This window comes from Pseudomonas faucium (assembly GCF_021602585.1).
In the GTDB taxonomy this organism is placed as follows: domain Bacteria; phylum Pseudomonadota; class Gammaproteobacteria; order Pseudomonadales; family Pseudomonadaceae; genus Aquipseudomonas; species Aquipseudomonas faucium.
Window position 1 is genome coordinate 1 of sequence record NZ_BQIP01000021.1, and the last position, 57,671, is coordinate 57,671.

Here is a 57,671-nt window from a genome sequence, read left to right on the forward strand (position 1 = left end):
AGTCCAGACGCTGGGCCTGCTCACGCCAGAAGCCGTCCGGGTTGATCACCGATTGCTGGTACATGGCCTTGTAGGTGGCCTCGTCGGTCAGGGTAGTGGCCGCAACCTCGGGACGAACGGGATACAGGTGCGCTGCACTCATCTTGGTTACCTCTGTGCAAGGGTTGTTGTTATCGGTCACAGGCCGCGCCTCAGATCTTGAAGCGGCTGAGCAGGCGATCCTGCTGGCCGACCTGTTCGACCATCTGCGAGCACTGCAGCACCTGTTGGTCGGCGCTGCCGGAAACCGCCAGGCTGATGTCGCGGATGGTGGTGGTGTTGCGGTTGATCTCTTCGCTGGTGACGCTCTGTTGCTCGGCGGCGGCGGCAATTTGCAGGGTCATGTCGTTGATGCGCTGGATCGCCTCGCGGATGCGCTCCAGGGTCTGGTTGGCGGCATGCGCATCCTCGGCCGTCTTGCCGGCGCTTTCGCGGCTTTGCTGCATGCGCCCCTGGGCGTGCTTCACGCCGCTTTGCAGCTGGTCGATCATCTCGCGGATTTCCTGGGTGGACTGCTGCGTGCGCGAGGCCAGCGAGCGCACTTCATCGGCCACCACGGCAAAGCCGCGGCCCGACTCGCCGGCCCGCGCCGCCTCGATGGCGGCATTGAGCGCGAGCAGGTTGGTCTGGTCGGCAATGCTGGTGATCACCGCCACGATCGATTCGATGCGCTGGCTGAGCATCGACAGCTCGTTGATGGCGTGGCCGGTGTCGTTCATTTCGTCGGCCAGGCGCTTGATGGCCCCGGTGGAACGCGACACCAGGGCGACCCCGCCGTGGGTCTGCTCGGTGGCCACCAGCGCGGCTTCGGCTGCGGCCTGGGCATTGCGCGCGACGTCTTCGGCGGTCGCCGCCATCTCGGCCATGGCCGTGGCCAGCTGGTCGAGCTCCTGCAACTGCAGCTGCACCCGGCTGGCGGACTGGTCGGCTGCGCTGGAGGTTGCGGTGGAGCTTTCACGCACCTGCTGCGAGCGGCCCTTGACCTCGCCGATGAGCGTCTTGAGGTTGGCCAGCAGGTGGTTGAATTCCCGCGAGACCAGCGCCACTTCGTCGTTGCCGGCCACCTGCAGCTCACGGGTCAGGTCGCCTTCGCCGCGGTTGATGTCTTCCAGCGACTGCTTGAGGCGGTCCATCGGCCAGAGCAGGCGGCGCACCAGCATGCCCAGCACCAGCAGGCTCAGCAGCACGCCCAGGGCGGTGCCGATGAGCGCCCGCCAGGTCAGCGTATGGGCGGCGGCCATGACGATGTCCTGGTCCAGCACCACGCCGATGTACCAGTCCATGCCCTTGAGCCCGGTGAGTGGGACGAACGACACCAGCAGGGCCTTGCCGGCGCTGTCGATGTCCTGCAGGCGGCCTTCGAGAGCTGGCGTTTGGCCGCCGAACAGCGCGCTGTAGGGCTGGTCGTTGAGGGCGGCGTCGGGGTGGGAAATGATCTTGCCGTTCTTGTTCAGCAGGAACGCATAGCCGGCGCCGCCGAAGTCCAGGGTATTGATGGCCTCGGCCACCTGGGTCAGGCGGATGTCGCCGCCGAATACGCCGAGCGGGCGGCCGGCGTCGCTGATGCGGGCGACTGCCGAAATCAGGATCTCGCCGCTGGTGGAGTCTTTGTAGGGGTCGGTCAGCACCGCCTGGGCTGCGCCCTTGCCGCTGGCGTACCAGGGGCGGGTGCGGGCGTCGTAATCGGGCTTGGGGTTCCACGAGGAGGTGTTCTTGATGGGTTTGCCATCGGCGTCGAGGGCGCCGAACACCAGCTTGAACTCATCCTTGAGCAGGGGCGAGTCGAAAATGCGCTGGGTGGTTTGCGGGCTGTACTGGCTGTCGATCGCCTGGGCGGCCAGGTCCATCAGGTGGAGTTTGCCGTTGAGCCAGTTTTCGATCTGCCGGGCCACGGCAGTGCTGGTTTCGACGATGCTCGCCTGCACCTGGTCGCGCAGCAGGGTGCGCACCTGGCTGACCTGGGCCAGGGACAGCAGGCTGGTGGTGACGCACAGCACACAGGCAGCCGCGAGGCTGACCTTGTAACGGATTTTCATTGGCGGTTCCGATGATGGGAAAAGTACCGGCCCTATCGCCGGCAAGCCGGCTCGCACAGGATCTTGGGGTGCCTGTAGGAGCCGGCCCGGTTTAGAAGAAGCCCAGCGGGTTGATGTCGTAGCTCACCAGCAGGTTCTTGGTCTGCTGGTAGTGGTCGAGCATCATCTTGTGGGTTTCACGCCCCACGCCGGACTTCTTGTAGCCACCGAACGCGGCGTGCGCCGGGTACAGGTGGTAGCAGTTGGTCCACACGCGGCCGGCCTTGATGCCGCGGCCCATGCGGTAGGCGCGGTTGATGTCGCGGGTCCACACCCCGGCGCCGAGGCCGAACTCGGTGTCGTTGGCGATGGCCAGGGCTTCGGCTTCGTCCTTGAAGGTGGTGACGCTGACCACCGGGCCGAAGATTTCTTCCTGGAACACGCGCATCTTGTTGTTGCCCTTGAGCAGCGTCGGCTGGATGTAGTAGCCGGTGGCCAGCGAGCCTTCGAGCTTCTCCACCTTGCCGCCGGTGAGCAGCTCGGCGCCTTCGTCCTGGGCGATCTGCAGGTACGAAAGGATCTTCTCGAACTGCTGCTGCGAGGCCTGGGCGCCGACCATGGTGTCGGTGTCCAGCGGGTCGCCGCGCTTGATCTGCAGCACCTTCTTCATCACCACTTCCATGAACTGCGGGTAGATCGACTCCTGCACCAGCGCGCGCGATGGGCAGGTGCACACCTCGCCCTGGTTGAAGAAGGCCAGCACCATGCCTTCGGCGGCCTTGTCGATGAAGCTCGGCTCGGCCTGCATGATGTCTTCGAAGTACACGTTCGGCGACTTGCCGCCCAGCTCGACGGTGGACGGGATGATGTTCTCGGCGGCGCATTTCATGATGTGCGAGCCGACCGGGGTGGAGCCGGTGAAGGCGATCTTGGCGATGCGCTTGCTGGTGGCCAGCGCTTCACCGGCCTCGCGGCCATAGCCTTGCACCACGTTGAGCACGCCAGCGGGCAGCAGGTCGCCGATCAGCTCGACCAGCACGGTGATGCCCAGCGGGGTCTGCTCGGCGGGCTTGAGCACCACGCAGTTGCCGGCGGCCAGGGCCGGGGCGAGCTTCCAGGCGGCCATCAGGATCGGGAAGTTCCACGGGATGATCTGCCCGACCACGCCCAGCGGCTCGTGGATGTGGTAGGCCACGGTGTTTTCGTTGATTTCGGCGGCGCCGCCTTCCTGGGCGCGGATGCAGCCGGCGAAGTAGCGGAAGTGGTCGACGGCCAGTGGGATGTCGGCGTTGAGGGTTTCGCGCACCGGCTTGCCGTTGTCCCAGGTTTCGGTGATGGCCAGCACTTCGAGGTTCTGCTCGATGCGGTCGGCGATCTTCAGCAGCACGTTGGAGCGGTCCTGTACCGAGGTGCGGCCCCAGGCGTCGGCGGCGGCGTGGGCGGCGTCGAGGGCCTTGTCGATGTCTTCGGCGGTGGAGCGGGGGAATTCGGCGATCAGCTTGCCGTTCACCGGGGAGGTGGTTTCGAAGTACTGGCCCTTGACCGGGGCCACGAACTCACCGCCGATGAAGTTACCGTAGCGGGGCTTGAAATTGACCTTGGCGCCTGGCGTGCCGGGGTGTGCATAACGCATGGGGATTCTCCTGGGTGTCACGAGTGCGTGTTGTCGTTCGGGTAAGGGCAGGGCGGCTCAGCAGGCCTGCGGGGTTTCGCCGCGGGCCAGGCGCCGGTTGATGTCATCGATGACTGCCGGCAGCTCGACGATGGTGTCGATCAGGTAATGCGGGCGGGAGGGCTCGAACAGCTTGACGATGCGTGCACGCTCTTCGGCCAGCTTGTCCGACGGCAGCGCCTGGTACAGCTGGTAAGGCAGCCCCAGCGCGTTGCCCGAACAGGTCAGGGCGACCGTCCACATGCCCGCCTTGCGCCCTTCGAGGATGCCCGGCCAGGTGTCGTCGACCTTGACGCAGGCCGCCACATCGTCGATGCCCAGGGCGATGACGTTGGCCAGTGCCTGCGACGGCCACGGCCGCCCATTGGGGGTTTCGTCGGTGGCCACGACGTGGTCGGCGACATAGCCGTTGTGCCGGGCCAGCTCCACCACCTTGTCCATCACCACCTTCGGGTAGCCGGAGCAGGAACCGACCTTCATGCCCCGCCGGCGAACGTCGGCGATGGCCTCCAGCGCCCCCGGGATCAGGGCGGAGTGGACGGCGATCTTGTCGATCTGCAGCGGCATGAAGCGCTTGTACAGCGCGGTCACATCGTCATCGGTGGGCGTGCGGCCGAACACCTTGCGATACCGCTCGGCGATTTCCGGCAGGTCGCACAGGGTGCGAATGTGGTCCCACTTGCCCATGCCCATCGGGCCGCGGGCTTCTTCCAGCGACACCGAAACCCCGAATTCGGCGAAGGCTTCGACGAAAATCTGCGTCGGCGCGAACGAGCCGAAATCGACCACGGTACCGGCCCAGTCCAGGACGACGGCTTGCAGTTGCGAAGGTTTTTCATAATGCATGGCAGGTGCTCCAGGGAAAGGTCAGGCGGTTCAAGAGGTGCTGCCAACAACGGCAGGCTGCAGGGGCGCCGGCTCCAGCACCGTGGTTTCCACGGTTTTCGGGCGGCTGTTCCAGAACGGGATGAGCATTGCGCTGGCCAGCAGTGCGGCACCGGTGAACACCAGGAACACCGTGATGGTGTCGAAGTACCCCGGCAGCAGGCCGCCGAGCACCGCACCGACCGAACCACAGCCATTGACGAAACCGGCGGCGGAGGCCGCGCCATCCTTGCTGCCGAAATCGATGGCGGCCGAGCCGCTGATCATCGAGTCCGGCCCGTACAGGGTCAGCCCCATCATGAACAGCAGGCCCACCACCACATACAGGCTGCCGCTCTGCATAGCCGGCACGAACAGCGCAAGGCACACGGTCAGCACCACCAGGCTGAGCACGCAGGCGGGGATGCGCCGGGCGCCGAAGTACTTGTCCGAGGCAATGCCGATGAGGATGGGCCCGATCAGCCCGGCCAGCTCGAAGGAGGTCGGCACGATGGCCGATGCAACCTTGCCGATCTCGGGCATGCGCTCGTAGATGATCACCGGGCCCCACAGCAGGATCGCGTAGCGGGCGGGCTTGAGCATGAAATAGGCAAGGCCCAGGAACAGCACGGTGCGGTTCTTCATCACCGTGCGCAGGCCGGCCCACATGCTTTCGCGCGGCACCGCCACCGGGCTGACCGGTTCCAGCTCGATCTCCACCGGTGGTAGCCCCACGTCTTCCGGGCGGTTGCGCTGCATCAGGAAGAACAGCACGGCCACCACCAGCACCACCGCGGCGCTGCTGAAGAACGCGATGCGCCAGTCGTGGTAGGCGTCATACGCCCACCAGCCGGCGAAGGGCGTGGCCACCAGCCCACCGAAGGCGTAGGAGGTACTCCAGTAGCCGAGCACGCGGCCACGTTCACGGGTGCTGAAGAAACTGCCCACGTTCTTGCACAGCCCCGACCAGCCGGTGGACTGCGCCAGGCCCTGCACCAGCATGCAGGTGGCGAAGATCGGCAGGGTGGCGTAGGTGCCCATGAGCAGGGCCGCCAGCGCCGAGACCACCAGGCCGCTGAGCACCACGACCCGCGGGCCGAAGCGGTCGGAGAAGTTGCCCCAGAGGAACTGGCCGACGGCATAGGCCGTCAGGTACAGGGCATCGAGGTTGGCCATCATGGCCTTTTCCAGGACGAAATCCGGGTCTTCGCCGATCCCTAGCTTGGCGACGGAAAACGCCTTGCGGGTGAAGTAGAAGGCGGCATAGGCCACCCAGGTGATGAGAAAGACTTGCACGCGCCAACGTTGCAGCGATTTCCAGCCTGTGGCGAGAGGGCTTGCAGGATTGTTCATGGTGTTCTGATCCCGTGGTGGGGTGCCAGACAGCGCAAGGTCATGGTTTTTTGTGGTTGTTTTCGAGACTGCACGAGGCCTCCATGCGTACCCCGCCAGCCGTGCCCGCGCGCGGGCATCAGCCGGTCATGTGTTGCGACCAGTCAGGGGTTGCAGGGTCAAGAAAAGGCCCTTGCCCAAGGGGACGATCCACTCGCCCCCCTGCTCGATCTGGCAAGGGCCTTTAAACGGTGTGATCAGGCAGTGGCGTGCTGCATTTCGACGTTCATCGCCAGCAGGCTGTCGGCGATGGCGCGCAGCAGCTGGTGGACGACGTGTTCGTCGATCTGGCCGATGCAGCCGATGCGAAAGCTTTCGGCGACGGTCAGCTTGCCGGGGTAGATGATGAAGTTGCGCGACTTCAGCTCGTCGTAGAAACGCTTGAACTCGAAGTTGGGGTGCTCGGGGCTGAAGAAGGTGGTGATGATCGGCGACAGCCAGCGGTCTTCGAGCAGGGTCTTGAAACCCAGCTCGCGCATGCCGGCCACCAGCACGTCACGGTTGCGCGTATAGCGCGCCAGGCGCCCGTGCACGCCACCTTCGGCGTCGTGTTGCTCCAGCGCCTTGTGGAAGGCCACCACGCTGTGGGTCGGCGGGGTGAAGCGCCACTGGCCGGTCTTTTCCATGTACAGCCATTGCTCGTACAGATCCAGGCTCAGCGAGTTGGCGCGACCTTTGGCGGCTTCCAGCACGCTGCGGCGGATGATGACGAAGCCAAAGCCCGGGATGCCCTCGATGCATTTGTTGGCCGAAGACACCACCACATCGAAAGGGATGTCCTGCACGGTCAACGGCACCGCGCCGAAGGAGCTCATGGCGTCGATGATCAGGCTCTTGCCATGGGCCTTCACCACCTCGGCGATTTCGCGCAGCGGGTTGAGGATGCCCGAGCTGGTTTCGCAGTGCACCAGGAACACGTTGGTGACGTCGGGGTTGGCCTTGAGCAGGGCGTCCACTTCTTCGGGCTGCGGCGGCAGGTAATCGCCCTTGTCCAGGGTGACGAAGGCGCGGCCCAGGTACTCCAGGGTCTTGGTGGCGCGCTGGCCGTAGGCGCCATTCATCAGCACCAGGGCCTTGCCATCACGGGGGATGGCGGTGGCCAGCGCGGCCTCCACCGAGTAGCTGCCACTGCCTTGCAGCGGCACGCAGGCGAAGCTGTCATCGGCCACGCCGGCCATGGCCAGCAGGCGCTTGCGCACCTCTGCCGTCACCTCGTTGAACGCCTTGTCCCATGAACCCCAGTCGCGGAGCATGGCTTCTTTGGTGGCCTTGGAGGTGGTCAGCGGGCCTGGCGTCAGCAGGTAGGGTTCGCCCAGGGCGGGCGCTGCCAGCGGGTGGGAGATGGGGAACTCGGCTTTGGTCATGATCTTCTCCGGCATGTTGTTTTTGTAAGGAGTGATGCATGGCGTGATCAGAACATTGGCGTTGAAATAAAGAAAATCGATTTATCACATTTCACAAATAAGCTGAGCTTATTACTGGCCCTGCAGGCGTTGATTCAGGCCTTGTCCGCCTTGCCAGCGGCGGCGGCGAACTTGGCCAGGCGCACATCCAGCCGGCGCGGGCGGCGGTCGTGGTCCTCGGCGTGCTCCTTGCGGCGTATGGCATTGCGCACCATCAACGAACCCAGGTAGCGGATCGGCTCGGGTGGGAAATAGCCCAGAGGGCCGTTGAGCAACGGCGAGCGTGTCCAGGCGTTGTCCAGCCCCAGCACCAGCGATGAGAGAATCTGCCCGCCCATGTGGCAGGGGCCCACACCACTGCCCGAATAGCCGAAGCCATAGAAGATGTTGCGCTTGGCGCCCAAGTGGCCGAAGAACGGCAAGCCTGTGACCGAGCGATCCGAAGGGCCGTTCCAGGTCGCTGCGATGTCGACGCCGGTGAAGGCGGGGAAGAACTTTTCCAGCGAGTCGCGCAGCAGGCCCGCATACGGCGACGGCTGGTCGAACACCGGCAGCATGCGCCCGCCGAAGGCGAAGGTGTTGCCGCCTTTGCCCAGCATGATTCGCCCGTCGGGGGTGTTGTGGTAGTAGTGCACGAAGATGCGCGAGTCGAGCACGGTCACCCCGCTGGTCAGGCCGATGCGCTCGAGCAGGTCGGGGCGCGGTTCGGTGATGATCATGTCGCTGGAGACGATCGCCACCGAGCGCTGGAACTGCGGGAATGCCCGGGCCATCCAGGCATTGATCGCCAGCACCACGTTCTTGCAGGTGACTGCGCCACGGGGGGTGGTGACCGTGGCCGGCAACCCTTCATCCAGGCTGACCATCGGCGTGCCCTCGTGAATCCGCACGCCCAGCCCCAGGGCAACGCGGCGCAGGCCGCGTACCAGCTTGCCCGGCTGCACGCTGGCCGCAGCGGGCGAGTACCAGCCCTCCAGGTGCTGGGCCGAGCCTGCCATGCGCTGCACCTCGGCCAGCGGGCGCTTGGCGAAGGTGTTGATGCCATGGCGCTGCAGCGCGGCGACCACCGCATCCGTCGAGCCTACCTGCGCCTGGCTGGTGGAGGTGTACAGCGTGCCGTCGAGGCGGTAATCGGCATCCACCGCGTATTTTTTGCAGAAGTCGCCGATCGCGTAGATGCTCTGTTCCGACGCCTTGACCAGGCGCACGGCCTCTTCCAGCCCGAACAGGCGCTCCAGGGTGAAGAACTTCGCCGACCAGGACAGCGCACAGCCGCCATTGCGCCCACTGGCCCCCGCGCCGCAGATGTCGGCTTCGACGATCACCACTTCGAGTGCGGGGTTCTGCTCCTTGAGCATGATGGCGGTCCACAAGCCGGTATAGCCGCCACCGACGATGCAGACATCGGCCTGGATGTGCTGCTCAAGGGGCGGGCAGGGGGCATCTTGCTGGGTTTTCAGCGCTTGTTCGAGCCAGAAAGGTCGCATCGGGTGTCTCCGAAAAAAGGGGCGCCATGCAGGGTGGTGCCTTGCGAAAAGCATCCTCGCAGTGCACTGTGCATAAATAAAATCGATTAAACGTATGCACACATAGGCCAGTCCTATGGAGGGAAACCCATGGCGATTTCACACACCCAGCTCAAGGCTTTTCATGCGGTGGCCCTGCACGCGAGCTTTACCCGTGCGGCAGAGCAGCTGTGCCTGTCTCAACCGTCGGTGTCCGACCAGGTGCGCAAGCTCGAGGACTGCTACGGGGTGCTGCTGTTTCTTCGCGAAAAGCGCCAGGTGCGCCTCACCGAGGTGGGCGAGCGCCTGTTCGGCATGACCCAGCGCCTGTTCGACATCAGCGTCGATGCCCATGACATGCTGATGGACTACCGCACGCTCTCGACCGGGGCGCTGAACCTGGCCGTGGACGCGCCGGTGCATGTGCTGCCCTATGTGGCGCGCTTCTGCGCACGCTACCCCGGGGTCGATGTGAAGGTCGAAACCGGCAACACCGATGAGGTGCTGGAGCGGCTGTTCGGCTACAAGACCGACATCGCGCTGCTGGGCCGCAACATCGAAGACGAGCGGCTGATGTGCCTGCCCCTTCGCAGTGACCCGATGCTGGCGTTCGTCGCCCATGACCACCCCTGGGCGCAGCGCGCGTCGGTCAGCCTGGCCGACCTGGCCACGGTGCCGCTGGTGCTGCGCGAGCAGGGCTCGGTGACCCGGCTGGCGGTGCAGGAGGAAATGGCGGCGGCCGGCTTGCCCATGCGCAAGGCCATCGAGGTCGAGGGGCGTGAGGCGGCGCGCGAGGCGGTGGCGATCGGCATGGGGGTAGGCGTGGTGTCGGCGGCCGAGCTGGGCTCGGACTCGCGCATCCGCGGCCTGCCGATCACCGACAGCCAGCACCGCTTCAGCGAAACCCTGGTGTGCCTGCGCGCGCAGAGCTCGCGGCGCATCCTGGCCACCTTCTTCGATGTGGTGCGCCAGACGCTGCAAGGCGATCGCTGAGCGACCCCACCCATTCGGGTTATGGCCCCCTGGCAGATTCCACCGGATAGTGGCTCCATCAGCTCGCCCGAGCCGATCCTGATCACACGATGGAGTTGCTATGCGCAAGGCATTGAAGGTGATTTCCAGCTGGTTGATGTGTTGTACCGCCACGGCCGCCCTGGCCGGCGAGGCAGACACCAGCAACACGCTCAGGTTGTACAACTGGACTGACTACATCGGCGAAAACACCCTCGCCGATTTCGAAAAGCAGACCGGCATCAAGGTGATCTACGACACCTTCGACGGCTACGAGACGGTGCAGACCAAACTGCTCACCGGCCGCTCCGGCTACGACCTGGTGATGCTCAACGCCTCCCTGGTGCCGCCGCTGATCAAGGCCAAGGTGTTCCAGCCGCTGGACAAGTCCAAGCTGCCCAGCTGGGCCAACCTCGACCCGCAGGTGGTGCAGCACATGCAGGCCTTCGACCCCGGCATGGTGTACTCGGCGCCGTACACCTGGGGCAGCTCCGGCATCACCTACAACGTCGACAAGATCAAGCAGCGCATGCCCGATGCGCCCATCGGCTCGCTGGCGATGCTGTTCGACCCGAAGATCGTCTCGCGCTTCGCCGACTGCGGCGTGACCATCATGGACGCCCCCAGCGAAGTCATCCCGCTGGCCCTCAAGTACCTTGGCAAGGACCCGCAGAGCGCCAAGCCTGCCGACCTCAAGGCCGCCCAGGACGTGCTCATGGGCGTGCGCCCTTACATCAAGAAGTTCGACTCGGTGAACTACCTCACCAGCCTGCCCAACGGCGACGTGTGCATGGCCCTGACCTGGTCCGGCGACTACGCCACCGCCCAGGCCCGCGCGGTGGAGGCGAAAAAGGACATCAACCTGGCGTTCTTCATTCCCAAGGAAGGCTCGCTGATCTGGTTCGACAGCCTCTACCTGCCCAATGACGCCCCGCACGTGGCCAACGCCCACCGCTTCATCGAATACCTGCTGCAGCCCCGGACCATGGCCGATGTGACCAACTACATCCACTACGCCAACAGCAACGCCGCCGCCACGCCCCTGGTGCAGGCCGACATCCGCAACGACCCGGCGATCTACCCGGACGACCAGACCCGCGAACGCCTGTTCACCCAGAAATCCCAGGACCCGCAGGCCATGCGCGCCATCACCCGGGTCTGGAGCACGGTCAAGACCGGCATCTGACACCTTCTACCGTACCGATCCGACAAGGAACCGCTCATGGCTACCCCGACTCGCAAACTGGCCGCCGCCCCCCTCAACGCGCTGCTGGTCGAGGCCGACAAGGCCCACTACATGCACGGCTACCACATGTTCGACGAACACGCCGAGCAAGGCGCACTGAACATCGAAGCCGGCGAAGGCGCCTACATCTACGACACCGACGGCAACCGCTTCCTCGATGCCGTGGGCGGCATGTGGTGCACCAACATCGGCCTGGGCCGCGAGGAAATGGCCCTGGCCATCGCCGATCAGGTGCGCCAGCTGGCCTATTCCAACCCGTTCTCCGACATGGCCAACCCCAGGGCCATCGAGCTCTGCGAAAAGCTCGCAAGCCTGGCGCCGGGTGACCTCAACCACGTGTTCCTCACCACCGGCGGTTCCACCGCCGTGGACACCGCCTACCGGCTGATCCAGTACTACCAGAACTGCCGCGGCAAGCCGCACAAGAAGCACGTGATCGCCCGCTACAACGCCTACCACGGCTCCACCTGCCTGACCATGTCGATCGGCAACAAGGCCGCCGACCGGGTGCCGGAGTTCGACTACGCCCACGAGCTGATCCACCACGTCTCCAACCCCAACTTCTACCGGGCCGGCGAGGACATGGACGAGGCCGAGTTCCTCGACTTCCTGGTGGCCGAGTTCGAGGACAAGATCCTTTCCCTGGGCGCAGACAACGTCGCCGCCTTCTTCGCCGAGCCGATCATGGGTTCGGGCGGGGTGATCATCCCGCCCAAGGGCTACTTCCAGCGCATGTGGCAGGTGTGCCAGACCTACGACATCCTCTTCGTCGCCGACGAGGTGGTGACCTCGTTCGGCCGCCTGGGCACCTTCTTCGCCTCCGAGGCGCTGTTCGGCGTCACCCCCGACATCATCACCACCGCCAAGGGCCTGACCTCGGCCTACCTGCCGCTGGGCGCGTGCATCTTCTCCGAGGGTATCTGGAAGGTGATCGCCGAACCCGGCAAGGGCCGCTGCTTCACCCACGGCTTCACCTACAGCGGCCACCCGGTGTGCTGCGTGGCGGCGCTGAAGAACATCGAGATCATCGAGCGGGAAAACCTGCTGGCCCATGTCAACGATGTCGGCAGCTACCTGGAGCAGCGCCTGCAGACGCTGGCAAGCCTGCCGCTGGTGGGCGAGGTGCGCTGCATGAAGCTGATGGCCTGCGTCGAGTTCGTGGCCGACAAGAAGACCAAGGCGCTGTTCGCCGACGAGGTGAACATCGGCGAGCGCATCCACCTGCGGGCCCAGGCCAAGGGCTTGCTGGTGCGGCCGATCATGCACCTGAACGTGATGTCGCCGCCGCTGATCATCACCCATGCCCAGGTCGACCAGATCGTCGACACCCTGCGCAGCTGCATCCTCGATGCCGCCCGCGAGCTGACCGAGCAGGGCCTGTACCACGGCCAATGACCCACCTGCACGCAAAGGTGCGCGCGCATGCCCCGGCCGGTAGACTGCGGGGCATGAGCCGAGCACACGAAAACACCACAATAAACCTGCCGTTTCATGCCCTGCAGCAATGGCACAGCGCCCTGCAACAGGCTTTCGCCCACAGCGAGGGCGCCGACGCGCTGGCCTGGCTGGCAGCGGCGATCAGCCAGCTGGTGGGCGCCGAGTCGATGCTGATCAGCCTCGAACGCAAGGGTCAACCGCCGCAGCTGCTGTACCAGCAGGGCATCCCGGACCGCTACCACGAGGCGGTGCTGGAGCGCTATTTCGCCGCGGGCTACCTGCTCGACCCGTTCTGCCTGGCGGTGGAAAAGGGCCTGGCGCAGGGTTTCTATCACCTGGAAGACATCGCCCCGGACGACTTCTTCGACAGCGAGTACTACAAGTCCTACTACCTGGGCACCGGGTGCAGCGAGGACAGCTACTTCATCGTCGACCTGGGCAACGACAGCAAGATCTCCCTGAGCCTGTTCCAGGGCTGCAGCGGGGCGCGCCTGGGCATCGAGCAGCTGCACCTGCTGCAGGCCGTGGAGCCGATGGTCCGCGAGCTGCTCACGCGCTTTGCCAAGCACGGCCTGGCCCAGGCGCCGCAAGCCAAGGGCAGCGTGCAGGCGGCCTTCGACAGCTTTGGCTGCGGGGTGCTGACCCAGCGCGAGCGGGAAGTGGCGCAGATGGTGCTGCAGGGGCACTCGGTGAAATCCACGGCCCATGAGCTGGGGATTTCGCCGGAGACCGTGCGCATGCACCGCAAGAACCTCTACCTGAAGCTTGAGATCAACTCGCAGTCGGAGTTGTTTGCCCAGTTCATTGGCTGGCTGCGGCGGGTTTGAGCGGCACGTAGATATCCGTTTGCCACTGATCCAGCGGCGTCTCGGGGTGCACGCTCAGGTAGTGGAAGAACAGCGGATGGTCGCGCAGCTCCTCGCCGCTCGAAGGCAGCCAGTCACGGTAGAGCGGGTAGATGGATTCGCCGATGTAGTCGGGCGAGCCCACATGGCGAACCACCGCGCAGCGCCCGGCCGGGATGATCTTTTCCTGTACGCCGAACGCATTGGGCCGCAGCGCTTCCTCCAGCTCGCCACAAATGGCGAAGCGAAAATCTTCGCTGGGGGTGGTGTCGGGGTTGCCATAGGGGATGCCGAACGTGCGGCTGCTGGCCACCGGCGACTGGCCACTTTGCATGCGCCATTGGCGAAAGCGCTCGACGCTTTCACCCAGCAGGCCGGGCGCGCCGTGGTGTTCGAGTGCAGCCAGGTGGGTTTCGGGGAACTCAACGATACGAATCTGCATGGTGATACTCCTGGAAAAGTGGGGGACGACGAATACCGCACTCCAGGCCTGCCAGTTCGGGGCCTTGGCGAACATGCTCGGCGCCATGGCGAAGGCACGCTTGAACGCCCTGGAAAACGCCTCGGGGCTCTCGAAGCCGGCATCGAGTGCCACGTCGAGCACAGCCGTTGCCGGCTCTGCGACCAGCCGGTGCGCTGCACGTCGAAGCCTCATCAACTGCACGTACTGGGAAACCGGAACGCCCACGTAGGCCGAGAACTGCCGATGAAAATGGAACGCCGAGAAGTGGGCGATCCGACTCAAGGTGTTTACCGACAGGTCAGCGTCGAGGTGGCTGTCGATGTGGGCAAGCACGGCTTCGAAACGTTTTGCGTAGGCGTGACGGCTGGGTAGGTCAGTCACCGAGGGGAACCTCCTGAGGTGCGGTGAGCGGTAGCATCTCTTTTGGGGCAGCCAGGGCGCCTAGCCGTGTTTGCTCGAATGTATTCTTGTGCCTACTGCAGCGCGGAGTAAATGTGCAGACGCTAACTCCAATAAAATGGGGAAAATACCTCGATTCTGCGGTTAAGACGCAACAAAAGGGAATTAGCTAAGCGTGTAGGTTTGCTTGATTCAATAAGTTTGCGTGCTGATAGATGTGATGGGGGGCTCTGGTGATCAGCCGTGCTCTCGATTTAGCCAACAAGCCCCGAGCGGCGGTCGCCGATAAATCACCACCCCGTGATCCCACTCATATCCGGCAGCTTGTGCGCGATGCCCTTGTGGCAATCGATGCAGGTGGCTTCGCCGCTGGCCAGCGAGGTCGAGTGCATGGCGGCGGCGCGCTTGCTCTGGCGGGTGAAGTCCATGAACTGGAAGTTGTGGCAGTTGCGGCACTCGCGCGAGTCGTTGGCCTTGAGCCGGGCCCATTCGTGTTCGGCCAGCTCGCGGCGGTGGTCGAGGAATTTCTCGCGGGTGTCGATGGTGCCGAACAGCTTGCCCCAGACCTCCTTGGACGCCTGCATCTTGCGCGCGATCTTGTGCGTCCATTCATGGGGCACGTGGCAGTCGGGGCAACTGGCGCGCACACCGGAGCGGTTGGTGTAGTGGATGGTGTCCTGCAGTTCGACGAACACGTTGTCGCGCATCTCGTGGCACGAGGTGCAGAACTTCTCGGTGTTGGTTAGTTCCAGCGCGGTGTTGAAGCCGCCCCAGAAGATGATCCCGGCAATGAACCCGCCCAGCGTCAGAAAGCCCAGGCTGTAGTACACGCTGGGGCGACGCAGGACGCCCCAGTAGTCCTTGAGCAGGGCGAGCAGTGCTTTCATGGCGCCTCCTCAGGGTTTTTTCGCGGCGTTGGCGTCGTCTTGCAGCAGCTGGTCGATGGTCTCGAAGCTGTTGCCCACCAGCGGCTGCACGTCCTTTTGCACCACATGGCACTGGTTGCAGAAGTAGCGCCGTGGCGACACCGCGGCCAGGGCCTGGCCGTCGCGGTCCATGTAGTGGGTGATGCTGATCGCCGTGGCCTGGCTCTTGGCGCTGTTGGCGCGGCTGTGGCAGCTCAGGCACTTGTTGCCGTTGATGTCGATCTGGTAACCGCGGATGGCGTGGGGGATGGTCGGCGGCTGGTCGGGGTAGTTGCGTTCGCGCTTGAGGTCGCGGTTGTCGTCGTTGGCGATGGGCGCGGCGGGCATGCTCTGGGTCAGCGTGCCGCCTGGCCGGCGGCCGTCGGGCCCCGGCGCATCGAGGGGGTAGTCGACCTCGGCGGCCAGCGCCAGGCCGAGGGTGGCCAGCAGCAACAGGGGCAGCATTGGAAAAGGCATGGCGGGCCTCCTCAGGCCAGGCTGATCAACTCGATGCGGATTGCGCATTTCTTGTAGTCGGTCTGCTTGGAGATCGGGTCGGTGGCGTCGAGGGTGACCTTGTTGATCAGCTTGTTGGCGTCGAAAAACGGCACGAACACCAGGCCCCGCGGCGGCTTGTTGCGCCCCCGGGTTTCGATGCGCGCACGAATTTCACCGCGCCGGCTGACCAGCTTCACTTCACTGCCACGGCGCGCCTGCAGCGCCTTGGCATCCTCGGGATGCATGTACACCAGGGCGTCGGGCACGGCCTTGTACAGCTCTTCGACGCGCTGGGTCATGCTGCCGGTGTGCCAGTGCTCCAGCACCCGGCCGGTGCTCAGCCAGAATGGGTATTCGGCATCCGGGGCTTCGGCGGGCGGCTCGTAGGGCAGGGCGAAGATGATCGCCTTCTTGTCGGGGTAGCCGTAGAACTGCACCTCGCTGCCTTTTTCCACATAGGGGTCGAGCCCTTCGCGGTAGCGCCAGCGGGTTTCCTTGCCGTCGACCACCGGCCAGCGCAGGCCGCGCTCCTGGTGGTACAGGTCGAAATCGGCCAGGTCGTGGCCGTGGCCGCGGCCAAAGCGGGCGTATTCCTCGAACAGGCCCTTCTGCACGTAGTAGCCAAAGGCCTGGGCTTCGTCATTCTTGTAACCGGCTTGCATCTGCTCGACGGGGAACTGGTCGACCTGGCCGTTTCTGAACAGCACCTCGTACAGCGTCTTGCCCTGATACTCAGGCGCCTTGGCCAACAGCTCGGCAGGCCAGACTTCGTCGGTGGTGAAGCGTTTGGAGAATTCCAGCAACTGCCACAAGTCCGACTTGGCATCCCCCGGCGCAGTCACCAACTGATGCCAGAACTGGGTGCGGCGCTCGGCATTGCCGTAGGCGCCTTCCTTTTCCACCCACATGGCGCTTGGCAGGATGAGGTCGGCGGCCTGGGCGGAAACGGTGGGGTACACATCGGAAACGATCACGAAGTTCTCGGGTTTGCGCCAGCCCGGCAGCACCTCCTGCATGACGTTGGGGCCGGCGTGCATGTTATTGCTGGCCTGGGTCCAGTACACGTTGAGCACGCCGTCCTTGAGCATGCGGCTCTGCTGCACGGCGTGGAAGCCGACTTTCTCCTGGATGGTGCCGGCCGGCAGCTTCCAGATCTGCTCGGCGGTGGCCCTGTGCTTGGGGTTGGTGACCACCAGGTCGGCCGGCAGGCGGTGCGAGAAGGTCCCGACTTCACGGGCGGTCCCGCAGGCCGAAGGTTGCCCTGTCAGCGAGAACGGGCTGTTGCCGGGTTGGCTGATCTTGCCGGTGAGCAGGTGGATGTTGTAGATCAGGTTGTTGGCCCACACCCCACGGGTGTGCTGGTTGAAACCCATGGTCCAGAACGACACGACCTTGCGCTTGGGGTCAGCATACAGCTCGGCCAGGGCCTTGAGCCGCTCGGCCGGCACCCCGGACTCCCTGGCGGTGCGCTCCAGGGTGTAGGGTTTGACGAACGCTGCGAACTGCTCGAAGGAGATATCGCTCCAGGTGTTGGCCTTGTCGGCATTCCTGGCGCGGGTTTCCAGGGGGGTGTCGGGGCGCAGGCCGTAGCCGATGTCGTCGGCGCCCTGGGCGAAACGGGTGTGCCTGGTGATGAAATCCTGGTTGACCGCGCCGCTTTCGATGATGTGGTTGGCGATGTAGTTGAGGATCAGAAGGTCGGTCTGCGGCTTGAACACCATGGGGATGTCGGCCAGCTCGAAGCTGCGGTGCTCGAAGGTCGACAGCACCGCTACCTTGACCTGGGGCTGGCTCAGGCGCCGGTCGGTGACCCGGGTCCAGAGGATCGGGTGCATCTCGGCCATGTTCGAGCCCCAGAGCACGAAGGCATCGGTGGCTTCGATGTCGTCGTAGCAGCCCATCGGCTCGTCGGCGCCGAAGGTGCGCATGAAGCCCATCACCGCCGATGCCATGCAGTGGCGGGCGTTGGGGTCAATGTTGTTGCTGCGAAAGCCGGCCTTCATCAGCTTGTTGGCGGCGTAGCCTTCCCACACCGTCCATTGCCCCGAGCCGAACATGCCGATGGCCTCGGGGCCTTTGCTTTTCAAGGCTTGCTTGTACTTCTGCGCCATGATGTCGAAGGCCTGGTCCCAGCTGATCGGCTGGAATTCGCCCTGCTTGTCGTACTGGCCGTTGCGCATGCGCAATAGCGGCTGGGTCAGGCGGTCGACGCCGTACATGATCTTGGACAGGAAGTAGCCCTTGACGCAGTTGAGGCCGCGGTTGACCTCGGCCTTGATGTCGCCGTGGGTGGCGACCACGCGGTTGTCGCGGGTGGCCACCATCACGCTGCACCCGGTACCGCAGAAGCGGCAGGGCGCCTTGTTCCAGTCCAGGGTGACCAGGTCGGCCTCGGTCACCAGGTTGCTGGCGCTGCTGAAGACCGGCAGGCCGGCGGCGGTCGCGGCGATGGCGGCGGCGTGCAGCTTGGCGAATTCTCGGCGAGTCAGGCTCATTCCAGGCCTCCTGCGGGGTCGAGCAGTTCGTGGTAGACCAGCGCGGCATTGAGTACACCGGGCATGCTGCCGATCTGTTCGATGCAGCGAAGAATCTGGCTTTCGTGCGCGGCCTCGAGCACCACCACCAGCTTGCCCAGGGGGCTTTCCTGGTGCAGCTCCAGGCCTGGCAGCAGGCGCAGGTTGGCCTTGACCGCGGCAAACAGCTCGGGGCGGGCGTGCACCAGCAGGCTGGCGATGTGCACGGGCTCATCCATGGGCTTGGCCATCAGTTGGGCGGCCCGGGTGGGCCCAGCAGCAGTTGCGAGAACCAGACGATGAACCCGTAGCCGCCGACGATGACCACCGACAGCAAGGGGAAGAGGCAGGCGACAAGGAACAGGAACAGGCGGGTTTCCTTGCCGCGCTGGCTTTTTTGCGCAGGGTCAGGTGGCATGGATCAGCCTCCAGGCAGGATGCCTGAAGACTAGATCACACCGTTGGCGGGTGTTTTCGCGACGACCAGTGGTTAACTGGACCTCAGCCCGCCAGGGCCTTGAGGAGTTGCTCGTTGAAGGCCGGAATGTCGTCTGGCTGGCGGCTGGTGATCAGGTTGCCATCCACCACCACCTTCTCATCCACCCAGTTGCCACCGGCGTTGCGGATATCGTCCTGCAGGGTCTTGTAGCTGGTCATGCGCTTGCCCTTGGCCAGGCCGCTCGACACCAGCAACCATGCGCCGTGGCAGATGACCGCCAGCGGCTTGCCGGCCGCATCGTGGGATTTCACCAATTGCTGCGCCCCGGGGATCAGGCGAATGGTGTCGGAATTCTGTACGCCGCCGGGCAGCACGAGGGCGTCATAGAGGTCGCGCTGGGCGTCGTCGAAGGTTGCGTCCACGGCGAACGCGTCGGCGGGCTTGTCGTGATGCCAGCCGCGTACCGAGCCTGCCTTGTCACTGAGGATATCGACCACCGCGCCGCTCTGCTTCAAGGCGTCACGGGGGCCGGTGAGCTCGACCTGTTCGAAGCCGTCGGTAACCAGAATGGCCACGCGCTTGCCGTTCAGTTGTGCACTCATGGGGGTGTCTCCTTTTTGATGGGCCTGCAATAGGGGCCGGCGACAAGGCGGCAAAGTTCCGGCGCGGTGCGTGAGCGGGCAGTGCGGTGCATGGCACCGGCTTTGCCGGTGTTCGCGGGGCAAGCAGCGCTTCTACAACGTTGCACGTGAGCAGCGGCTGGCTAGCGCTGCAGGTTATCGCGCATGCCATCCGCCGACGGCTCTGCCACTGGCCGCGGGCAGGGCGCGCAGGCGCTGCCCATGGCGCGGTACTCCTTGCGCAGTTTGCGGATGTCTTTGTTGTCCAGGGCTTCCAGGTCAAGCACCGAGCGCTCTGCCGACTGGGTGGCGCGGATCAGCTCGTCCAGCTTCACATGGATGATGTCGTTGTCCCTGTTCTGCGTGTTCTGGATCAAGAAGACCATCAGGAAGGTGATGATGGTCGTGGAGGTGTTGATGATCAGCTGCCAGGTATCGTTGTAATGGAACCACGGGCCGGAAGCTGCCCACATGGCGATCAGGATGACGGCAATCAGAAACGTACTGGGCTTGCCGGCATTGTTGGCAAGCCATTGGCAGAACTGGGCAAATTTCATGGTCAATCTCCAACTCGGTCTGAAATTCTGACCACGGCGGAGCGTTGAAATTTTTTTTTACATTTAGCCCGCCGATGGAAAATCCGCCCAGCAAGCACTTTGACCTGAACTTAGCAGCCCGGCGTGGCATCACTGTAGGGAATGGTGGCGTGCTGGCCAGATCCACAGGTCAGGCAACGCCCAACGACTTCCTGGAGTGTCCGAGTGCCTCGCATCATCACGCCCGCCACACCTGAACATGAGATCGAGCAGAAAAGTGCGCGGATGTTCGGCACGCCCAAGGAGCGCCTGGATTTCTACCGGCGCGAAATCCAGTACGAAACCACGATCCTGGCCAACCGCACCGACGCCTACCTGGCCGCTCAGTCGTTCCTGGTCATTGCCTTCGTGGCATCGATGAACAACCTCAACCCCAGCTGGGGCGAGATGTTCACGTTGTTCATGCCGGTGTTTCTGGCATCGCTCGGCGTGCTCAGCTCATTGAATGCCTGGCCAGGCATCCGCGCCGCCTACCGGATCATCGAGCACTGGCAGCTCAAGCAGAGCCACCTTTTGCGCAGCGAGCCGATGATGGGCCTGGCGTATGACGAATCGCCGCTGTTCTGCGAGGCTGAGACTTCACGGGAAGGGCACCGCAAATCGCTGCTGTTCTCGCTGCGCACGCCTTGGATCTTTCTCGGCTTCTGGATCTTGCTGGGGATTTACGCGGTTTATATCCAGTTGGCGTGATGGCGGGCCTGTCACAGGCTGTCGGGGTCGCCGAAGAACATCTGGATACGCGAGCGCAGCCAACGCTCCGCCGGGTCGTTGTCCTGCGCCCCGCGCCAGGCCATGTGCAGCTCGAAACTGCGCACCTCGATTGGCAGGTCTTCGGCGCGCAGGCCGCCGGCGGCGGTCAGCGCATCGGCGGTGTAGTCCGGCACCGTGGCGACGATATCGGTGCCGGCCAGCAGGCTCCCCAGGCCGTTGAACTGCGGCACCGCCAGCACCACATGGCGCTTGCGGCCGATTTCTTCCAGCGCTTCGTCGATGAACCCGGACAGGTCGCCGGCGAACGACACCAGCGCATGGGGGCGGGCGCAGAAGTCGTCCAGGGTGATGCTGCCGGGCACGCTGTCGGCGCGCAGCAGCTTGGGCATGCTACGGCGCAGCACCTTGCGCTTGGCGTTGGCCGGCAGGTCGCTGGTGTAGCTCACGCCCACCGAGATTTCGCCCGAGGCCAGCAAGGTCGGCATCAACAGGTAGTTGACCCGGCGCACCACCAGCACGATACCGGGCGCCTCGGCGCGGATGCGCTTGAGCAGTTGCGGCAGCAGGGCGAATTCGGCGTCGTCCGACAGGCCGATGCGAAACACCGCGTTGCTGGTGGCCGGGTCGAACTCGGCGGCGCGGCTGACCGCGGTGGAGATCGAGTCCAGCGCCGGCGACAGCAGGGCGAAGATCTCGTGGGCACGCGCCGAAGGCTCCATGCTGCGGCCGGTGCGCACGAACAGCGGGTCGTCGAACAGGTTGCGCAGGCGCGACAGCGCCGCGCTGATCGCCGGCTGGCCGAGGAACAGTTTCTCGGCGGCGCGGGTCACGCTGCGCTCGTGCATCAGGGTTTCGAACACGATCAGCAAGTTGAGGTCTACGCGACGCAGGTCGTTTCGATTCATCGGTGTGCTTCGCCTAAAGTGGGGCAGGGGTGAATCTTAAGGCCAAAGGCTGTTACCCTGCACCGATTTCCGGGGGCCAATGCACAGCAAAGTCAGGTGCCCAATCGATGACAGGCATGTCGACTATTAACGGCCACTGATGGTCTAACGGCTAAAGCCCGGATAAAGTCCGTGGTAATACGAGATTCACAAAGGCGAGGTATGCGATGTCCCGCATGATCCGTTTCCACAAGTTCGGCGCTGCCGATGTGCTCCGTTGCGAGGAGCAGGCCGAACCGTCTCCAGCCGTCGGCGAGGTGCAGATCCGCGTCGAGGCGATCGGCGTGAGCTGGTACGACGTGCTCTGGCGGCAGAACCTGGCACCGACCCAGGCCCGCCTGCCAGCCGGGATCGGCAGTGAGATGGCGGGCGTGGTGACGGCGGTCGGCGAGGGTGTCGACGATATTGCGGTGGGCGATCGGGTGGCCAGCTTCCCGGCCGCCAGCGCCAACGAGCACCCGGTGTATGGCGATGTGATCGTGCTGCCGCGCACGGCCATCACCCGTTACCCCGACGTGCTCACGCCGATCGAGGCCAGCGTGCACTACACGCCGTTGCTCATCGCCTACTTTGCCTACGTCGACCTGGCCCGGGCCAAGGCCGGGCAGACCGCCCTGGTGACCGACGCCAGCCACTGCGCCGGGCCTGCCTTCGTGCAGCTGGGCAAGGCGCTGGGGCTCAAGGTGTTCGCCGCCACCAAGGAGCCCGAGCAGCGTGAATACCTGCTGGGGCTGGGCGCCGACAAGGTGATCGTTACCGAAGAGCAGGACCTGCTGATGCAGGTGGGCAAGTACACCGACGGGCGTGGCGTGGACATGGTGCTCGATGGCATGGGCGGGCCGCAGATGTCGTTGCTCGGCGATGTGCTGGCGCCGCGCGGCAGCCTGGTACTGTATGGCCTGCAAGGCGGCAACCAGACGCCGTTCCCGGCCTGTGCGGCGTTCCAGAAGAACATCCAGTTCTATGTGCATTGCATCGGCAACTTCACCGGCAAGCCGGAGCTGGGCATCAGCCAGGACCAGGTGGCCTTGCAACGGGCCTTGCGCGACATCAACCAGTTCACCGCCGACCAGCTGCTGACGCCGCAGATCATCAAGGTGTTTCCGTTCAGCCAGGTGGTCGAGGCGCATCGCTGCATGGACGAATGCCCTTGTGGCGGGCGCGTGGTGCTGGACATGGGGCAACCCTGAAAGCGCTGTCATGCTGAAAATGACCCGGGCTGAGTCCCGGGTTTTTTCTGCCTGTTAAACAGAAAATTCCTACATTTAAAGTTCAATCTTCCTATATCCATTCCGAGTGAAAATTGCTGCGCAATGTTATTGCCTTCAAACGTCTGCCGCCTATGGATAAAGAGATTGTGTGGGTTGGTTTTGTCCTTGAGCCTGCATGGTTTTTTTACCGCTGTCTGTATCTTTTATTCATTCGGCAACACTTGATAATGGCGCAATGACAGTTTACGCAAGGAGCGTGCGATGGAGAGGGCGAGGCCCCGCGGCGGCTCTGGGCGCCAGGCGGTGGGTGGGCGAAGGGGGTGCTTTTTCTCCATGGCTTGGCGACAGCGTTTAGCTACTTCAGTTTTCCTGACTTCAAACAGGAAATTTCCCAGATTAATTTCACCGCGCAATTGTTCGTGCAGACACTAGCTGTGCGGTGCATGACTGAAGCAGTGAGGTAAGCCGTGAGCAATATTCACGATCAGGCAATGCACTATATCTACCAACAAGTTCTGGAACGCTTGCTGGCCCACATGTCGCAACCCCAGCGCGCTTCCTTGCAGCTGCTGATCCAGCGCCTGCTGTTGGCGGCCGGAGGGCCGGATTACATCGGCACCTTCAGGTTGCTGGTGGTGCAGGGCGCCGATACCCGCAGCACGCGCCTGCTGGCCATCTTGCGTGCGGCGCAGTTGAGCATCGCCCTGCGAGCGCCCATGACCTTCCAGCTGCAGGTGCGGGTGGTGGGCCTGCCGGCAGCCAGCGGCGCCTTGCTGCAGCACCACGAGCGCAATTTCGATGCGCTGTTCATGCATGACGACCCGCGCGTTGACTTGCAGATGGTCAACACCGGCATGGTCGAACCCTTCAACCGCCAGCCCCGGGTCGGCGAGCCCTGGCCGCTGGCCCGCGATGCCTTGCTGCTGTTCGGCCACCTGGCCGACGCGCGGCCCGAGGCGCTGCTGGGCAGCCGGCTGCACCTGGAGCTGGCGGCGGCGGTGGGCCTGGCGTGCGAAGGCCAGCCGTGTGCGGACGCACTGGTCACTGCCATGCCCTTGCGCCAGCGGCGCCGCTACCTGGCCTGGGCGCGCCGGAGCCTGCGCCTGGCGGGGGACAACGGCCTGGTCATCGAGCAGCCCTGCCTGGCGGCCCTGGCCGAGCGGCTGGGCCAATTGCATGGGCTGGCCAGCCTGCCGGTGGGTGAGCCGCAAATGCCCGGCCATGAGCAACCCGAACAGGCACCGCTGAGGCTGCTGGCGATCGACGACCTGTTGCCCCAGTTGGTGAACGAAGGTGAACTCGACCGCATGATAGGCCACCGTACCGAGCCCGCCCACGATGCCACGCCACTGGCAGCCTACCTCGACCCGCTGGCGCTGACCCAGTTGCAGGACCTGCACGCCCGCTGCCTGGCGCCTTCGCCGCGGCGCGAGGCCCTGCGCCTGGTCGGACAGCGGGCGCCGGGCAGTCCGCCAGGGCCGCAACAGGCGCGTTTCACCCAGGCCTACGGCATCGACCAGGCCCAGCTCATCTGCATGCTGTATGGCCCGTTCGCCGAGCGCGGCCGGGGCCTTGAGCGCTTCTTGCGCTGTCGCCACCCGGACATGCTGGTGGCCTTGCCTTACCTGCACCGCGCCCTGCAGGGCAAAACCTGCCCGGATGCGGTCAAGCACTGGCTGGTCAACACCAGTGGCCTTGCCCTTGGGCACTTGCGCGCCATCTATGGCGGGCGCCTGCACAGCGCCACCCGGGGTCTGCTGACGGGCCTGGCGCGGCGTGATGTGCAGCTGCGCTGGCTGGCTCGCGAGGCCGCCCGCTGATGGGGCGAGAGTTCGCCTACCACAAGGTGTATCGCTACTTGCAGGCGCTGGTCGATCAGGCGCAACGCGGCGGCGAGCAGCGCCTGCCGTCGTTGCGCACCCTGGCCCGGCGCCTGCGGGTGTCGCTGGCCACTGTGCAGGCCGCGTATGGCCTGCTGGAAAATGAGGGCCGTGTGCGTTCGGTGGCCAAATCTGGCTACTTCGCCCAGCTTGTCGTGAACACCACCCAGGCGCGTGTGCAGCGCAGTACCGAGCCGCTGCAGTCGGGCCTGGAGCGCACGCTGTTCGCCCATGAACGGCGCCTGGCGCGCCAACGTGCGCAAGCCTTGCCGGTAGCGCCGGGCGGCGCAGGCGTGCGCCTGCGCGAGGCCTTGGCCCACCGCTACAACCGCGCGGCTCACCCGCCTTGGAAGGCCGACCACGTGCACCTGGGCCCCGACGTGCAGGCCGTGCTGGAAACGCTGCTGACGGCGTTGGCGCTGCAGGGCGGCACGGTGGTGGTGGCGTCACCTTGCTGCTGGCGCCTGCTGCAGGTGTTGCAGCGCCTTGGCATGCAGGTGCTGGAAGTGCCCTGGGACAGCCAGGGCGGCCTGGACCTGGCAAGCCTTGCGCAGATGCTTGGGCAAGGTTCGGTGCGCATGCTGATCATGCCGTCGTGCCTGAGCCTGCCGGGCGGGCAGATGGTCTCGGTGCAGGATCAGCAGCAGGTTGCCCGGATGCTGGCAGGGCACCCGGTGTGGCTGCTGGAAAACGACCTGGACAGTGAACGCTGTTTTTCCGCGTTACCCGCCATGCGCCTGCGCGATCGTGTCGATCAGCGCTGGTTGCTGGTGCTGGGTTCGCTGGAGGCCACGGTGGGTGCCGAGGCGCCTTACGCTTATGTGCTGGGGCGTCACCCGGTGCTGGGCGAAGCGTTTGCCCGGCGTGCCTACCAGTTGCCGCCGCTGCGCCAGCAGGCGCTGGCGCAGATGCTAGGGAAGGGCGAGATCGACCAGCACCTCAGCCGGCGGCGCGTGGCGCTGGGCCAGGCGATGCGGCAACTTTGCCAGCTATTGCACGCACAGCTGGGTGGGCAATTGGCCTTCAACTTGCCGGAAGGCGGCCATGGGGTGTGGGTGCGCATGCTGCAGCCGGTGCCGGCGCAGCGCCTGGAGTCGGCGATGGCGGGCACCGCGTTGCTGGTTCTGGCAGGGTCGCAGTTCAGCCTGCAGGGGCGCTACCAGCACTACCTGTTGCTGACCTGGACCGGGGAGCAGTTGGGTGCGCTGCCCGAGGCCTTGGGCAGGTTGGGCGAAGCGCTGGCGATGCCAGGCGGCTGAAGAAGGGCCAGCAGGCACCTTTCGTCGGCCGATGCGCGGCCGTGGGGGAATGCGATCCATGGCGCTTGCCAGTGCGCGTTATCTGTATGTATAAACAGTGTCCATTCCTGCTGCCCGACCTTGCCCGTGATCGCCCATTCCGTCGAAGACCCTTTGTACTACCTGCACAACTTCCGCCAGGTATTGCAGTGGGTCGAACAGCGCTACGCCGACCTGCTCGACGCCCAGGAGCTGGCTTTTCTGCAGGCCTTCGCCGCCCTGGAGCAGCCGGCCCAGGCGCTGATGGTGCGCATGGCGATGCGCAAGGGCGAGCTGTTTCGCAGTGACCGGCTCGACTACGCCGAGATTGGCGATACTTTGCACGCACTGCAGCCCCTGCAGGCGTTGGGGTGGGTACGCGAGCCCGAACAATTGAGCCTGGAGCAGCTGTTCGCGCTGCTGCGCAAGGACGAACTCGCCCACGGTTTCGCCGGGCAACTGAGCCGGCCGCGCGCCGCCAAGAGCGAGCTGTACGCCCAGCTGCAAGCCCTGGCCTTGCCACCCCGGCCGCTGGCGCACTGGTTCGCCGAAGCGCCGGTGGGCATCTTGCAGTGGTGCCTGCAGCCGCTGTGCGACCGCATGCGCTTGCTGTTCTTCGGCAACCTGTACCAGGACTGGTCGGACTTCGTGCTGGCCGACCTGGGCCTGCTGCGCTACGAGCAAGTGCCGTTCAGCCCCGGTTCCCGAGCCTTGCAGCAGCGCAGCGAAATCGACCTGGCAATGGCCCTGCACCACTGCACCGTGCGCTTGGAGCAGGGCGAGGCGCCGGCGGTGATCCTCGAGGGCCTGGCCCACTGGCACAGCGACAACCCCTGGCTGGCGCGGCGCCACGGGCGGCTGCTGTTCGCCCTGGGCCAGCAGTGCGAACGCTTGGGCGACTGGGACCTGGCCCTGGCGGTCTATGCCCGCAGCAACCATGCGCAAGCACGCATCCGCCAGGTGCGCGTGCTGGAACGCTGCGAGTGCTGGCCCCAGGCCCACGAACTGGCCATGCAACTGGCCGCCGCACCCGCCAATGCCCTCGAAGTGCAGGCCCTGCAGCGCATGTTGCCGCGCCTGGCGCGCAAGCTCGGCGGGCCTGCACAGCCGCGCCAGCGCAGCACGGCGCCGCACCTGATTGAGCTGGAACTGCCGCGTGAACTCGCTGCGCTGGGCGTCGAGGAGGCCGTGCGCCAGCACCTGGCTGAAGCCGGCGGGCAGGTGCACTACGTGGAAAACACCTTGCTCAACAGCCTGTTCGGGCTGTTGTGCTGGGAGGCGATTTTCGCGCCGATCCCCGGCGCCTTCTTCCACCCGTTCCAGGCCGCGCCGCAGGACTTGCACGACAGCGACTTCCAGCTGCGCCGCGCCGCGCTGTTCGACGCCTGCCTGGGGCGGCTCGACGATGGCAGCCACCGCCAGGCCATCCTCGACTGCTTTGCCGCCAAGCACGGTTTGCAATCACCGTTCGTGTTCTGGCCGATGCTCGACCAGGCCTTGCTCGAACAGGCCCTGGCCTGCCTGCCGCCAGCGCACCTGAAGCAGTGCTTCCTGCGCCTGCTGCAGGACATCCGCAACAACCGCGCCGGCATGCCCGACCTGATCCAGTTCTGGCCCGAGCAGGGGGCCTACCGCATGGTCGAAGTGAAGGGGCCGGGCGATCGCCTGCAGGACAACCAACTGCGCTGGCTGGCCTTCTGCGCCGAACACGGGCTGCAGGTGGCGGTCTGCCATGTGCGCTGGAGCGAGCCGGCGTGAGTTACAAGGTGGCGGTGCGCGCCTTGTGCGAATTCAGTGCCAAGGTCGGTGACCTGGACCTGCGCTTCACGCCGTCGCCCACCGCCCAGGAGGGCATCGAAGGCCACCGCCGGGTCGTGGCGCGGCGTGCCGCGGGCTATGAGGCGGAAGTGGCCCTCGAAGGCCAGTACCAAGGCCTGCAGGTGCGCGGCCGCGCCGATGGCTACGACCCCGTCGCCAACCGCCTGGAAGAGATCAAGACCTACCGCGGCGACCTCGCCCGCCAGCCCGCCAACCATCGCCAGCTGCACTGGGCCCAGGCCAAGGTCTATGCCTGGCTGATGTGCCAGGCGCGGCAGTTGCCCGCCATCGAGGTGGCGCTGGTGTACCTGGACGTGGACAACGACGGCCAGACGCTGATCAGCGAGCCCTACCGCGCCGAAGTGCTGCGCGAATTCTTCGAAACCCAGTGCAGGCGTTTTCTGGCCTGGGCCCAGGGCCAGGAGCAGCGCCTGGCCGAGCGCGACCGGGGCTTGCAGGCCCTGGCGTTCCCTTACCCGCAGTTTCGCCAGGGCCAGCGCCAGCTCGCCGAGACCCTGTACAAGGCCGTCAGCACCGGGCGCTGCCTGATGGCCCAGGCCAGCACCGGCATCGGCAAGACCCTGGGGACGCTGTTTCCGCTGCTCAAGGCCATGGTCCCGCAGCAGCTCGACAAGCTGTACTTCCTGACCGCCAAGACCCCAGGCCGGGCGTTGGCGCTGGATGCCCTGCGCCAGGTGCACGCGGCGTCGCCCCAGCCGGCCCTGCGTACCCTGGAGCTGATCGCCCGGGACAAGGCCTGCGAATACCCGGGCAAGGCCTGCCACGGCGAGTCCTGCCCGCTGGCCCAGGGCTTCTACGACCGCCTGCCGGCGGCACGCGAGGCAGCGGCGCAGCAACCCTTGCTCGATCGCGACACCCTGCGCGAGGTGGCCCTGGCGCACCAGGTGTGCCCGTATTACCTGGGCCAGGAGATGGCCCGCTGGGTCGATGTGCTGGTCGCCGACTACAACTACTATTTCGATGCCCATGCCTTGCTCTTCGGCCTGGCCCAGGCCAACCAGTGGCGGGTCGCGGTGCTGGTGGACGAGGCGCACAACCTGGTCGAGCGCGGCCGTGGCATGTACAGCGCCAGCCTCGACCAGGGCCAGTTGCTCGCCCTGCGCCAGAGCAAACCGCCGGGCCTGACCAGCGCACTGGACCGCCTGAACCGCCAATGGAATGCCCTGTACAAGGCGCAGCGGGCGCCGTATGAAGCCAGCGAGCGCTTGCCCGAGGGGTTGTTGAGCGCGTTGCAGCAATGCATCGGGCTGATCCAGGAGCGGCTCAACCAGCAGCCCACCGAGCTGGACCCGCAGGTGCTGCAGTTTTTCTACCAGGCCCTGCAGTTCAGCCGGGTTGCCGAGCTATTCGACGAGCATTTCCTGTTCGACATCACCCAGCGCGAGGGCCCGCGCAAGCGCCGGCTGGCCACCTTGTGCCTGCGCAACGTCAACCCGGCCCGGCTGCTTGGCCCGCGCATGCAGGCGGCGCGCAGCGTGACGCTGTTTTCCGCCACTCTCAGCCCCCGGCATTTCTACACCGACCTGCTGGGCATGCCGGCCGATACCGCCTGGCTGGAGGTGGCCGCGCCGTTTCGGGCCGAGCAGCTCGAAGTGCGCATCGCCAGCCAGGTGTCGACCCGTTACCACGAGCGCCAGGCCTCGCTGGCGCCGATCGTCGCGCTGATTGCCGAGCAGTACCAGCGCCAGCCCGGCAACTACCTGGCGTTCTTCAGCAGCTTCGAATACCTGCAGCAAGTGGCCGGCCTGCTGGCCGAGCAGCACCCGGGCATCACGCTGTGGGCCCAGGCGCCCGGCATGGACGAAGCCGCGCGCCAGGGGTTTCTCGAACGCTTCGTGGCCGATGGCCAGGGGGTCGGTTTTGCCGTGCTCGGCGGCGCTTTCGGCGAAGGCGTGGACCTGCCCGGCACGCGCCTGATCGGCGCCTTCGTCGCCACCCTCGGGCTGCCCCAGGTCAACCCGGTCAACGAGCAGTTCAAGCAGCGCCTGGGCCGCCAGTTTGGCGCAGGCTTCGACTATGCCTACCTGTACCCCGGCGTGCGCAAGGTGATCCAGGCGGCAGGCCGCGTAATTCGCGGCGACCAGGACCGCGGCGTGCTGGTGCTGATCGACCAGCGCTTCGCCGAAGCCCGGGTGCAGCAGATGTTTCCCAGCTGGTGGCGAACGGCCAGCGAATAATCCCCGACGGGCCGTCGCGCGGCTTTGCAACTCCCAGTACACTGCGTGTTCCAACCCCAACATTCGTTGAACTCGAGGTTTTTGCATGACGCTCAGTCCTTTGGCAGGCAAGCCGGCTCCGGCCAGCGTGCTGGTCGATATCCCCCGCCTGCTCACCGCTTACTACACCGGCCGCCCCGACGCCGCCGTGGCGGCCCAGCGCGTGGCCTTCGGCACATCGGGGCACCGTGGCAGTTCGTTCGACCTGAGCTTCAACGAAAACCACGTGCTGGCGATCACCCAGGCCATCTGCCTGTACCGCCAGGAAAAGGGCATCGATGGCCCGCTGTTCATCGGCGCCGACACCCACGCGCTGTCCGCCCCGGCCGCCGCCAGTGCCCTGGAAGTGCTGGCGGCCAATGGCGTGCAGGTGATGCTGTCCAAGGACGATGAGTACACCCCGACGCCGGCGGTGTCCCACGCCATCCTCTGCTACAACCGTGGCCGCGCCCAGGGCCTGGCCGACGGCATCGTCATCACCCCCTCGCACAACCCACCGCAAAGCGGCGGCTTCAAGTACAACCCGCCCAATGGCGGCCCGGCCGACAGCGACGTGACCAAGTGGATCGAGGCCAAGGCCAACGAACTGCTGGCGGCGGACCTGGCCGGGGTCAAGCGCATGGCCTACGCCCAGGCGCTGCAGGCCGCGACCACCCAGCGCCATGACTACGTCACGCATTACGTGGCCGACCTTGAAAATGTCATCGATTTCGAGGTGATCCGCTCCGCCAACCTACGCCTGGGCGTCGACCCGCTGGGCGGGGCAGGGGTGCGCTACTGGTCGGCGATCGCCGAGCGCTATCAACTGAACCTGGAAGTGGTCAACACCGAGGTCGACCCGACCTTCCGCTTCATGACCGTGGACTGGGACGGGCAGATCCGCATGGACCCATCCTCGCCTTACGCCATGCAGGGCCTGATTGGCTTGCGCGAGCGTTTCGACGTGGCCTTCGCCTGCGATCCGGACCACGACCGCCACGGCATCGTCACCGCCGATGGCCTGCTGCAGCCGAACAACTACCTGGCCGTGGCCATCGACTACCTGTACCGCAACCGCCCGCAATGGCGCAGCGACGCGGCCGTGGGCAAGACCGTGGTGTCCAGCGGCCTGATCGACCGGGTGACCGAGCGCCTGGGGCGCGAGCTGTATGAAGTGCCAGTGGGCTTCAAGTTCTTCGCCCAGGGCCTGTTCGACGGTTCGTTGGGCTTTGGCGGCGAGGAGAGCGCGGGTGCTTCGTTCCTGCGCAGGGACGGTTCGGTCTGGGCGACCGACAAGGACGGCCTGATTCCGGCGCTGCTGGCGGCCGAGATGACCGCACGCACCGGGCGCAACCCGAGCCAGGCCTATGCCGACCTCACCGCGGCGCTGGGCAAGCCGTTCGCCACGCGGGTCGAGGCCAAGGCCGACCCACGGCAGAAAGCACTGCTGAGCAAATTGGCGCCGGAGCAGGTGAAGTCCACCGAGCTTGCCGGCGAGCCGATCGTGCAGATCCTCAGCCACGCGCCGGGCAACGGCCAGGCGATTGGTGGCCTGAAGGTGATGACCGCCAACGGCTGGTTCGCCGCGCGGCCTTCGGGCACCGAGGATATCTACAAGATCTACGCCGAGAGCTTCATCGACGAGGCGCACCTGCAGCGCCTGGTGGCAGAAGCGCAGGTGTTGGTGGATGCCGCGATTGCCTGATTGAGGGGTGAGCCGGGGGCTGCTTTGCAGCCTCATCGCCGGCAAGCCGGCTCCCACAGAACGATTAACCCTGTGGGAGCCGGCTTGCCGGCGATGAGGCCGCTAAGCGGCCCCGGTCACTCAAGCGACATCGACCAGCACGATCTCGCTGTCTTGCACTGCGGTCACCCGCAGCACTGCTTCATCCTCGATGGCCAGCCCATCCCGGGCCTTGGCCTGCACCCCGTTGACCTCCACCAGCCCCTTGGCCGGCACCAGGTAACCCCGGCGCCCGGCATCGAAGCGGTATTCGGCCGTTTCGCCCGCTTTCAGCGTCGCCGCCAGCAGCCGTGCATCGGTGCGAATCTGCAGGCTGTCCTCATCGCCGGCGCGGCCGCTGGCCAGGGTCACGAAGCCTTCGCCACGTTCACCTTTGGGGAATGGCCGCGTGCCCCACGACGGTGCATCGCCCACGCGCTCCGGGATGATCCAGATCTGGAAGATCCGCGTGTCGACCTTCTCCAGGTTGTACTCGCTGTGCACGATGCCGCTGCCGGCGCTCATCACCTGCACGTCACCGGCCTCGGTGCGGCCTTTGTTGCCCAGGTTGTCCTGGTGGGTGATGGCCCCTTCGCGCACATAGGTGATGATTTCCATGTCGCGGTGCGGGTGCGGCGGGAAACCGCTGCCCGCGGCGATCAGGTCGTCGTTCCAGACCCGCAGGTTGCCCCAGTGCATGCGCGCCGGGTCGTGGTACTCGGCGAACGAGAAGTGGTGGTGGGCGTCGAGCCAGCCGTGGTTGGCATGGCCCAGGCTTTCGAAGGGTCGCAGTTGCAGCATGGTCGTGCTCCTTGAAGCGGTGGAATGGAGCCATGATGCGCCAAAGAAAGATCGAAAATAAGCGTAAATATCGGCTTATTATCATCGCTTAAATCGATATTTGTATCCGCGATTCATTCTCCGGTTCGTCGCCTAATCCACTGATCTGCAAGCATTCGCTGGCGATTTTTGGCAGATGGGGCGAACATGCCCGCTGATTGGAATTTCAACGGAGTGACCGTGGCCCACGAGCAACCCCAGGCCCTCGCCGAACTGACCCCGCCCGCCCAGTTGCCCTGGTTTCGTCGCCTGCTGGCGCGCCTGTTTGGCCGTGGCCTGACCGGCCTGCAGGCGCAACATCGCGACTCCTGGTTTCACGGCCACGCCAGTGGCCAGCGCAGCGGCCATGCCGATGGTGTGCGCGAAGGCTTCGAGCAGGGGCGGGTGGAGGGTTACGAAGCCGGCCGCCAGGTGCTGGTGATCCGCGATTCGCGCCCCGACATCGCCGCCGTGCCCGGCCAGGACGACAAGTTGTTCGACGACTGGCGCCTGCCGCTGACCGCCGAGTTGAAGAAGCGCTTCAAGGCCGACGTGGCCCAACGCCTGCCCGCCGAGGCCCAGCCCAGCGCCGCGCAGTGGAAGCTGATCTTCAGCGACACGCCCTCCACCTGCGTGGTCGCAGGGGCCGGGGCGGGCAAGTCCACCTCGCTGGTGCTGCGCATCCTGCTGCTGCGCCACTACCTGGGCTACGAGCTGGACGCCATGACCGTGGTCACCTTCACCCGCGAGTCGCGCAAGGACTTCATCAAGCGCCTGGTGCAGGTGTTCGCCTTGTGGCAGCTCGACCTGCCAGCGGCCCGCGCCCGCGAACTGGTGCGCACCTTCCATTCGCGCATCCTGCCGCTGGTGCGCAGCCTGCCGGGCTTCGGCCAGCTGCGTGCGTTCGAGACCCTGGGCAACGAGATGCCGGCCGGGCAGGAAGCCGAAGCCGACAGCAACCCGTTCGACCTGCGCCTGAACGACGCCCAGCGCCAGCAGCTCAACCTGTGCTACCACGACCTGCTCGGCGAAAGCCCGCGCTTTGCCCAGATCATCGCCACCCTGCGCCGTGAAGCCTTGCAGCTCAAGCCGCTGGACCCGGACCACCCCGACGTGCAGAAGCGCGTGCAGGTGACGCAGCTGGCGGCCCAGCGCGACGAAGAACTGTGCGATGTGATCGAGGATCTGTGGTTCGCCGCCGGCGCCTGGCCGATCAAGGGCATCGAGCCGTGCCGCGAAACGCTCGAGATCCGCGGCAGTCGCTTCCACGTCCATGGCCGCCTGGAAGGGCTCGATGCCTGGGTGGTGCTGGGCTTCGACCCCTCCGAAAGCGCCCAGTACCAGCGCCCAGGGGCCAAGCTTGCGGTGCGCGCGGAGTGGGCGGTGAAACGCACGCTGCTTCAAGCTTTCTGCGATAAGCCATTGATCTGGCTGGATAACTACGCCATGGCCCGGCGCCTGGCGGCCTCCTTGGCGGGCGATGCAGTGGCTGGCCCTGGCTTCGAATACAAGGTCAAGGGCGAACTGGCCCCGGCGCCGTTGCTGGACGCCTTCGTCGGCGCCGCCAACTTCATCGAGAACCTGGGCCTGGAGGTGAACAGCGCGGTGGCCGCGATGAGCTTCCCCACCGGCGATCCCGACGCGCTGTTCTTCGAGGCCCTGGCGCTGTACTGGAAAGCGCTGGAGGCCCACCTGCTGAGCCAGTCGCCGCCGGTGATGAGCTACAACCGCATGTTCGCCCTGTTCGGCGAGAACAACCCGGAAAACCTGCAACTGCTGCCAGACCCGCTGCTGCGCCCGCTGGCGCACCTGATGATCGACGAGTTCCAGGACGTATCGCCGCAGATCGTCAGCTGGCTGCGCGCCAGCCTCGCCGAAATCCGCCGGCGCGGCCCGGCCATGCACACCGGGCGCCACGCCCAGCATTCCTCGCTGATGTGCGTGGGCGATGACTGGCAGTCGATCTATGGCTGGCGCGGCAGTTCGCCGAAGTATTTCATGGAGTTCGCCAAGGCCTTCCCGTCGCCGGCCAACACCCGGGTGATGCTGGTCGACAACTACCGCTGCCAGCAGCAGGTGATCGACGCCGCCGAGCACCTGGTCAAGGGCACGCCGGCCATCGCAGGCAAGAAAGCCCGCGCTGCCGGGCCTGCGGCACAGCTTGCAGGCTCGCCGGTGAAAGTGTTCGAGCGCGACGAGGCGGCGTTGGGGCAAACGCTGATCGAGCATTACCAGCGCGGCGAATCGGTGATGATGCTGTACCGCAAAGGCAGCGACAAAGCCCTGATGGGCGAGCACCTGCAGCCGGTGCTGCAGGCCGAGGCTGCGCTAGCGCCTGAGCAGCGCCGCCTGCGCCAGCTCACCTACCACAGCGCCAAGGGCCTGCAGGCCGATGCCGTGTTCATGCTGGGCGACTGCCAGTACCTGACCAGCTCGCCCTACAAGAACCAGGTGTATCGCCAGGCCGGCCTGGGGCGTGCCGGCGATGCCCAGCCGTTCGACACGGCGCAGAAGGAGGAGGTGCAGCGCCTGGCCTACGTGGCGGTTACCCGCGCGGTCAGGCACTGCTACTGGCATGTGGAGGCGTCCAACGGCGAAGTGGCGGCGGCGCCGCGTGCGTCGAGCCAGGTGGATGGCCGGCAGGTGTACTTCGAAGACCTGCGCGGCCAGTAGCGGGCCTTAGTTGTTGGGGTCCTGCTCGCCGGTCAGTTGCTCGAACAAGGCCTGGCGAGCCAGGTCGCGGCCGGCGTTCAGGCGCCGGCTGGCCTGGTCGTAGGCCTGGCTGTCGAGGTCCATCCTGCGCAATTGGCCGGTTTCATCCAGCGGCGGCTGGGGCATCACGTCGGTGATCGCCTGCAACACCGCCTGATCCAGCGAGGCCACCGCTTCGTTTTCAGCGTCCAGGCAGTAGTCCAGGTACTGCAGGCCCTGGTACCAGCGTTCGTCGAAGGCCGCGAACTGTGCGGCGAAGTGCTGGCCGAGATAGCGTTGCCAGGTGGGCAGGCGTGCCACCCAGGCCCGGCGCTCGGCGGCTGTCTGGTCGAGCGCGAGCACCGCATCTTCGACGGCTCTTGTCACGTGCCCTGAAACCATCGCCTCGGCGCGGTAGAGCATGCCTTGGCTGGTTTCCGGGAAATCCAGCGTGAATGCCAACGATTGGCGCAATGCCAGGCGGATTTCGATCAGGTCCGTGCCGCCGAGCAACAGGTGATCGTCAGCCAGCCGATCGAGTTCATCCAGGGCAGGCAGGGCCAGGTCTTCAAGCGGCGCTTCGGGCGGCAGGCGCTCCAGTTCCAGCAAGCGTGCCTGTCGTGCCAGGCGGGCGAGCTGGATCCGCTCGGCCAGTGCGTTGACCATTTCGCGGCGATAGAGCCTTCTGAAGAAATTGAACAGGTAGTAGGGGCGGTCGGCTTCCTGGGCAAGCTCCCTGAAGGCCAGCACTTCGAGCTCGAGGGCGCTGAAGCCATCGGCACCGGCATCACCGCAGGTCGGTGGGTATTCTTGCGCGACCGTCTCCAGGTGGCTGCGCAGCGCTTGATCCCTGCCGGCCTGTTCCAGCAACTGCCAGACCTGGGTGGTCATCTCCGGCAGGTTGTCCCGGGCCTGCGCCGAACCTGCGACACGTTCCACGACGTCGCGCAGATGAGGGTTGGCATTGTCCGCGAACAGATCGTCCCAGAGCGCGCGCCGATCCGGGCTGGCGTGCTGCGGCCAGAAGTCTTCGCTGGCGTCCGACAGTTCGCTGTCGCTGTCGATTTCCACACCCGCGGCACGCAACCTGCGATTGCTTTGCTCGTCCAGTTCATTGGAATTGAAGTCCCACCCGCCATCTTCGCGAGCAGTGCGTAGAGCCTGGGCGAACGGGCTGGCGAGAATTGGCTCGAGGTCTGGCAGCGCGGCGATCGGGTTGTAGCTCAGGCCGAGCGTGCGCAGTTGCAGGTCGGCCCGAGTCATCAGCGCCGTGAGCCCGTTTGGCCAGCTGTGCAACAGGCAGTTGCGCAGTTGCAGGTTGGCCAGCTGGGCCAAGCCGGTCACATCCGGTGCGTGCTGCAGGGGGTTGTTGGTCAGGCGCAGCTCGCGCAGGTGGGCCAGGCTGGAGAAGCGCGCGGCCAGGTCTGGTGTCAGGGCGATCTGGTTGTTTTCCAGATCAAGGTATTCGATGGGCAGTTGGGAAAAGGTCTGCAGATCTGCATCCGTCAGCCGTATCTGGTTGAGGCGTAAGTTCAACCGGCACAAGCGGGTCAACCCAGCCAGGCGCTGGCGCATGCTCGCGGTCAGGGCATCGAGCTGGTTGTTGCCCAGCTCCAGCACTTCCAACTGCGGGGTGTAGGCGAGCGCCGCGAACAGCTGTTCGAAGTCCAGCTCCGGGCTTTGCGCGACGCGAAGCGTGCGCAGCGAGGGGAAGCTCTGGAAGAAGTCCGCGGGCAGGGTGCTGATGCCGATGTTGCGGATATTCACCGAGCTGATGTGGTCGAAGCGCGCCGGCAGCGAGGGCAGGCCCCCGATCTCCAGGGTTTCCAGGTTCAGGCTGTCTGGGTCGTCCCGGCGCCAGGCGCGGTTGAACAGATCGCTCGCCGAGGCGCGCCTGGCGCGCTCTGGCTCGGGCGCTTGTTCCTGCCATTGGCGCAAGGCATCGGCGAGTGTGTCTCGCTCGAATTGCAGTGCACGAATTTGCTCGGCGAGATTGCCGCGTTGGCGCAGCTGACGCAGCAATGCGCTGAGCTCAGGCTCGGGCAGGCCCGGATACAGTGCGCGTAGCTGCCGCTGCGCCGGGTTGGCGAAGGGCCGCCGGCCACTGAGCGGATAACCCGCGCGGCCATCCGCCAGGCGCATGGGCGAACGGTAGCCTGGCCGGATCGGTTGCTGGCCGATCAGCTTGGCCGCATGGGCGCGGTCGGCGGCAGCGCGGTAGAAGCGTTGCTGGGCATCGGCGTCGGGTTGCTCGGCCTTCAGGGCCGCATCGAGCGTTGCGCTGTCGGCGTTGGCCAGTTCTGGCCGGTACAGCCCCAGCAGTGCCTTGTTCAATCGGGCATGGGCCTGCAGTGCCCGGGCTTCCTCAGCAACGCGCAGGGGGACTCGGCCATTGCCCAGGTGCTGGCGCTCGCTGGCGCTGATCCTGGCCATGACCTGCTGGAGGGCTCGGTGGGGCACGCCGGGAAACTGCCCGGCAATGACCTGGGCCTCCTGGGACAGGGCGCTTGCATGACGGGTGTAAAGGCGCTCGAACAGCGCTTGGCGATTGCTTTGAAGGTGGCGAGCGAGTTTATCGCTCAACGCCTTGGCCTGGGCGGCCGCGTCGCTACCTTGCAGCCCCAGCTCGTTGATGGCTTGCTCATCCAGTTGCGCCACGATCCGTGCGCTGAGCTGGCCGTTCTCCAGTTCGCTGCGGTTGATCTCGATCTGCACCGGGTAGGCTTCATCCGCTGTGCCGTAGCGCGTGTAGTCTCCCCAGCTTTCCGGCCCGCTGTAGGCTTTGATCACGTGCTGCAGGGGCCAGTCTTCGAGCTCGGTGATGCTCGGTAGCGCGAAGTTCTTGTAGGCAGCAAGCGGCTTGTCATGGCGCACACGGTCGATGATGTCGTCCACCTGGCGGGTGGACCTGAGTCGGTCGAGGATATCGGCGAGCAGGGCGGGGGTGGGTTGTGCGCCGACTTGGGCGTGGCGCAGGGTGTCGGCGTGTTCCCCGGCGCATTGCATCGCGGCGTTCAGCGCGCTGTCATCCAGGCCTTCGCTGATCGGCCCCAGGCGCCGCAGCAAGCGGCGCTGGTCCCATTCGGCCGGGTTTTCATGAACGGTGCGCCAGGCGCCTTCGCCGTTGCCCAGCAGCGCTGGCCGGTAGGCCTGTGGATCTTGCGGGTGGTTCACCTGCCAGCGGCCGTCCTGTTGCACCTGTTCGAACAGCTCGCCCTCCATTCGCACGTAGTAGCGGCCATCGAGCGTGTAGCGGCCTTGGGCGTCAGGTTCGAGGTGTTCTGGAATCGACTGGGCGTTGGCATAGCCTTTCAAGGTACCGCTCCAGAGTTGCTCCTTGCCGTCTTTGACGATGCTCTGCAGGCCGTCGACGAAACCGGAGGCCTTCAGCGCAACGCCCCCCGCGCCTATCGCACCGACCACGGCGACGTTCAGCAACACCGACTCCAGCTGCGCCAGGGCCTGGGCGTTGTCGCCGTCCTCCCAGGCCGAGACGCCCTCGAACACGCTCTGCAGGACCTGCGAGGCACCGAGGGTGAGCATGATCGGGTTCAGGCAGGGCACGAACATGGCCGCGACGTTGACCACGTTCAGGCCGATGTCGAACCAGTACTCAAGGTTGCGCAGGCGTACCTGGGCGTCGACATCGGCAGTGGGTACGGCGATCTTGCGGGCATCTGCCCTGAGCCGCACCAGGTGGTTTGCCTCCAGTGCCGACCAGGGGCGGGTGGGCAGGGGGTGCTCCTGGGTTTCAAGGTGGATCGAGTCGCGCACTTGCGGCGGTTCGTCGGGCAATTTGTCGGCGTTGCTGAACAGTGCCTGCTGCAGGCGCGTGTTCAGGTCGGGTTGCTGCGCTTGCAGGGCCAATGCCACGAAGCGTCGGCGGTAGTCGCTGTTCAGCAGCTGGGTACGCAGATGCTGGTAGGCCTCGCCCAGGGAGGCGAAACCATTGACCGAGTCTTCATCTGCGGGGTTAAAGAGGAACACCGGGTCATGGCTGCGGTTTTCTTCAGGTGCGATGAACAGCATTTCATGGATGGGCGTGCCAAGCAGCTGCACCTGCCAGCAGCGCAGGGGGCGGCCTTCATAAGTGGGCTCGGCTTCGCCGGCACACAGTTGGTGCAGTGCGGCCGAGGCGGTGGCGCCAAGCTGGCCCTTGCAGGCGGCGATGTGCACCTGTACCCGAAACGCATCGCGCCGTGCGGCTACGGCCAGCTCATGCAGCCGGCTTTTTTCGGGGCCTTCGAAGATGGCGTCCAGATGCGCTTGATAACGCTGGCCCAGGTCCAGCGCACGGGTCTGTTCGATGAAGTCGCCGAGGCTCAGGCCCTCGATTGGCAGGATGTCCTGGCGGCTGCGCTGCAGGCGGCTGAACGAGGTGGTGTCGGCGGGCCCTTCGAAGTTGTGCAGGGCGGCTTCCAGCAGGCTGCGATACTGCGCAGGGCCCTTAGGCACGATTTCGTTGAGCTCCGATGGGGGGCGAGACCCAGGGGGCACGCCAAAGGGAAGTTTCACCTCGGTGGGCTGGTACACGTACTGCGCCTGGTCAACCGGGATGTTCAGGTTCAACTGCTGTTGCAGCAGCGGCGTGCAGAACGTGGCGAGATTCTGCAGGGCACCCAAGGCCGCCTGCAACGCCTGGTGGCTGGCGTCACGCTGGGCGATGGCACGCTGCAGTGCCTGGCGGGTGGGCGTGTCCGCGGCGGTGTACCAGGGATAGGCGGCACCGTCGGCGTCCAGGTACTCCTTGCGCAGGCTCTGCACGATGCGGCTGGCATGATCCGGGTGCAGGGCCTTGCTCCAGCCAGGCAGGGTACGCAGGATCTGGGCGTGGTGGTACGGCGTGTAAGTCATGGCGTTTCTCCAGTCGAAGGAGGCGCCATGGGGCCGCAGCAGAGCGCTTGGCGTGCGGTAATTAGTTGCGTGAGGGGCGTCGGTCACGCACATGCGGCTGTCGGCGAGGGGCCAGCGGCGGCCGGCCGGCTGGGCCATGGTAGGGTGCCGGCCTGACGAGTACGCGCCAGGCACCAGCCAGGGAGAGAGAGCATGCGTTCGCCGTTCAGTCCCAAGGACCATCTGCTGGACCTCGACGGAATAGAAATTGCCGTGCGCTGTTGGGGCCCGCAAGACGGCATGCCGGTGCTGGCCTTGCACGGCTGGCTCGACAACGCCGCCTCGTTCGAGCGCCTGGCACCGATGCTCGAAGGCTGCTTCGTGGTGGCCCCCGACCTGGTCGGCCACGGCCGCTCCGACCATCGCCGCCATGACAGCGGCTACTACCTGTGGGAACACGCCGAGGACATGCTGGCGGTGGCCGAAAGCCTGGGCCTTGGCCAGTTCCATGTGCTGGCCCATGGCATGGGCACCGGCATCGCCTCGCTGCTTGCGGCCATGAGCAGTGGCATCGCCAGCATGATCTTCCTCGACGGCATGGGCGCGCCGTTCACCGTGGCCGAGAGCGACCGCGTGCAGCACCTGGCCCGCGCCTACCGGCTCAAGCGCATGGTGCAGCGCAGCCAGCTGCAGGGTTTTGCCGAGGCCGATGGCAGCCGTTTCGACAACCTCGAAGCGGCCCTGGAGCAGCGGCGCAAGCGCCTGGATGGCGAGCTGTCGGAAGAGGCGGCGCGGCTTTTGGCGCTGCGCGACCTGCTGCAAGTGGGCGAGGGTTATTGCTGGCGGCATGACCCGCGCCTGGTACTGCCCGAGCCGATGCCGCTGACCGAGCGCGAGGCTTGCGACCTGCTGCGCGAAATCCGCTGCCCGCTGTACCTGCTGCTGGGCCGCCAGGGTGCGTTCACCGGTGCTGCCTTCGAGCAGCGCCAGCCGGCCTTGCCTGACCACGCCCGGGTTTCCTGGCACCCGGGTGGGCACCATCTGCACCTGGAGGCGCCGGAGCGTGCCCTGGCCGAGCAGATCCTGCGTATCCTCAGCCGCCATGAAGGCGGGCTGTTGCAACGCCTGGTCAACGAGTGAGCAAAATGGCCAGCCAGCCGCTGGCTGGGCTATGGTGGCTGACGCCGCCGAGCAACCGCCACAAGGAGACCTGGCATGCGACCGTTCACCCTCAAGCACATCGACCACCTGGTGTTGCGCGTCAGTGACCTGCCCCGCAGCGTGGCGTTCTACCGCGACCTGCTGGGCTGCACGGTCAGCCGCGAGCGCGCGGATTTAGGCATGGTCCACCTGGCGACTGGCACGGCAATGATCGATCTGGTGACCCTCGATGGCCCGCTGGGGCGCCCAGGCGGCGCGGCGCCGGGGGCCGAGGGGCGCAACCTGCACCATTTCTGCCTGCGCATCGAGCCGTTCGACGAGCAGGCCATTACCGCCTACCTGCAGGCAGCCGGTGTGGCGGTGGAGCCTGCGGAAAAACGCTATGGGGCAGAGGGCGAGGGGCTGTCGCTGTATTGCTACGACCCCGACGGCAATCAGGTCGAGCTCAAGGGCCCGGTGCCGGTTTGACGGCGAGGCGCCTTGCCAGGGTGCACTGGTTTCTGGGGTGATGGCATCCGCCGATGCTGGCAAGTGGATATCCCGGCAAAGCCGATTATGCTTCAGATACCTTGCTGCGAATCGAGGCGGCCCGCCTCGTCGTGCTTCGCGCAACCAAAGCAAGCCCTAGGGCCTGGGTGCGACGGTGAAATGGGTGTGAGGTACTCCGGCCTGCGATCACGACAAGACGGAGGCAACCCATGGCGGTTCTCGACAGCGCATCCACGGGCAGTAGCGCGCCCCAACGTGGCATCACCAAGGAGGAACGCAAGGTCATCTTCGCTTCCTCCCTGGGCACCGTGTTCGAATGGTACGACTTCTACCTCTATGGCTCACTGGCGGCGATCATCGCCAAGCACTTCTTTGCCGGTGTCAACGAAACCACCGCGTTCATCTTCGCCTTGCTGGCCTTTGCCGCAGGTTTTGCCGTGCGGCCCTTCGGCGCCATCGTGTTCGGCCGCCTGGGCGACATGATCGGGCGCAAGCATACCTTCCTGATCACCATCATCATCATGGGCCTGTCCACCGCGATCGTCGGGCTGCTGCCCAGCTATGCCAGCATTGGCGTGGCGGCGCCGGTCATCCTGATCAGCCTGCGCCTGCTGCAGGGCCTGGCGCTGGGTGGCGAGTACGGCGGGGCGGCAACCTACGTGGCGGAGCATGCGCCGAAAGGGCGCAGAGGCTTCTTCACCGCATGGATCCAGACCACCGCAACGCTTGGCCTGTTCCTGTCGCTGCTGGTGATCCTGGCCTGCCGCACGGCAATGGGTACCGAAGCCTTCGAGGCCTGGGGCTGGCGCATTCCCTTCCTGCTGTCGATCCTGCTGCTGGCGATTTCGGTGTACATCCGCCTGCAGCTCAACGAGTCGCCGGTGTTCATGAAGATGAAGGCCGAGGGCAAGGCGTCGAAGGCGCCGCTGACCGAGTCGTTCGCCCGCTGGGAAAACCTCAAGGTGGTGATCATGTCGCTGCTCGGCGGCACCGCCGGCCAGGCGGTGGTGTGGTACACCGGGCAGTTCTATGCGTTGTTCTTCCTGTTGCAGACCCTGAAGATCGACCCACAGACTGCCAACCTGCTGATTGCAGGCTCGTTGCTGATCGGCACGCCGTTCTTCATCGTGTTCGGCAGCCTGTCCGACCGCATCGGCCGCAAGAAGATCATCATGGCGGGCTGCATCATCGCCGCGCTGACCTATTTCCCGATCTTCAAGGCGCTGACCGAGTACGGCAACCCGGACGTGTTCGTCGCCCAGGAGCAGAACCCGGTGGTGGTGGTGGCCGACCCTGGCCAGTGCGCCTTCCAGTTCGACCCGGTGGGCAAGGCCAAATTCATCAGCTCCTGCGACATCGCCAAGAGCCTGCTGGCCAAGCGCGCGATCCCCTACCAGAACCAGAAGGCCGAGCCGGGCAGCGTGGCGCAGATCCGCATCGGTGAGCGGGTGATCCCAAGCTTCGACGGCAGCACCCTGGCCCCGGCAGACCTCAAGGCCCAGAGCGATGCCTTCACCGCGACCCTGACCGGCGCCTTGAAAGAGGCCGGCTACCCGGAAAAAGCCGACCCGGCGAAGATCCACTACCCGATGGTGCTGTTGCTGCTGACCATCCTGGTGATCTACGTGACCATGGTGTACGGGCCGATCGCGGCCTGGCTGGTGGAGCTGTTCCCGGCGCGTATCCGCTACACCTCGATGTCGCTGCCGTACCACATCGGCAATGGCTGGTTCGGCGGCTTCCTGCCGACCGTGGCCTTTGCCATGGTGGCGGCGACCGGGGATATCTACTACGGGCTGTGGTACCCGATCGTCATCGCGCTGATGACGGCGGTGCTGGGGATCTTCTTCATGCCCGAGACCAAGGACCGGGACATCAACCACACCTGAGGTTTGCCTGGCGGTAGCCGGCTCTTGTGGGAGCCGGCTTGCCGGCGATGAGGCCAGTGCATTCAGTCAAAATAGCCGCGCAGGCTGTAGGCATAGCCAATGTCCACAGCCTTGGCCTCACCCCGGCTCCAGCGCTTTTTCATGACGAACTCGAAGGCCGGCTCGTACAAGCCGTCACGCACCAGCGCCCCCGCCAGCACCTCGACGTCGTACCAGCCATTGTCCAGCTCGATGATCGGCCGCCCCGGCACCTGGTAGCGGGCCAGCAGGTCGCCGAGGGTCTTGGGCGTGAAATGCTGCAGGATGCGCCAGGTGTAGAGCATCACGGCGCGGTTCTCGACCTGCAGCACGTAGCCGTTGCGCCGATGCTTGAGGCGGCTGCCCGGTTCGAGCAGCGCGGGCGGGTGGCCGTCGAGGGTGAAGAGGATGTGGTAGGGCAGGTTGTCGACCCCGGCCAGCGGCAGCACGATGCCTTCCTGCACCGCCCGGTCGCCGCTGTCGTGGTGGGTGAATTCGCGGGCCAAGTCGTCGGGCAGCTGGTGTTCGTGCTTGAAGCGTTCGAGCAACTGGATGTCACCGACCAGAAAGTAGTCGACCAGGTCGTTGAGCACTTCGCTGAATTCGTGGCGCATCTGTTTTCCTTGTTGTGGCGCACGGGCAACAGCAGCCAATGTAGCGAAAGGCTGGTTGGCCTGCCAGGGGCCGGCCGCTAATGCTTCTGGGCGATCTGGATCAGGTTGCCGCAGGTGTCGTCGAACACCGCCACGGTGACCGGGCCCAGGTGGGTGGGCTCTTTGGTGAACTTCACGCCCGCCTTGCACAAGCGGGTGTACTCGGCCTGGATATCGCGCACGCCGAACGAGGTGGCGGGGATGCCATCCTGCTTGAGGGCGGCCTTGTAGGTCTTGGCGGCGGGATGCATGTCGGGCTCGAGCACCAGTTGCACACCGTTGGGGTCGTTGGGCGAGGTGAGGGTGAGCCAGCGGTACTGGCCCATGGGGATGTCGTCCTTGGGCTCGAAACCGAGCACGTAGTGGTAGAAAGCCAGGGCCTTGGCCTGGTCGTCGACGAGGATGCTGGTGACAACGATCTTCATAGGCAAACTCCCTACCTGTGGGCCGTTAGCTATCAGTAAAGACCCTCTGGATCATTTCACCAGCTTGCTGCATTTCCAGATCGATGCGCAGGGGGCCGGGCAATAGGCTTTGCGGGCTAGCCACGCCAATGAGGAGATCTGCCATGAAAAACAGCGAAATGGATGCATTGCCCCGTTCCGAGCCCCACGATCGCGCCGCAACCGAGGGTGCGCTCACTGAGAAGTTGCCCCGCAACAAAAGGGGGATGGCGCCGGTAACAGGGTTTCGTTGTGACCCGAGCTATAAAAAGATCGGCGATGATTGCGTACCTGCCAACCCCGAGTTCGATTGACCTCGACGAGCCCTGAAACCCCAGGCAAGCCTGTGATGCCGCACAGGCCTGCCTGCCTGGCGCAGCAAAATATGCTCAAGGCATAGGCAAATCCTTGATCATCCAGCAGCCCGCGCCTGCGGCGGCGCGGTAAAGTGGCAGGATAATTCCAAAGGCGCCACCTGGCGGCGCCAAAGAGGTGCCTGTGGCTTCCTATACCTTGCGACAACTCAAATACTTCGTCACCACCGTCGAGGCCGGCAGCGTCGCCGAGGCCTCGCGCCAGCTGTACATCGCGCAGCCCTCGATCTCCACGGCGATCAAGAGCCTGGAAGAGAGCTTTGGCGTGCAATTGTTCATCCGCCACCACGCCCAGGGCGTGTCGCTGACCCCCAGTGGCAAGCGCTTCTACGCCAAGACCAAGACGCTGCTGCAGATGACCCACGAGTTCGAGCAGAACGCCCTGGCCGACAACGACACCGTGGCCGGGCAGATCGACATCGGCTGTTTCGAGACCGTGGCGCCGTTGTACCTGCCGCGCCTGATCGCAGGTTTTCGCCAGCGCTACCCAGGCGTCGACATTCGCCTGCGCGATGGCGAGCAGCAAGACCTGATCCAGGGCCTGACGGCGGGCACCTTCGACCTGGCGTTTCTCTACGACCACGACCTTGACGGCACCATCGAGGCCGAACCGCTGATGCCGCCGCAAAAGCCCTACGTGCTGCTGCCGGAGAAACACCGCTTTGCCGGCCAGGCGCAGGTGTCGCTGCGCGACCTGTGCCCGGAGCCGATGATCCTGCTGGACGTGGCGCCGAGCCGCACCTACTTCGTGAGCCTGTTCAACGAACTGGGCCTGACGCCGAACATCGTCTTCAGCTCGCCCTCGATCGAGATGGTGCGCGGGATGGTGGGGCAGGGTTTTGGCTTCTCGCTGCTGGTGACCCGGCCACATTCGGAGTGCACCTATGACGGGCAGAAGCTGGTGACGCTGGACATTGCAGAGCCGGTTGCGCTGTCGGGGTTGGCCGCGGCGCGGCTGAAGCGGGTGCAGCTGACCAAGCCTGCGCAGTTGTTCGTGGAGTTCTGCCGCGAAGAGCTGGCCAAGTTCTGAAACAGCATCGCCGGCAAGCCGGCTCCCACACAAACCCCACATGCCTTAAGACTGTGAAGCTTCTGTGGGAGCCGGCTTGCCGGCGAATGGGGCGCAAAGCGCCCCCGGCCCATCAATGAATCACTGCTGATCCGGCACCACGGCAATCACATCGATTTCCATCAGCCACTCGGCCTGGGCCAACCCCGCCACCACCAACCCGGTGGAAATCGGGTACACGCCCTTGAGCCATTTGCCCACTTCCTTGTACACCGGCTCGCGGAAGCGCGGGTCGGTGATGTAGGTGGTGGTCTTGACGATGTGCGACAGGTCCGAGCCGGCTTCCTCGAGCAGCTGCTTGACGTTCTTCATCGCCTGCTCGGTTTGCGCCCGTGGGTCACCCAGGCCTACCAGGCGCCCTTCGAAGTCGGTACCTACCTGGCCACGCACGTAGACGGTGTTGCCCGCCCGCACGGCCTGGCACAGGTCGTTGTCCAGGGTCTGGTTGGGGTAGGTTTCCTTGGTGTTGAACATGCGGATGCGAGTATGAGTAGGCATCAGTGGGCTCCGAGGGTGCTGACGTTGCTGATCGATGGGGTGTGCTGGTCTTGCGCTTCGCGCTGTTCGCGGTCGCGGTAGGCCAGGTAGGTGCGTTGGGTGGCGATGTGGCCGGCGACGTGCTTGGCGTCGTGCCACACGCCCCAGATGAACGACGAGCCACGGCGCGACAGCCAAGGCAGGCCGAGGAAGTACACGCCAGGCTCGCGCGATACGCCGCGCTGGTGCTGGGGCTTGCCGTTGGCGTCGAAGGTGTCGACCTGCAGCCAGCTGAAGTCCACGCCGTAGCCGGTGGCCCAGATGATGCTGGTGACCCCGGCCTGGGCCAGGTCCAGCTCCAGCAGCGGGTTGCTGACGCACGCCGGGTCGGGCAGGCGCTTGCGCGCTTCGGGCTCCAGCGGCAGGTCCAGGCCGTTGCGCTCGATGTAGGCATCGGCGGCATCGAGCAGGGCCAGGTAGTTTTCGTCGCCACGCTGGATGTTTTCGGCCAGGTTGTCCTGGAAGCGCGCCACGCCGTTGTCGAACGACTGGGTCAGGCCGACCAGGGTCATGCCTTGGTGGGCGAGGGCGCGGAAGTCCACGGTGTGGCCGCCGCGGGCACCGCTGACGGCGATGGTCACGTGCTCGCGGCCAGGCTTGGCGATTTCTGCATCCCACTCGCCCAGCACGCCCAGCCACCAGCAGAAATCACGGTTGCGGTAGGCACGCGGCGGGCGGTCATGGGCGCCGACCGAGAGGTACACCTGGCGCCCGGCGCGCATCAGTTCTTCGGCGATCTGCACGCCCGAGGAGCCGGCACCGACGACCAGCACCGCGCCTTGCGGCAACTGCTCGGGGTTGAAATAGGCCGCGGAGTGAATCTGGTGCAGCTGCTCATCCTTGGGCGCGATGGCCGGGATGACCGGACGCTGGAACGGGCCGGTGGCCGCAACAATACGGTTGGCGCGGATCACGCCTTCGTTGGTTTCGACGGTGAAGCCTGGGCGGTCGGCGTTGCGCACCACCTTCTTCACTTCGATACCGGTGCGCACCGGCAGGTTGTATTTGCGCACGTACTGCTCGAAGTAGTCGGCAACCTGGTCCTTGCCGGCGAAGGCATCGGCGTCGAGGTTGAATTCAAGGCCTGGGAAGCGGTCGTGCCAGACCGGGCCGTTGGCCACCAGCGAATCCCAGCGGCCGGTGCGCCAGGCCTCGGCGATGCGCTTGCGCTCCAGCACCAGGTGCGGCACGCCGAGCTTGCTCAGGTGTTCGCTCATGGCCACGCCGGCCTGGCCGGCGCCGACTACCAGGGTGTCGATTTCGATATTGTTCAGTGTCATGTCCGAGCCCTTGTTCAGGCGGTTTTTGTCAGGTCGGTTGTGGAGGACCGCCGTTACCTGGGGCCAGACTAGGGATGCCGCCGAAATCGCGAAAATAGTATTTAGCTAGTGCTTGCCGATAAAACGGCGAAGGCCTTGAAAGCCGGGGCTTGCAGCGATGATTCAGGGTATTTTTCGAGTGTTTTCGAGGGCGCTGTACGGCCTTAGTTTTTTCCTCTTCAAGGCACAGGAAAAAGGTCGTTTCGCGCACTAGAGGGTTCTGTTCAGATTGCCTGCAATCGCACAGAACAACAGGAGCATTCACATGACCTTTTCCATCATCGGGCGCTGCCAGGAAACCGGCCAGGTCGGCATTGCCATCAGCTCGTCGAGCATCGCCGTGGGCGCCCGTTGCCCGTGGGTACGGGCCGGTGTCGGCGCCGTTGCCACCCAGAACATCACCTTGCCTGCACTGGGCCCACAGATTCTCGATGCGCTGGAGCAAGGCCAGCTGCCACCCGCGGCGGCGCTGGACCGGGTGCTCAGCGCCAATGGCTGGAGCGAATACCGCCAGGTCACGGTGATCGACAGCAACGGCCAGGTGGCGCTGTTCACCGGTAAAGAAGCTTTGGGCGTGCACAACGCCGTGGCCGGCGAGCAGTGCGCGGCGGCCGGTAACCTGTTGTCTTCGGTGCAGGTGCCCGAAGCCATGGTGCAGGCCTTCGAGCAGGCCGGTGGGCACCTGGCCGATCGCCTGCTGGCGGCCATGCACGCGGCGATGGCCGCCGGTGGCGAGGCCGGGCCGGTGCATTCGGCGGCGATGAAGATCGCCGGCGAATTGACCTGGCCGCTGGTGGACCTGCGCGTGGACTGGGCCGAGCAAGACCCGATCGGTGAACTCGACGGCCTGTGGCAGGCCTACCGCCCGCAGATGCAGGACTACGTCACCCGCGCCCTGGACCCCACCACCGCGCCAAGCTACGGGGTGCCGGGCGATGAGTGAGTTCAGCAGCCGCGCGTTGCTTGCGCGGTTGGTCGGCTTTGCCACGGTCAGCCGCGATTCCAACCTGCAACTGATCGAGTTCGTGCGCGACTACCTGGCCGGGCTCGGCGTACACAGCGAGCTGTTCCTCAACCCGGAAGGCACCAAGGCCAACCTGTTCGCCACCATCGGCCCCGAAGGTGTGGGCGGTGTGGTGCTGTCGGGGCATACCGACGTGGTGCCGGTGGACGGCCAGGCCTGGACGCTCGAACCGTTCAGCCTGACCGAGCGCGATGGCCGCCTGTATGGCCGTGGCACCGCTGACATGAAAGGCTTCATTGCCTCGGTGCTGGCGGCGGTGCCGGCGTTTCTCGCGCAGCCGCTGCGCATGCCGGTGCACCTGGCGTTTTCCTATGACGAAGAGGTTGGCTGCCTGGGCGTGCGCTCGATGCTGGCGGCGCTGCAACAGCGGCCGAACAAGCCGCGGCTGTGCCTGATTGGCGAACCCACCGAGCTCAAGCCTGTGCTCGGGCACAAGGGCAAGCTGGCCATGCGCTGCCAGGTGCAGGGCGCGGCGTGCCATTCGGCGTATGCGCCTTATGGGGTCAATGCCATCGAGTATGCCGCCAAGCTGATCGGCAAGCTGGGTGAAATCGGCGAGGCACTGGCGCTGCCCGAGCACCATGATGCGCGCTTCGATCCGCCGTTCTCGACGGTGCAGACCGGCGTAATCAATGGCGGCCGGGCGCTGAACATCGTGCCCGAGGAATGTGCATTCGACTTCGAAGTGCGTGCTTTGCCAGGGTTCGAGGCGCAGGCCGTGGCTGACCAGTTGCAGACCTATGCCGAGGCCGAGTTGCTGCCGCGCATGCGCAAGGTCAATGGCGCCAGTGCGATCCGTTTGGCGCCCTTGAGTGCCTACCCGGGGCTGGCCACGCCGGCAGACAGCGAGGCGGCGCGGTTGGTGGCGCTGCTCAGTGGCTCGGAGGCGTTCGGCACGGTGGCGTTTGGTACGGAAGGTGGGCTGTTCGACCAGGCTGGCATTCCCACGGTGGTGTGCGGGCCCGGGAGCATGGACCAGGGGCACAAGCCGGATGAGTTCGTCAGTGTCGAGCAGTTGCAGGGGTGTGATGCGATGCTGCTGAGGCTGGTGGATTACCTCAAGCAGGGGGAGTAGTGCTGGCCCCATCGCCGGCAAGCCGGCTCCCACAGGACTGGTGTGGGAGCCGGCTTGCCGGCGATAGGGCCGCAGGGCTTAGAAGGTCGCCTTGACCTGCAGCCCCACTACCAGCGCGTTGTCGATGTCCTTCCCGGAGAACGCGCCCGGCTCGATGATGTACTGCACATCGGGCCGCAGGTTCAGCCACGGCGTGGCCTGGTAGCCATAGCTCAGTTCGATCAACTGCTCGGCGTTGTCGATGTTGGGGAACGGCTGCCCGGCATTGAACGCGGCATCTTCCAGCACGTCACGGCTGCGCGGGTTGGGCACGGCGCGGCCATAACCCAGCGCCACGGTGTCACGTGGGCGGCCGGCGAACGGCTTGGACAGCACCACGCCTGCGCCATACCACTTGGTGAACGGCGACGCCGCCTCGCTCGACGCCGAGTACTGGCCGAAGGCGTGCAGGCTGCGGCCCGGCGAGCCGGCATCGTTCCACACCGCCTGGTCGACCAGCAGGTAATGGCCGCCACGGCCGGACACTTGCTTGTCGCTGCCGATGCGCTTCACGTCGGAGCTGTCGTAGTAGTAACCCAACTTGTATTCACCGGGCAGCTCGCCCTGCAGCTTGTACACCAGCTCCACCGGCAGCACGGTGCCAGTGGTGTGCTTGGGCCCCAGGTGCCAGGCGCGGCTGGAGTTGCCGTTGCTTTGCGGGTCGACGTTGAACGCCGCCACGCGCAGTTGCCAGGACGGCGACAGGTCGTACTTCACCCGCGCGCCGAGGTGGGCGTTGGGGTAGTTGGTCCAGCCGCTGCCGCCGGACATGTTCAGCGGATGGCCGCAGAAGCCGGCGTTCATGAAGTTGCACAGGATGCCGCTGTCCAGGCCGCCGAGGTCGTTGCCCATGGCCATGTAGCCGAGCTTGACGTTGAGCGCGGGGGTGAACAGGGTGCGCTCGTAACTCAGCTCGGTCAGGCGGGTGTACAGGCCACCGTAGTTTTCCTGGATCGGCAGGCGGTTGCCCACCAGGTCTTCCGAGGCGCTGTTGCCGCGGCGGTCGTTGATGGTCAGCTGGATTTTGCCGCCGTTGTCCAGGCCGTACAGCTTCGACAGGTCGAACTGCGCCCCCAGCTTGATGTTCTGCGAGTAGCGGGCCGAGCGGTGCAGGCCGCCATGGGCGTTGTAGGCGGTTTCACCGCTGTAGTCGCCGGTCAGCTTGACGCCGTCTTCCTCGAGCTGGTGGCGCAGGCCGCCCCAGTCGCCGGTCAGGGTGTTGCGGGTCATCAGGTCGCCATCGGCCAGGGCGGTGGTGCTGGCCAGGGCGAGAAGCAGGGGAGTCGTGAGGCGAAAAGCGGATGGCATTGCGGGGTCTCTTTTTATCTTTCAGGGCCTCATCGCCGGCAAGCCGGCTCCCACAGGTGTGGGAGCCGGCTTGCCGGCGATGAGAACGACGCGATTTATGGCAGTGCGTAGGAAATCACATAGTCGCCACGGTCAGTCGACTGGCGGGCGCCACCGGCGGTGATGACCACGTACTGCTTGCCGGTCTTGGGCGAAACGTAGGTCATCGGGCCGCCCTGGCTGCCGACTGGCAGGCGCGCCTTCCAGATCTCGTTGCCGTTGCTGCTGTCGTAGGCGCGCAGGTAGAAGTCCTGGGTGCCGGCGATGAAGATCAGGCCGCCTTGGGTCGACAGGGTGCCGCCAAGGGTGGGCAGGCCGATCTTGATCGGCAGGTGCATGCGGATGCCCAGGGGGCCGGTGTCTTCCACGGTGCCGACCGGTACCTGCCAGGCCACCTGGCGGGTCTTCATGTCGATGGCGGTGAGGGTGCCGAACGGCGGCGCCTGGCACGGGATGCCGGCGACCGACAGGAAGCGGTTCTTGTTCACCGCATATGGGGTGCCCTTGAGCGGCACGGCGCCCATGCCGGTGTTCAGGGCCTCGCCACCGGAGGCGGCCGCGGCCTTGTTCTGCGACGGGATCATCTGGATCCACAGGCCCAGGCGCATGTCGTTGACGAAGATGAAGCCATGCACCGGGTCAGTGGAGATGCTGCCCCAGTTCATGCCGCCCAGCGAACCCGGGAAGCTCAGCGACAGGTCGGTGCCTGGCGCGGTGTACAGGCCGTCGTAGCGCATCTTCTTGAAGTCGATGCGGCACAGCAGTTGGTCATACGGGGTGGCGCCCCACATGTCCGACTCGGTCAGGGTTTGCGCGCCGATCTGCGGCATGCCGACCGATTTCGGCTGGGTCGGGGAGTACGGCTCGTTGGGGATGTTGCTTGGCTTGACCGGCACTTCGTCGACCTGGGTCAGCGGCTTGCCGGTGGCGCGGTCGAGCACGTAGATCTGGCCAGCCTTGGTGCCGATCACCACCGCAGGCACGGTCTGGCCGTCGTCCTTGGTGAAGTCGATCAGGCTGGGCTGCATCGGCAGGTCGAAGTCCCACAGGTCGTTGTGCACGGTCTGGTACACCCACTTCTGGTTGCCGGTGGTGGCGTCCAGGGCCAGCACCGAAGCACCGTAGGTGTGGTCCAGGGTGTTGCGTTCAACGCCGTAGATGTCGGTGGACGAGGAGCCCATCGGCAGGAACAGGGTGTTCATCGCCGGGTCGTAGGACATCGGCGCCCAGCTGTTCGGGGTGCTGCGCACGTAGGTGCTGTCACCCTGCGGTGCCTGGCGATCCTCGGGGTTGCCCGGGTCGAAGGCCCAGCGCATTTGCCCGGTGATCACGTCGAAACCACGGATCACGCCACCTGGCATGTCGGTCTGGACGTTGTCGGCAACACGGCCGCCCACCACCACGGTGGTACCGGCCATCAGCGGCGCCGACGACAGCTGGTAGTAGGAGTCCGGCACGTCACCCAGGCCTGCCTTGAGGTTGACCTGGCCGTTGTTGCCAAAGCCCTGGCAGAACTCGCCGTTGTCGGCGTCGACGGCGATCAGGCGGCCGTCGATGGTGTTGGTCAGCAGGCGACGCTGGCAGTTGGCGCCGGCCGGCACGCTGCCACCGGTGATCGGCGAGCTGTTCGGCTGGGTCGGCTGGGCGATGGCGGCGGTGGCGTCGAAATAGGCCATGCCGCGGCAACGCTGCCAGACCTTGGACTGGGCGTTGATGGCGTTCTTCCACAGCTCCTTGCCGGTGTCGGCGTCCAGCGCGATCAGGTTGTTGTGCGGGGTGCAGATGAACACCTTGTTGCCGATCTGCAGCGGGGTCAGCTGGTCTTCGGCACCGTTGCCGTCGCTGATGGCCACGTCACCGGTGTGGTAGGTCCAGGCCACCTTGAGCTTGTCGACGTTGTCGCGGTTGATCTGGTCGAGCGCGGCGAAGCGGCTGCCACCTTCGGTGTTGCCGTAGTGCGCCCAGTCTTTCTGCGCCTTGCCGGCTTCGACCGGGGTCATGCCCGGGCCCTTGCCGTTGGGGGCGACGCTTGGGTGGGCAACGAACATGTTGCCGGCGGCGATCACCAGCACCACGGCCAGCACGCCGGCGATGCCGTAGGCACCGCGGCCGGCGCTGGCGCCGCTGGCGCGTGCCAGCAGCGGGTAGACCAGCGCCACCACCATGCCGATCGCGCCGAACATGAACAGGCGCGAGAACAGCGGCCAGAACACCAGGCCGGTGTCGACCACTGCCCAGATCGCGGTACCGAGCAGAAAGGCTGCGTACAGCCAGGCGCCGGCCTTCTTGCGGCGGGCGATGAGCACACCGGCGATGGCCATCGCCAGGCCGCCGATCAGGAAGTACCAGGAACCGCCCAGGCCGGCCAGCTTGACGCCGCCAGCGGCGAGGAGCAGGCCGAGCAGGGCGATGACCACGCCCAGGCCGACCAGGAGGATTTTTGTGGCGCCAGCGGCGCGCGGTGTTTCGTTCATGCCAGGGATCTCAGCAGGTGGAATGCGCGCAGTTTAAGCCCTTAGCAAGCTAATTAACAAGTTAGTACATAATCTTGTGAGGCTGATTGTCGCAGGCTTGAACTTGCGGGTTTGTCGCGAAAAGTTTAGATCAGGCAGTGAACAATGCTTTAAAAGCAGGTGTTTGTTGGTGTTCCGAGCGCTGCTCAGACTTTTGTATTAGGCACCAAAGGGCCTGCCGCAAGCAGGCCCCTTTTCTTGCCTAGAACTGATAGGTGCCGGTGAGGATGGCCGCCCGGCTGGCGCCATACTCGACGGCCGACGAACGTGCGGCGTTGCCGTTCTGCTGACGCACGCGCTCCACGTAGGCTTTGTCGAACAGGTTGTTGACGTTCAACTGCAGGTCGAGCTGGCGGTTGACCCGGTACCCGACCATGGCGTGGTGCAGCCAGTAGGCATCGAGCTTGGCGTTGGTGCTGGAGGTGACGTTGCGTTCGCTGACATAGCGGGCGCCATAGCCGAAGGTCCACGTGGGGGTGAGCTGGTAGGTGGTCCACAGGTTCAGCGAACGCGGCGGGGTATTGCCCAGCGCCTGGCCCTTGCTGGCGAAGCCGTTGCTACCTGCGGCCGCCTTGAGGGTTTCGCTGTCGAGGAAGGTGTAGTTGGCGAATACCGTCCAGCGTTCGCTCAGGTGGCCCGTGAGCCCCAGTTCCAGGCCCTGTACGCGTTGTTTGCCGGACAGCACGGTGGAACCGTCCGCCAGCGTTTCGCGGGCGTTGCTCTTGACGATATGAAACAGCGCGGCGTCCAGCTCCAGTCGCTGGTCGAGCATCAGCCATTTGCTGCCCAGTTCCCAGGTCTGATTCCTTTCCGGCGCGAGCCCTTCGGTGGTTGCACTCAGGCCCCGCGCGTTACTGGCCAGTGACTCGGCCGAAGGGTTGAAGGAGGTGCCCCAGGCAAGGTAGACGCGCCCGTGTTCGGTGGGTTTGTAGACCAGCCCGGCCCGGCTGCTGACGGTATGGTCGAGGCTGTCGAAGGCCGAGGTGCGCTCGTGGGCCGGGGAGTACCCCTTGGCGCTGCCGGCGAAGCGGTCGTGGCGCAGGCTCAGGTGCAGGTCCCAGCGCTCGTTCAAGGCGATGCTGTCGAACAGGTAGAGGGCCTGGTTGTCCAGCGCGGTTTCGGTGTAGCCCGAAACCGCCTTTTGCACGGGGCCGCTCCAGTAACCGGGCGGGTTCTTCAGCGGGTAGCCGTTGGCGGGGTAGCGCGGGGTGCCCAGGCCATGGTTGTAGGTTTTCAGCGCCAGCGTTTCGCGTGACAGCTCCACGCCCATCACCCAGTCATGTTCCAGGCCCAGCAGCCGGTGGTGGCCACGCAGGCTGGTCTGGCTGATCCACATCTGCGTGGTGGCGTCGCGGCCGTAGCCCTGCGGGCCGGCAGGCAGGTAACGCCCAGGGGGCAAACCGCGGGTGCTGACGTGGGAGGCAGAGACCACGGTGTCACGCCTGAGCTGGCTGTAGCGGGTCAACTGCTGCAGCTGCAGTTGTTCGTTGAAGTCATGTTGCAGATCGAGCGTCAGCTGGTTCTGCTCGATGTGCTCCTTGTCGAGGTTCTTCCAGCCGAAGTACTGGTCGCGCTCGACACCCGCCAGGCGCTTGCCGTCCAGCGCCGGCACGCCGTAGTCGGGCAGGTTGTCGTCGACCTGGTGCAAGGCGCTCAGGGTCAGCCAGGTGGCGTCACTCAGGCCCAGTTGCAGGGCCGGGGCTATGCCCCAGCGCTGCTGGTCGATGCCGGGGCGGCCGGGCACTTCGTTGCGGTGCGCCATCAGGTTGAGGCGTGCCGCGCTGCCTTGGCCGACAGCGGCCAGCGGCTGGTTGCTGTCCAGGGTCAGGCGTTGATAGCTGGCGCTGCCGAGGCTGCCGCCCAGGCGGGTGAAGGCCTGGTGGTCGGGCTGCTTGCTGATGAGGTTGATGTTGCCGCCGGTGGCGCCGGCGCCGCCGAACACTGAGCTGGGGCCTTTGATCACCTCTACCTGTTCGAGGTTGAAGGTGTCGGAGCGCGTGGTCTGGGCGCTGTCGCGCAAGCCGTCGACCTGGATGCTGTTGCTCGCCGAAAAGCCGCGGATGTTGATGTTGTCGCCAGAGCCGCCACCGCCTTCACCGGCGTTGAAGGTGATGCCGGAAACATTCGACAGCACCTGGCGCAAGCCCAGCGCCTGCTGCTGGGCAAGCACCGGGGCCGGGACCACGGTGATGGTCTGCGGGGTGTCGAGCAAGGGGGCCAGTTGCTTGATCGACGCGGAGCGTTCGGTACGGGGGCTGGTCGAGGCGGGCGCGTTGACCTGCGTCTCTTCAAGCTCGATCAAGGGTTGCACGGCGAGGGCATTGCCACACAGGGAGGCGGCGCCCAGGCCAAGGGCGGAACTGCGCAGCGCGCTGCGAAGGGTGCGATCGGTTGTAAGGTGGTGCATGCGTGAATGTCCAGCGTTGGTGAGTGAAGCCGGGCTGTGAGTGGTTTTCACAGGCGAGCGGGGGCACTGCGCCATGGCCAAGGGCCGCGCAGGGGGGTCAAGGAAAAGAAGTCGGGGCGATCAGGTCAGCTGGCAGGCCAGGGCGCTGCGGTGCCGTAGAACACGGCTAGCCAAACGGTATGGCTGCCCTGGGCGGTCCACTCCACGCGGTGCCGGCAGTGGGCCGGGATGTCCAGGCAATCGCCGGGTGCCAGCAGCCGGGTGTGGGATTCATGCTCCAGGCGCAGGCCGGCACTGCCGCTCAGCAGCAGGATCCATTCGTTTTCGGGCTGGTCGTACCAGAAGCCGGGCGGGCTGCACTGGCCGCTGGAAACGATGCGTTCGATACGCAACCCAGGGCGCTTGAGCAGGTCGTCGACCCACTCCGGCGCGGCGGGGTTGCAGGAAGGGAGAGGGGTCAGGAGGTTGGAGGGTGTCATAGGGAATCTCGCTCTACAGGAGTTCATTCACTATGGACTTCATCGAAAATCGGCGCGCCTCATGGGCACCTACTCAGCGTGTAGGACTTTTCTGAGGCGCTAGGCAAAAGGATACATATGGACAAGCTTCTGCCGATCCTGCGCGTTATCGGCTGAGCGGCAAGGCCACGCCAATCAGCGCGAACAGGCTGCCGCAGCAGCGGTTGAAGCCCTTGCCGCCCTTGGCCAGCCAGGGGCGCACGCGAAATGCCATCCGTGCCAGCAGGTACTCGACCACGAACTCCACGCTGGCGAAAGTCGCCGCCATGATCACGAACTGCAGCAGCAACCCGCGATGCGGGTCGAGAAACTGCGGCAGGAATGCGCCATAGAACAACAGCACCTTGGGGTTGGCCACTGCCGACAGCAGGCCCTGGCGGAACAGGTCTGCATTGCCCAGGCTGGCCGTGCGCTGGCTGGCCTCCAGCTGCAAGGCCGGGCTGCGCCAGAGCTGGATGCCGAGCCACAGCAGATAGGCCCCGCCCACCCATTTGAGCACGGTCAGCAACGAAGCCGAGGCTTGCAGCAGGGCGCTCAAACCGAACATGGCCAAGGCAATCAGGGCACTGAAGCCGAACACCCCGCCGACAATGGTGAACAAGGTGCGCCGGGCGCCATACAGCGCACCGTGGGTCAGGGCCAGCAAGCTGTTGGGGCCGGGGGTGAGCGACAGGCCGATGCTCGCCAGCAGATAGAGGAGCCAGGTATCCAGTGCCATGGAAAATGCCTTGAGTTCGAGATGGCTGCCAGTTTAAGGGACGGCGCGCGATGCCGAGGGTATTATCTGGACATTCCATGGTGTTATCTGGAC

46 protein-coding genes and 1 pseudogene are annotated in these 57,671 nt (G+C 65.4%); 19 read left to right on the forward strand and 28 right to left on the reverse strand.

The window, feature by feature from the left end; translation table 11 throughout:
• From L6D75_RS21035 to L6D75_RS21065, 8 genes and pseudogenes are all read right to left on the reverse strand, one after another.
• On the reverse strand, window positions 1–142 hold a 142-nt coding region (locus tag L6D75_RS21035; RefSeq protein ID WP_236193813.1), incomplete at its 3' end, for an acetyl-coenzyme A synthetase N-terminal domain-containing protein.
• A gap of 49 nt (window positions 143–191) precedes the next feature.
• Complete coding sequence (locus tag L6D75_RS27500) at window positions 192–905, reverse strand: methyl-accepting chemotaxis protein (RefSeq protein ID WP_371872017.1); 714 nt, start codon at window positions 903–905, stop codon at window positions 192–194.
• A 144-nt stretch (window positions 906–1,049) separates the two neighbouring features.
• Window positions 1,050–2,075 (reverse strand): annotated as a pseudogene (locus L6D75_RS27505) (HAMP domain-containing protein); the annotation flags it as partial.
• Between the two features lie 91 nt (window positions 2,076–2,166).
• A complete protein-coding gene (exaC, locus tag L6D75_RS21045; RefSeq protein WP_236193786.1) occupies window positions 2,167–3,687 on the reverse strand; it encodes an acetaldehyde dehydrogenase ExaC in 1,521 nt (506 codons plus the stop codon).
• Window positions 3,688–3,744: 57 nt separating this feature from the next.
• Complete coding sequence (gene phnX / locus L6D75_RS21050) at window positions 3,745–4,572, reverse strand: phosphonoacetaldehyde hydrolase (protein ID WP_176517883.1); 828 nt, start codon at window positions 4,570–4,572, stop codon at window positions 3,745–3,747.
• 30 nt (window positions 4,573–4,602) lie between these two features.
• Complete coding sequence (locus tag L6D75_RS21055) at window positions 4,603–5,943, reverse strand: MFS transporter (protein ID WP_176517882.1); 1,341 nt, start codon at window positions 5,941–5,943, stop codon at window positions 4,603–4,605.
• Between the two features lie 236 nt (window positions 5,944–6,179).
• On the reverse strand, window positions 6,180–7,346 hold the full coding sequence (locus L6D75_RS21060) for a 2-aminoethylphosphonate--pyruvate transaminase (protein ID WP_176517881.1): 1,167 nt from the start codon (window positions 7,344–7,346) through the stop codon (window positions 6,180–6,182).
• A gap of 134 nt (window positions 7,347–7,480) precedes the next feature.
• Window positions 7,481–8,872 (reverse strand): FAD-dependent oxidoreductase, encoded by a 1,392-nt coding sequence (locus tag L6D75_RS21065; protein ID WP_176517880.1) that lies wholly within the window; start codon window positions 8,870–8,872, stop codon window positions 7,481–7,483.
• A gap of 129 nt (window positions 8,873–9,001) precedes the next feature.
• Between L6D75_RS21065 and L6D75_RS21070 the strand changes: the two genes are divergently transcribed.
• From L6D75_RS21070 to L6D75_RS21085, 4 genes are all read left to right on the forward strand, one after another.
• Window positions 9,002–9,883, forward strand: a complete 882-nt coding sequence (locus L6D75_RS21070) for a LysR substrate-binding domain-containing protein (protein WP_176517879.1) — start codon at window positions 9,002–9,004, stop codon at window positions 9,881–9,883.
• 100 nt (window positions 9,884–9,983) lie between these two features.
• Window positions 9,984–11,087: a polyamine ABC transporter substrate-binding protein gene (locus L6D75_RS21075; protein WP_176517878.1), complete on the forward strand. Its 1,104-nt coding sequence runs from the start codon at window positions 9,984–9,986 to the stop codon at window positions 11,085–11,087.
• Window positions 11,088–11,123: 36 nt separating this feature from the next.
• Window positions 11,124–12,542, forward strand: a complete 1,419-nt coding sequence (locus tag L6D75_RS21080) for an aminotransferase (RefSeq protein WP_176517877.1) — start codon at window positions 11,124–11,126, stop codon at window positions 12,540–12,542.
• A 53-nt stretch (window positions 12,543–12,595) separates the two neighbouring features.
• Window positions 12,596–13,411, forward strand: a complete 816-nt coding sequence (locus L6D75_RS21085; RefSeq protein WP_236193788.1) for a helix-turn-helix transcriptional regulator — start codon at window positions 12,596–12,598, stop codon at window positions 13,409–13,411.
• Here the strand turns inward: L6D75_RS21085 and L6D75_RS21090 are convergent.
• The 8 genes from L6D75_RS21090 to L6D75_RS21125 all read right to left on the reverse strand — a co-directional run bounded on the left by L6D75_RS21090 (window position 13,386) and on the right by L6D75_RS21125 (window position 19,823).
• Window positions 13,386–14,273: an AraC family transcriptional regulator gene (locus tag L6D75_RS21090; RefSeq protein WP_176517875.1), complete on the reverse strand. Its 888-nt coding sequence runs from the start codon at window positions 14,271–14,273 to the stop codon at window positions 13,386–13,388. The genes L6D75_RS21085 and L6D75_RS21090 overlap by 26 nt on opposite strands.
• Window positions 14,274–14,581: 308 nt before the next feature.
• On the reverse strand, window positions 14,582–15,178 hold the full coding sequence (locus L6D75_RS21095) for a cytochrome c3 family protein (RefSeq protein WP_176517874.1): 597 nt from the start codon (window positions 15,176–15,178) through the stop codon (window positions 14,582–14,584).
• Between the two features lie 9 nt (window positions 15,179–15,187).
• Window positions 15,188–15,673 (reverse strand): nitrate reductase cytochrome c-type subunit, encoded by a 486-nt coding sequence (locus L6D75_RS21100; protein WP_176517873.1) that lies wholly within the window; start codon window positions 15,671–15,673, stop codon window positions 15,188–15,190.
• 11 nt (window positions 15,674–15,684) lie between these two features.
• Window positions 15,685–18,189, reverse strand: coding sequence for a nitrate reductase catalytic subunit NapA (gene napA / locus L6D75_RS21105; RefSeq protein ID WP_176517872.1), 2,505 nt, complete (start codon window positions 18,187–18,189; stop codon window positions 15,685–15,687).
• Entirely contained in the window at window positions 18,186–18,446 is a 261-nt protein-coding gene (locus L6D75_RS21110; RefSeq protein WP_176517871.1) for a chaperone NapD, read from the reverse strand. Before L6D75_RS21110 ends, napA begins: the two co-directional genes overlap by 4 nt.
• Window positions 18,447–18,457: 11 nt before the next feature.
• Window positions 18,458–18,625 (reverse strand): periplasmic nitrate reductase, NapE protein, encoded by a 168-nt coding sequence (gene napE, locus L6D75_RS21115; RefSeq protein ID WP_176517870.1) that lies wholly within the window; start codon window positions 18,623–18,625, stop codon window positions 18,458–18,460.
• An 83-nt stretch (window positions 18,626–18,708) separates the two neighbouring features.
• Window positions 18,709–19,248, reverse strand: coding sequence for a type 1 glutamine amidotransferase domain-containing protein (locus tag L6D75_RS21120; protein ID WP_176517869.1), 540 nt, complete (start codon window positions 19,246–19,248; stop codon window positions 18,709–18,711).
• Between the two features lie 161 nt (window positions 19,249–19,409).
• Window positions 19,410–19,823 (reverse strand): low affinity iron permease family protein, encoded by a 414-nt coding sequence (locus L6D75_RS21125; protein WP_176517868.1) that lies wholly within the window; start codon window positions 19,821–19,823, stop codon window positions 19,410–19,412.
• 204 nt (window positions 19,824–20,027) lie between these two features.
• Here L6D75_RS21125 and L6D75_RS21130 point away from each other — a divergent pair, with 204 nt between their 5' ends.
• Window positions 20,028–20,552 (forward strand): hypothetical protein, encoded by a 525-nt coding sequence (locus tag L6D75_RS21130; protein ID WP_176517867.1) that lies wholly within the window; start codon window positions 20,028–20,030, stop codon window positions 20,550–20,552.
• Between the two features lie 11 nt (window positions 20,553–20,563).
• Here the strand turns inward: L6D75_RS21130 and L6D75_RS21135 are convergent, their stop codons facing one another.
• Window positions 20,564–21,478, reverse strand: coding sequence for a LysR family transcriptional regulator (locus L6D75_RS21135; RefSeq protein ID WP_236193791.1), 915 nt, complete (start codon window positions 21,476–21,478; stop codon window positions 20,564–20,566).
• Between the two features lie 206 nt (window positions 21,479–21,684).
• Between L6D75_RS21135 and L6D75_RS21140 the strand changes: the two genes are divergently transcribed.
• From L6D75_RS21140 to pgm, 6 genes are all read left to right on the forward strand, one after another.
• Entirely contained in the window at window positions 21,685–22,707 is a 1,023-nt protein-coding gene (locus L6D75_RS21140) for a zinc-dependent alcohol dehydrogenase family protein (protein ID WP_176517866.1), read from the forward strand.
• Between the two features lie 488 nt (window positions 22,708–23,195).
• A complete protein-coding gene (locus L6D75_RS21145; protein ID WP_176517865.1) occupies window positions 23,196–24,548 on the forward strand; it encodes a hypothetical protein in 1,353 nt (450 codons plus the stop codon).
• Entirely contained in the window at window positions 24,548–25,867 is a 1,320-nt protein-coding gene (locus tag L6D75_RS21150; RefSeq protein ID WP_176517864.1) for an aminotransferase class I/II-fold pyridoxal phosphate-dependent enzyme, read from the forward strand. Before L6D75_RS21145 ends, L6D75_RS21150 begins: the two co-directional genes overlap by 1 nt.
• Before the next feature lie 126 nt (window positions 25,868–25,993).
• Window positions 25,994–27,643: a VRR-NUC domain-containing protein gene (locus L6D75_RS21155; RefSeq protein ID WP_176517863.1), complete on the forward strand. Its 1,650-nt coding sequence runs from the start codon at window positions 25,994–25,996 to the stop codon at window positions 27,641–27,643.
• Window positions 27,640–29,901 (forward strand): ATP-dependent DNA helicase, encoded by a 2,262-nt coding sequence (locus L6D75_RS21160; RefSeq protein ID WP_176517862.1) that lies wholly within the window; start codon window positions 27,640–27,642, stop codon window positions 29,899–29,901. Before L6D75_RS21155 ends, L6D75_RS21160 begins: the two co-directional genes overlap by 4 nt.
• Window positions 29,902–29,986: 85 nt before the next feature.
• Window positions 29,987–31,624 (forward strand): phosphoglucomutase (alpha-D-glucose-1,6-bisphosphate-dependent), encoded by a 1,638-nt coding sequence (gene pgm / locus L6D75_RS21165; protein WP_236193793.1) that lies wholly within the window; start codon window positions 29,987–29,989, stop codon window positions 31,622–31,624.
• Window positions 31,625–31,744: 120 nt separating this feature from the next.
• Here pgm and L6D75_RS21170 read toward each other — a convergent pair whose 3' ends face one another.
• Window positions 31,745–32,443, reverse strand: coding sequence for a pirin family protein (locus L6D75_RS21170; RefSeq protein WP_236193795.1), 699 nt, complete (start codon window positions 32,441–32,443; stop codon window positions 31,745–31,747).
• A gap of 186 nt (window positions 32,444–32,629) precedes the next feature.
• Here L6D75_RS21170 and L6D75_RS21175 point away from each other — a divergent pair, with 186 nt between their 5' ends.
• On the forward strand, window positions 32,630–35,134 hold the full coding sequence (locus L6D75_RS21175; RefSeq protein ID WP_236193797.1) for a UvrD-helicase domain-containing protein: 2,505 nt from the start codon (window positions 32,630–32,632) through the stop codon (window positions 35,132–35,134).
• Between the two features lie 6 nt (window positions 35,135–35,140).
• Here the strand turns inward: L6D75_RS21175 and L6D75_RS21180 are convergent, their stop codons facing one another.
• Window positions 35,141–40,006 (reverse strand): dermonecrotic toxin domain-containing protein, encoded by a 4,866-nt coding sequence (locus L6D75_RS21180; protein ID WP_176515229.1) that lies wholly within the window; start codon window positions 40,004–40,006, stop codon window positions 35,141–35,143.
• A 192-nt stretch (window positions 40,007–40,198) separates the two neighbouring features.
• Here L6D75_RS21180 and L6D75_RS21185 point away from each other — a divergent pair, with 192 nt between their 5' ends.
• From L6D75_RS21185 to L6D75_RS21195, 3 genes are all read left to right on the forward strand, one after another.
• Window positions 40,199–41,125, forward strand: coding sequence for an alpha/beta fold hydrolase (locus L6D75_RS21185; protein WP_176515227.1), 927 nt, complete (start codon window positions 40,199–40,201; stop codon window positions 41,123–41,125).
• Window positions 41,126–41,200: 75 nt separating this feature from the next.
• Window positions 41,201–41,614 carry a VOC family protein gene (locus tag L6D75_RS21190; protein ID WP_176515226.1) on the forward strand — a complete coding sequence of 138 codons (414 nt, stop codon included), beginning with the start codon at window positions 41,201–41,203 and terminating at the stop codon, window positions 41,612–41,614.
• Between the two features lie 230 nt (window positions 41,615–41,844).
• The gene (locus tag L6D75_RS21195; protein WP_176515224.1) at window positions 41,845–43,524 is read left to right on the forward strand and encodes an MFS transporter; all 1,680 of its coding nucleotides are present in this window, start codon (window positions 41,845–41,847) and stop codon (window positions 43,522–43,524) included.
• Window positions 43,525–43,586: 62 nt separating this feature from the next.
• Here the strand turns inward: L6D75_RS21195 and L6D75_RS21200 are convergent, their stop codons facing one another.
• Both L6D75_RS21200 and L6D75_RS21205 read right to left on the reverse strand, forming a co-directional pair.
• A complete protein-coding gene (locus L6D75_RS21200; RefSeq protein ID WP_176515222.1) occupies window positions 43,587–44,156 on the reverse strand; it encodes a hypothetical protein in 570 nt (189 codons plus the stop codon).
• A gap of 77 nt (window positions 44,157–44,233) precedes the next feature.
• Window positions 44,234–44,620, reverse strand: a complete 387-nt coding sequence (locus L6D75_RS21205; protein WP_176515221.1) for a VOC family protein — start codon at window positions 44,618–44,620, stop codon at window positions 44,234–44,236.
• A gap of 143 nt (window positions 44,621–44,763) precedes the next feature.
• On the opposite strand from L6D75_RS21205, the gene L6D75_RS21210 reads away from it, so the two are divergent.
• Both L6D75_RS21210 and L6D75_RS21215 read left to right on the forward strand, forming a co-directional pair.
• A complete protein-coding gene (locus L6D75_RS21210; protein WP_176515219.1) occupies window positions 44,764–44,952 on the forward strand; it encodes a hypothetical protein in 189 nt (62 codons plus the stop codon).
• 184 nt (window positions 44,953–45,136) lie between these two features.
• Window positions 45,137–46,042: a LysR family transcriptional regulator gene (locus L6D75_RS21215; RefSeq protein WP_176515217.1), complete on the forward strand. Its 906-nt coding sequence runs from the start codon at window positions 45,137–45,139 to the stop codon at window positions 46,040–46,042.
• Between the two features lie 120 nt (window positions 46,043–46,162).
• Here L6D75_RS21215 and L6D75_RS21220 read toward each other — a convergent pair whose 3' ends face one another.
• Window positions 46,163–46,579: a RidA family protein gene (locus tag L6D75_RS21220; RefSeq protein WP_176515215.1), complete on the reverse strand. Its 417-nt coding sequence runs from the start codon at window positions 46,577–46,579 to the stop codon at window positions 46,163–46,165.
• Entirely contained in the window at window positions 46,579–47,898 is a 1,320-nt protein-coding gene (locus L6D75_RS21225; RefSeq protein ID WP_176515213.1) for a flavin-containing monooxygenase, read from the reverse strand. Before L6D75_RS21225 ends, L6D75_RS21220 begins: the two co-directional genes overlap by 1 nt.
• Before the next feature lie 304 nt (window positions 47,899–48,202).
• Here L6D75_RS21225 and L6D75_RS21230 point away from each other — a divergent pair, with 304 nt between their 5' ends.
• On the forward strand, window positions 48,203–48,880 hold the full coding sequence (locus tag L6D75_RS21230; protein ID WP_176515211.1) for a DUF1028 domain-containing protein: 678 nt from the start codon (window positions 48,203–48,205) through the stop codon (window positions 48,878–48,880).
• Window positions 48,873–50,036, forward strand: coding sequence for an acetylornithine deacetylase (gene argE / locus L6D75_RS21235; RefSeq protein ID WP_176515209.1), 1,164 nt, complete (start codon window positions 48,873–48,875; stop codon window positions 50,034–50,036). The genes L6D75_RS21230 and argE overlap by 8 nt, the downstream gene beginning before the upstream one ends.
• Window positions 50,037–50,114: 78 nt before the next feature.
• Here the strand turns inward: argE and L6D75_RS21240 are convergent, their stop codons facing one another.
• The 5 genes from L6D75_RS21240 to L6D75_RS21260 all read right to left on the reverse strand — a co-directional run bounded on the left by L6D75_RS21240 (window position 50,115) and on the right by L6D75_RS21260 (window position 57,578).
• Entirely contained in the window at window positions 50,115–51,383 is a 1,269-nt protein-coding gene (locus L6D75_RS21240) for a carbohydrate porin (protein WP_176515207.1), read from the reverse strand.
• 95 nt (window positions 51,384–51,478) lie between these two features.
• Window positions 51,479–53,896, reverse strand: a complete 2,418-nt coding sequence (locus L6D75_RS21245) for a glucose/quinate/shikimate family membrane-bound PQQ-dependent dehydrogenase (protein ID WP_176515205.1) — start codon at window positions 53,894–53,896, stop codon at window positions 51,479–51,481.
• Between the two features lie 241 nt (window positions 53,897–54,137).
• Window positions 54,138–56,342, reverse strand: coding sequence for a TonB-dependent receptor (locus L6D75_RS21250; protein ID WP_176515203.1), 2,205 nt, complete (start codon window positions 56,340–56,342; stop codon window positions 54,138–54,140).
• Between the two features lie 125 nt (window positions 56,343–56,467).
• Complete coding sequence (locus L6D75_RS21255) at window positions 56,468–56,821, reverse strand: cupin domain-containing protein (RefSeq protein ID WP_176515201.1); 354 nt, start codon at window positions 56,819–56,821, stop codon at window positions 56,468–56,470.
• A 145-nt stretch (window positions 56,822–56,966) separates the two neighbouring features.
• Entirely contained in the window at window positions 56,967–57,578 is a 612-nt protein-coding gene (locus L6D75_RS21260; protein WP_176515199.1) for a LysE family translocator, read from the reverse strand.
• Between the last annotated feature and the right edge of the window lie 93 nt (window positions 57,579–57,671).

Bases quoted from the DNA above. Each gene is read 5' to 3' on its own strand.
- L6D75_RS21220 (WP_176515215.1), bottom strand. From the start codon at position 46,579: ATGCCTACTCATACTCGCATCCGCATGTTCAACACCAAGGAAACCTAC.
- L6D75_RS21185 (WP_176515227.1), top strand. From the start codon at position 40,199: ATGCGTTCGCCGTTCAGTCCCAAGGACCATCTGCTGGACCTCGACGGA.
- L6D75_RS21245 (WP_176515205.1), bottom strand. From the start codon at position 53,896: ATGAACGAAACACCGCGCGCCGCTGGCGCCACAAAAATCCTCCTGGTC.
- L6D75_RS21060 (WP_176517881.1), bottom strand. From the start codon at position 7,346: ATGACCAAAGCCGAGTTCCCCATCTCCCACCCGCTGGCAGCGCCCGCC.
- L6D75_RS21100 (WP_176517873.1), bottom strand. From the start codon at position 15,673: ATGCCTTTTCCAATGCTGCCCCTGTTGCTGCTGGCCACCCTCGGCCTG.
- L6D75_RS21120 (WP_176517869.1), bottom strand. From the start codon at position 19,248: ATGAGTGCACAACTGAACGGCAAGCGCGTGGCCATTCTGGTTACCGAC.
- L6D75_RS21195 (WP_176515224.1), top strand. From the start codon at position 41,845: ATGGCGGTTCTCGACAGCGCATCCACGGGCAGTAGCGCGCCCCAACGT.
- napA (WP_176517872.1), bottom strand. From the start codon at position 18,189: ATGAGCCTGACTCGCCGAGAATTCGCCAAGCTGCACGCCGCCGCCATC.
- L6D75_RS21135 (WP_236193791.1), bottom strand. From the start codon at position 21,478: ATGAATCGAAACGACCTGCGTCGCGTAGACCTCAACTTGCTGATCGTG.
- L6D75_RS21140 (WP_176517866.1), top strand. From the start codon at position 21,685: ATGTCCCGCATGATCCGTTTCCACAAGTTCGGCGCTGCCGATGTGCTC.
- L6D75_RS21250 (WP_176515203.1), bottom strand. From the start codon at position 56,342: ATGCACCACCTTACAACCGATCGCACCCTTCGCAGCGCGCTGCGCAGT.
- L6D75_RS21075 (WP_176517878.1), top strand. From the start codon at position 9,984: ATGCGCAAGGCATTGAAGGTGATTTCCAGCTGGTTGATGTGTTGTACC.
- L6D75_RS21095 (WP_176517874.1), bottom strand. From the start codon at position 15,178: ATGAAAGCACTGCTCGCCCTGCTCAAGGACTACTGGGGCGTCCTGCGT.
- argE (WP_176515209.1), top strand. From the start codon at position 48,873: ATGAGTGAGTTCAGCAGCCGCGCGTTGCTTGCGCGGTTGGTCGGCTTT.
- L6D75_RS21110 (WP_176517871.1), bottom strand. From the start codon at position 18,446: ATGGATGAGCCCGTGCACATCGCCAGCCTGCTGGTGCACGCCCGCCCC.
- L6D75_RS21085 (WP_236193788.1), top strand. From the start codon at position 12,596: ATGAGCCGAGCACACGAAAACACCACAATAAACCTGCCGTTTCATGCC.
- L6D75_RS21150 (WP_176517864.1), top strand. From the start codon at position 24,548: ATGGGGCGAGAGTTCGCCTACCACAAGGTGTATCGCTACTTGCAGGCG.
- L6D75_RS21210 (WP_176515219.1), top strand. From the start codon at position 44,764: ATGAAAAACAGCGAAATGGATGCATTGCCCCGTTCCGAGCCCCACGAT.
- L6D75_RS21055 (WP_176517882.1), bottom strand. From the start codon at position 5,943: ATGAACAATCCTGCAAGCCCTCTCGCCACAGGCTGGAAATCGCTGCAA.
- phnX (WP_176517883.1), bottom strand. From the start codon at position 4,572: ATGCATTATGAAAAACCTTCGCAACTGCAAGCCGTCGTCCTGGACTGG.
- L6D75_RS21190 (WP_176515226.1), top strand. From the start codon at position 41,201: ATGCGACCGTTCACCCTCAAGCACATCGACCACCTGGTGTTGCGCGTC.
- L6D75_RS21065 (WP_176517880.1), bottom strand. From the start codon at position 8,872: ATGCGACCTTTCTGGCTCGAACAAGCGCTGAAAACCCAGCAAGATGCC.
- L6D75_RS21175 (WP_236193797.1), top strand. From the start codon at position 32,630: ATGCCCGCTGATTGGAATTTCAACGGAGTGACCGTGGCCCACGAGCAA.
- L6D75_RS21070 (WP_176517879.1), top strand. From the start codon at position 9,002: ATGGCGATTTCACACACCCAGCTCAAGGCTTTTCATGCGGTGGCCCTG.
- exaC (WP_236193786.1), bottom strand. From the start codon at position 3,687: ATGCGTTATGCACACCCCGGCACGCCAGGCGCCAAGGTCAATTTCAAG.
- pgm (WP_236193793.1), top strand. From the start codon at position 29,987: ATGACGCTCAGTCCTTTGGCAGGCAAGCCGGCTCCGGCCAGCGTGCTG.
- napE (WP_176517870.1), bottom strand. From the start codon at position 18,625: ATGCCACCTGACCCTGCGCAAAAAAGCCAGCGCGGCAAGGAAACCCGC.
- L6D75_RS21125 (WP_176517868.1), bottom strand. From the start codon at position 19,823: ATGAAATTTGCCCAGTTCTGCCAATGGCTTGCCAACAATGCCGGCAAG.
- L6D75_RS27500 (WP_371872017.1), bottom strand. From the start codon at position 905: ATGGCCGAGATGGCGGCGACCGCCGAAGACGTCGCGCGCAATGCCCAG.
- L6D75_RS21225 (WP_176515213.1), bottom strand. From the start codon at position 47,898: ATGACACTGAACAATATCGAAATCGACACCCTGGTAGTCGGCGCCGGC.
- L6D75_RS21230 (WP_176515211.1), top strand. From the start codon at position 48,203: ATGACCTTTTCCATCATCGGGCGCTGCCAGGAAACCGGCCAGGTCGGC.
- L6D75_RS21255 (WP_176515201.1), bottom strand. From the start codon at position 56,821: ATGACACCCTCCAACCTCCTGACCCCTCTCCCTTCCTGCAACCCCGCC.
- L6D75_RS21240 (WP_176515207.1), bottom strand. From the start codon at position 51,383: ATGCCATCCGCTTTTCGCCTCACGACTCCCCTGCTTCTCGCCCTGGCC.
- L6D75_RS21260 (WP_176515199.1), bottom strand. From the start codon at position 57,578: ATGGCACTGGATACCTGGCTCCTCTATCTGCTGGCGAGCATCGGCCTG.
- L6D75_RS21180 (WP_176515229.1), bottom strand. From the start codon at position 40,006: ATGACTTACACGCCGTACCACCACGCCCAGATCCTGCGTACCCTGCCT.
- L6D75_RS21170 (WP_236193795.1), bottom strand. From the start codon at position 32,443: ATGCTGCAACTGCGACCCTTCGAAAGCCTGGGCCATGCCAACCACGGC.
- L6D75_RS21205 (WP_176515221.1), bottom strand. From the start codon at position 44,620: ATGAAGATCGTTGTCACCAGCATCCTCGTCGACGACCAGGCCAAGGCC.
- L6D75_RS21200 (WP_176515222.1), bottom strand. From the start codon at position 44,156: ATGCGCCACGAATTCAGCGAAGTGCTCAACGACCTGGTCGACTACTTT.
- L6D75_RS21080 (WP_176517877.1), top strand. From the start codon at position 11,124: ATGGCTACCCCGACTCGCAAACTGGCCGCCGCCCCCCTCAACGCGCTG.